Origin of the sequence: Streptomyces sp. NPDC059080 (assembly GCF_042739975.1) — a bacterium.
In the GTDB taxonomy this organism is placed as follows: Bacteria; Actinomycetota; Actinomycetes; order Streptomycetales; family Streptomycetaceae; genus Streptomyces; species Streptomyces benahoarensis.
This window is the reverse complement of sequence record NZ_JBHYGX010000002.1, coordinates 172,675-230,345: the sequence shown is the minus strand read 5'-3', so window position 1 is coordinate 230,345 and position 57,671 is coordinate 172,675. Positions and strand designations below refer to the sequence as shown.

Genomic DNA, 57,671 nt, shown 5'->3' with positions numbered 1-57,671 from the left:
TCGTCTCGCTGATCAGCGTGCCGGTCCGGGCCCGCGGCCGGGTGCTGGGCCTGGCCGAGTTCTGGCGCACCGCGGCGTCCGACCCCTTCGACGAGGACGATCTGGCCCTCGCCGAGGAGCTGGTGGGGCGGACCGCGGTCTGCATCGACAACGCCCGCCGCTACACCCGCGAACACGCCACCGCCGTCGCCCTCCAGCGCAGCCTGCTCCCCGGCGAACTCCCCGACCAGGACGCCGTGGACGCCGCCTACCGCTACCTCCCGGCGCAGGCGGGGGTGGGCGGCGACTGGTTCGACGTCATCCCGCTGCCCGGGGCCCGTGTCGCGCTGGTCGTCGGGGACGTCGTCGGTCAGGGTCTGCACGCCGCCGCGACCATGGGCCGATTGCGTACCGCCGTGCACAACTTCTCCGCGCTGGACCTGCCGCCCGAGGAACTCCTCGGCTACCTCGACGAACTGGTCAGCCGGATCGACGACAGCGGCACCGCCGACACCGCCCAGGTCTCCGGCGCGACCTGCCTGTACGCGGTCTACGACCCGGCCTCCGGCCGCTGCACCATGGCGACCAACGGGCACCCCGGTCCGGCGCTCGTGCTGCCCGACGGCACGGTCAGCTTCCCCGACATCCCCGTCTCACCGCCGCTCGGTCTCGGCGGCGAACCGTTCGAGACGGCGACGCTGGAGTTGCCCGAGGGCAGTCGGCTGGTGCTCTTCACCAACGGGCTGATCAGCGACCGCCACCGCGACCTCGACACCGGTCTGGCCACCCTCCGCGACGTCCTCGCGGGGCTGCCCGGCGCGGGACCGGAGGAGACCTGCCAGGTGATCCTCGACGCCATGGTGGGACCGCGGCCCGGCGACGACATCGCCCTGCTCGTCGCCGCCACCCGCCGCATGGACGCCGACCACGTCGCCGAATGGGCGGTGCCCAGCGACCCGTCGGCCGTCGCACCGGTCCGCGCGGAGGTCGCCGGGCGGCTCGGCTCCTGGGGCCTGGCCGACCTGGGGTTCGCCACCGAACTCATCCTCAGCGAACTCGTCACCAACGCCATCCGCTACGCCACCGGCCCGGTCCGCGTACGGCTGCTGCGGGCCCGCAGCCTCATCTGCGAGGTGTCCGACGGCAGCCCCACCGCACCGCATCTGCGGCGCGCCGCGATGACCGACGAGGGCGGCCGCGGGCTGTATCTGGTGTCGCAGTTCGCCGAACGCTGGGGGACCCGCTACCCCGACCGCGGCAAGGTGGTGTGGACGGAACAGTCCCTGGAGCCCGCCCCGGTGCCGACCGAAACGATGAGCGACGAGGACCTGCTCGACCAGTGGGACGACGAGGAGGAATGACCCGGCCCCGCACATGCGTGTGGGGCCCGGACGGACCGGGCCCCACGACGTACGGGCTTCAGCGCGGTGCGGCGGTCAGTAGCCGCCGTCCGGCTCGGCGGCGTCCGCCTCGGTGAGCGCGAGCTGCACCACCGTCCGCGGGGCGCGGCGCTGCACCAGCACACCACGGCCCGGCACCCGCTGCTCGGCGCGCTCGCCGCCCAGCACCGCGCCCTCCTTCGTATCGCCGGACAGCACCAGCCCGGAGGCGCCCAGCTCCCGCGCCCGGGTCAGCATCGGATCCGTCATCGCGGTCCGCGCGAAACCCGACACCCGGCGCGCCACCACCAGGTGGAAGCCCAGTTCACGGGCTTGCGGAAGATAGTCCACGAGCGGCGACAGCGGCGACTGCCGCCCGTGGGCGACGAGGTCGTAGTCGTCGACGACGACATACAGCTCGGGCCCCTCCCACCAGTCGCGGTCGCGCAGCTGCTGGTGCGTGACATCGGCCGGCGGCAGCCGCTCGGCCAGCTTCTCGGCGACCTGCTCGGCGTAGAAGGTGGCGGCGGTGGCGTCACCCGCGTACGCGCCGAGGTGTTCGTCGGGGACGATGCCGAGCAGCGAACGCCGGTAGTCGATGACGATGAAGCGGGCCTCCCACGCCGAGTGCCGCTCGGTCATCTGCGTCAGCCAGCTGCGCAGGAACGCGGACTTGCCCGAACCGGAGTCGCCGAACACCAGGAAGTGCGGGTCCGCGTCGGTCAGTTCGAGGTGGACCGGCAGCAGGTCCTGCTCGGCCACGCCGATCGCCACGCCCGCCGCCGGACGGTCGGCTGCGGCGGGCAGCTCCGCCAGTTCGGTGAGGGTGATCCGCTCCGGCAGCATCCGGATGGGCGGCGCCGCGGCCGTCGGCCAGGAGTCGGCGATCTTGGTGAGGGCGTCCTGCTGGGCGTCGGCCAGCCCGTCGAGGGTGTCCATGCCGTCCAGACGCGGCAGCGCCACCTGGAACTGCACACCGCCGGGGGCCAGACCACGGCCCGGGGCGGTCGCGGACGCGAAGCGGCGCGCCGCACGGCGGTCGATCTCCGACTCGGCGGGGTCGTTGAGCCGCAGTTCCAGCCGCGCGGCGATGCTGTCGCGCAGCGCCATCCGCAGATCCGCCCAGCGGTTGGCGGTCACCACCATGTGGATGGCGACGCCCAGACCGCGCGCCGCGATGTCCAGCACGGTCGCGTCGATGTCCATCCGGTCGAGCATCTCGCCGCGGACCCCGGCCCAGTTGTCGAGGAGCAGGAAGATGTCGGCGCTGCGGACGCCGTCGGGCAGCTCCCCGGCCGCGCGGCGGCGGCGGAACTCCTCGGCGGAGTCGATGCCCAGCTCCCGGAAGAGCTGCTCCCGCTCGGTGAGCAGCTGGCTGACCTCGGCCAGCGCGCGCTGCACCCGCTCCACGTCGTGCCGCCCGACCACGCCGCTGACGTGCGGCGCCCGGTCGAACGGCGCCAGCGCACCGCCGCCGAAGTCGACGCAGAGGAACTGGATCTCGTCGGGGGAGTGGGTCGCCATCGCGGAGAGCATGAGGGTGCGCAGGAACATGCTCTTGCCGGACTGGGGCGCGCCGATGAGGGCGAGATGCCCGTACTCGTGCGCGAAGTCCGGGACGACGGGGTGCTGTTGCTGCATCACGGGGATGTCCGCGACGCCGACCGGCAGCTTCAGCGAACCGTGCTCCGGCCACCACTGGGCGCGCAGCCCCGGGACGTCCGGCGTCGTGGCGAGCGGGCCGGTGAGCGCGTCCAGCGGCAGGGCCCGCGGCAGCGGCGGCAGCCACACCTGGTGGACGGCCTGCCCGGAGCGCAGCAGCCGCTCGACCAGCACCTGCATCTCGGTGGGGCCGGTGAGCAGCGGCCGGGAACGCCGCTCGGGCTCGGGCGCCGGTTCCGCGTCCGGGTCGGGCGCGAGCCGCAGCCCGAACGGGACGGGAGCCGCGGACACCGGGCCCTCGACGGCGTCCCGGTCCTCGGGGCTCTCGTGCGGCCCGGAGACATGGGCCACACGGAACCGCTCGTACACCGAGTCGGCGACCTTGAGGTACGCGGAGCCGGGGATGGGCGGCAGCTGGTAGGCGTCCGGGGTGCCGATGACGGCGCGGGACTCGGCGGCGGAGAACGTCCGCAGGCAGATCCGGTACGAGAGGTTCGACTCCAGACCGCGGAGCTTGCCCTCCTCCAGCCGCTGGGTGGCGAGCAGGAGGTGGATGCCGAGGCTTCGGCCGACGCGGCCGATCTGCACGAACAGGTCGATGAAGTCGGGACGGCTGGACAGCAGCTCACCGAACTCGTCGACGATGACGAGGAGATACGGCAGCGGCTCCAGCGGCTTCCCGTCGGGCCCGGTCTGCCCGGCGGCCCGGCGCAACTGGTACTCGCGGACGTTGTCGAGGTTCCCGGCGTCCCGCAGCAGCTTCTGACGCCGCTGCTGCTCACCCTGGAGGGCGTCGCGGACCCGGTCGACGAGGGCCAGGTCGTCCACCAGGTTGGTGATCAGACCGGCGACGTGCGGGAGTTCGGTGACGCCAGCGAACGTCGCACCGCCCTTGAAGTCGACGAGGACGAAGCTGAGGATGTCCGGCGAGTGGATCGCGGTCAGACCGCCGACCAGGGTCCGCAGCAGCTCACTCTTGCCGGAGCCGGTGGCACCGACGACCAGACCGTGCGGGCCCATACCGTTCTGAGCGGCTTCCTTCAGGTCCAGGGCGAGGGGCTTGCCCTCGGCGTCGAAGCCGACCGGGAAGCGCAGCACGTCCTCGGAGTCCGGCTCGATCCACAGGTCCTCCGGGTCGAACGAGTCGAGGTCCGGGACGCCCAGCAGATTCGGCAGCGACATGGTCTGCGCGAGGATCTCCTCACCCTCCGCGGACAGCCGCAGCGGCGCCAGCGCACGGGCGGTCGCCGCGCACAGCACCGGGCTCGGCTCGTCGGCGACGGCCCCGTCGACATACGCGGAGGCCCGGTTGTCGTTGCGGCGGTTCTCGATGAGCAGCCGCCCCTCGTCGTCGACGTGCACCCGCACATCGGCCCGGGTCGGCTCGTCGGCCTCGCGGCTCACCACACACACGACGGTGACGCCGGTGCCGGGACCCGCATCCGCCAGCAGCTGGGTGGCGACGGCGGAGCGGGCCCAGGCGCTGCGCGGGTCGTAGCCGTCGAGGAGGACGATGAGACGGCGGCGGTTGGCGGCGGCCTCGCGGCCGGAGGTGAAGGTGCGGCGGGCGGCGGCGGCCTGCTCGTGCGCGGCGGTCAGCCAGGCGGCGAGATGGTCGGCGACGCCGTCGAAGTCCTCCGCGACCAGCGGGACCACGCCCGCCTCACCCGTCGCGTCCTCCTCATGGGTGTGCGGCAGCCACTTCGCCCATTCCCACTGCGCGTCCTCGGAGCCGCCGGTGACGACGGTCAGGCAGACGTCGTCGGGCGCGTGGAGCACCGCGACCTGGCTCAGCAGCGCCCGGGCCACGCCACGGGCGTGCCCGGCCGGTCCCACCACGCTGATCACGCCGGACTGGTCGAGGTCCACGGTCGCCGGCTGGTGGCCGACGCTCGAGGTGTTCTCGATGAGCCGGTCCGCGGCGGCCTTGGCACGGGTGTCGTACTCGACCGTGGGGTCGTTACGGGTCGCCAGCCGCACCGGCGTGGACAGCGGCGCGCGGCCGGTGCCGATCCGGACCTGGAGGAAGTCCGGGTCGGTGGGGCGGCGCTCCCACACGCGGCGCCGCCGCCGGGAGATGGCCCACAGGCGGTGCGGCGAGGGGTGCTGCCAGGCGGCGACGGTGCGCTGGTCGGAGGCGACCTGACGGGCCGTCTTCCGGATCTCGACGAGGTGTTCCAGATAGCGGTCGCGGGCGCTCAGCCGCTGCTTGCGCTGGGTGCCGCGCATCTGCATACGGACACCGAAGGTGAGGCCGATGGAGAGGAGGACGAAGGAGATGCCGAGAAGGATCAGCATCTTCTTGCCCGCGACGATCATGTAGGCGGCCATGCTGATGCTGGACAGCAGCGGCATCAGCAGCATCAGCCAGTTGGCGCCGGAGTCCTTGGCGATCGGCTGTGGTGGCGCGGCCACCACCACCGGGTCGGTCGGGAGTTGGGGTGGGGCGACCCGGGCGGGGCGGTGGAAGACGATCCGCGACATCAGGGCTCTCTGTGCAGGGAGGTGGGGCGGCAGAGGAGGGGCGTGGGCCCGGCTGACCGCGTCAGCGGGGGGCGGGACCGTTCTGGGGCGGGTGGGCACCACCGTCGGAGGCGGCGGCGAACGGGTTCACCGGAGGGGTCTTGGGACGGCGCGCGGTCTGCTCACGCAGCCCGGCGGCGAGGCCGGTGAGCCCCTGGGTGAACTCCTCGACCTGCTCGACGCGCGCCGCCTTGAGCGTCGACTGCGCCGCGTCGATCGCCGCGATGACCAGGTCCTCCAGCGTCTGCGGATCGTCCGGGTCGATGACCGACGGATCCATCCGCAGCGACGTCACCCGGCCCTCGCCGTTGACCTTCGCGGTGACCAGACCGCCACCGGCGTGACCGGTCGCCTCGGCCGCACCGATGGCGTCGTTCATTCCGGCGAGGTTTCCCTGAAGGCTGCGCATCCGCTCCGTGAGGGCCGCGAGGTCGAACGATGGGCGGTCGGACATGGGCGGTGCTCCTCGTGCGGGCTGGAAACGGCGCGGAGATGCCGGCGCACGACGGACGACGGCGGCCCTTTCGGGCGCCACCGGGCGACAGGTGGTTGCCGGGCGTCGCGCGCGGGGAACGGCATCGGTCCACGCACATCCTCCCGCCCCGCCCCGCACCTGGCCAGATCCCTGTTCGGGGACCTCCGAGCCGGGACGGGGCGAGGGCACGGCGGTCCGGTGCGGCCGCGCCCCCGCCGCGCCGGGCTACCGCACCGTCTCGCAGTTGTCCACGACCAGGCCCTCCGGCTTCGGCCGGCCACGGAAGACCGCGACGAACGTCTCGGTGCCGGCGCGCCACAGCCCCCCGTCACCCAGCTGCTCGAAGCCGTACACACCGAGCATCTCGGGCGTCAGCACGGGCGCGTTGGCCTCCACGAGGACGTGGTCGGCCCCCGCGTCGATGCCGTCGCCCTTGGCGATACCGGCGGCCCGCCGCAGCAGCGCCTCGACGATCCGCGCCGTCTCGTCGGACGGCTCGTCCCACAGCGCCCCGCTCAGGTGCAGCACCCGCGGCGGCCGCCCGCCCTGCCCGCCGGCCGCCAGCATCGTCACCGGGCTACCGGGCGTGAGACCCGCGATGTCCACCTGACCGGACCGGTAGCGGATCTGGCCGACGGCCGCACCGGCCGTGCTCACCCCGCCCGGCTGCCACTGCGTCACCTGCAGCCGCCCGCGGAACGTCTCCGGGCTTTCCACCAGTGGCACCCGCGGCGGCTGCTGGGCGTTGCCGGGCACCTCCTTCGCGGCCGGCTGCTGCACCGGCTGCTCGCTGACCTGCTCCTTCGTGACCTGCGGTTCCGTCACCGAGGAGGCCGTCACCTGCTGAGATGCGGGCTGGGCGACCGGCTTGGCGTCGAGGTTGGCGAACGGCTTCGCGTCGAGGTTGGCGAAGGGCAGGGACTTCGGCGCTTGCTTCGGCTGCCCGGACGCCGAAACCGTCTTCGGCGATGCCTGCTGCGGGGCGGCAAGCAGGGGCCTCTTGCCATACTGCCGCGGCCCCGCATTCCTCCTCCGGGGATTCAAGAAGCCCGGTCCGGTGGGCGCCTCCTGCCCGGTCGGTTCCATGTCCTCATCGGACAGCTCGGATGCGATGTCGCTGTCGGACGACTCCGAGGCCATGGACTCGTCATCGAGATCCATCGATGCCGAGCCCAGGGGAGAGCCGTCGTCGCTCAGGAGGTGATCCCACTGGGGAAGGAGACCGGTGTCGATGCCTTCCCTCAGCCGGCCGACCTCCTCGCGGATGCTGTCCCAGCGGCTCGCAGCAGTGCTGTCCTGCGGCTCGTCGACGAGCATGTCGTGCAGCGTGCCGAGCTGATCACTGGCCCATGCCGCGAGATCGCGGGCCCGCCGCAGGGCGGGTTGCGCGGACGGGTGCGACGAGGCGATCTCCGCGGCGTCCGTCAGGAGCTGTGCGGAACCCCCCGGGTCCTGGAAGAGGTGCGTCCGCAGCCGCGTCTGCAACTCCTCCCAGACCGTCACGGCCGCCGGCCGGTCCTGCGGACCGGCGAGGCTCGATTCGCCGCCGAACATGCCCGACAGCCTTGCGAAGCTCGTCACGTGCTGCGGATACGCGGGGTGCGATTCCTTGGTCCAGGACGTCGGTACGAACAGCTTCCACTCACCGTGCCGGCCGTCTTCGACCGCCAGACCGAAGTTGGTGCCCTGCCAGTCACCGAACGGCGGCATGGTAAAGACGGTGGTGGTGGCCGCCCACACCTCCAGACCCGTCTCGTCCGCGATCTCCTGGGCCGCGTTGACGCCGGGTTCCTCTGTATCGGCACCGGCCGAGCACGCGGCGAGGATGAGCTGGGGGCGGCCGATCTTCTTGAGATTCTGCAGGCTCGGCCGCTTGTTCAGCGTCTTGCCGAACGTCGTTCCCGAAACCACGTGCGACTGACCGGTCCGGCCCTCCGACACCACCAGCTCAAGCCAGCCGGGCCTGGCATGCGTCATCGCCAGGTACGTGGGACGTTCCGGATCCCAGCCCGCCGTTTCCCAGCCGGCCGGCTTGAATTCGTCTCCTTCAAACGGCGGGACGTGCGGGAAGGTGCGATTGCTGATGTCGACGTCGGTGATGTCCCGAAGGGGTTTGACGAATTCGTGCGCCGCGTGGAAGACCCGGCCGGCGAGGTGTTCCATATCACCGTTCTGCGTGATGAGCACCCGACGATGCTCCAGGTCACGAGGCCGGATGACGACATGCTGGTCCGTGGCCGATGTCACCGCCGGCAGTTCCTCGTCCTCGTCGAGGAACGCGTCGGTCACGCTGGGAAGGATGAGGGAAATCTCGGCGGTGAACGTGCCCGGGATCAGGGGCGGCTTCACCGGTGTGATGGCGAAGTCCCCGACGTCCTCCCCGACCAGCTCGTGAAGCGCCTCCCACAGATGGTTGGCGATTTCCGCCGCCAGGGTCCGGCCGGTGTGCGACTCATCGGGGCCGTCCACCGTCAGAGGCCCGGTGGTCCCCAAGACGGACACCTCGACGCGTGGCAGAGCCGTGCCACGCCGCTGGGTGCTCTCTCCCAGCGCGACCAAGCGCTCCGCGACCTTGGAGATCACCTCCAGCATGTCCTCGTGGTCCAGCTCCTCCTCTTCCGTGGAGCGCAGCAGGTACGTCTCCCGGACCACACTGCCCACGGCCGGCTCCGGCGTCGCCTCCGCGGTGGACGGCTCGGACAGGTTGCCGAAACCTGCCTGTCCAAGGACTGCCCGCAGTTTCGACCGCAGCTCTTCGTGGGCGGTACCGGAGCGGACCGCCTGGTCGAGAGCGGGCAGCAGCGCCTGGCCCGCCGCCAGATCCTCGGCGGTCCACGCCCCCTGGGCCGCGCCCATGCGGCGCAGGTACGCCTCGACCGCTTCGATGTGCAGCGCCGTCTCGTAGAGCGCGCCGAAGGCACCGGGGTCCATGGGGGGGTACTGCGTCCGCGCGGGCGGCAGTTGGGCAGGAGCCGAAACCGGTGCCTCGTTGAGGACACCGTCCATGGCGTCGGTGTTCGGGGCGGCGGCGTACCGTCGTGCCCCCTTCGAGCGGGGCCCCGAGGCCGCACGGACCGTAGGCCCGCCGAGGCCCGCGGAGGGCTTCCCCTCCTTCAGCGGAGCCTGCGCCGCAGGCGCCTCTCCGTCGGCAGCGGACGCCTCCTGCTCCTCCGGTTCCGTCAGGTCGAGCTGCCGCGTGAGGCCCTGGCCGGGGGAGCCGGACGACGGATGCGCCAGCTCCGTGACGTCCTCTTCGTCCGCCTGAAGGAAGGCCAGGTCCTGTGCGGTTGCCTTGCCCTTGCCCTTGCCCGTGCGCGAGGTGCTCGCCACGTCGGTCGGCAGCAGCTCATCGGAGAGCGGCTGCGGCTCCAGATAACCGCCGCCAGCCAGCCCGTTCGCGGGCTTCAGGCCATGCGCGTCGAGCAGTTCGGCGATCCGCCGCTTCAGCGCTCCGTCCGGACTGTGCTCCAGAGCGGAGCGCTGCCGCGCGATCTCCGTGACCACCGCTCGCTGGGCGGCCTGCTGTGCGGGGTCCTCAAGAATCGGGCGGGTGCGGACCTTGCTCTGCGCCCAGTCCATGTCCTCCTGGGGAGGCAGGCCGGCAGCGGCGTCCTGCCGCCACGATGCGGGGGGCGTCAGACCGTACGCGAGCAGCGCCTGCTCGCGGATCTGCTGCCGGTCCGCCTCGGCCTGCTCCGGGCCCTTCTCCGCCCGCAGCTCGGCTGCCTTGCGGAGCGCCAGGGTCCGCAGGCGCCGCAGCGACGGGGCAGGGCTGCCCGAGGAGTCGGAGAAGATCTCGCTCAGCAGCTGCTCGGCCCACTCCCTGTCCTGCGGGGTCGGATCCGGCGTCACGGTGCCCGTTTCCGGGTCCGTACGGTCCACCCGTGCGTCGCTGTCGGCCGTCAGCCACTGGATGCCGTTCCACAGCTCCCGTTGGTGCCGGTCGACCTGCAGACGGCCCGCCATGAACAGCGAGCCATGGCTGCGGCACTCGTCTTCCGGCAGCCGGTGGGCTTCCCTGAGATGGGCGACTGTCCGGGTGGCCAACATCCAGGGGCCGGTGAGGTCTCCGGCGTTGGCGTTGAGTTCTTGGCTGCTCGGGAATGACTCCAGTTTCTCCGTAGTGGGAAGGGCGTGCAGCACCTTCTCCAGGAAGAGGGACCCCGCGGGAGCGACGATGAAGTGGTTGCCCAGCTCGCCGACCGTGAACTGGTACGTCGCAATGCCCCGCAGCGATTCGAGAACGTGCGCGGACTGCCTCTGGTTTTCCGACAGCCATGCGGTGGCTTTCCGGGCAGTCCTGGCGTAGTCCGGCCAGTCCTGCAGCATCGCCCCGAAGAAGGGGACCGCGTCCGGCGCCATCATCATTTCCTGCTGTGGCAGTTCGATCTGCCCCGGCGCGATGTCGACGTCGGCGTACACACCGCCTTTGCGCAGCAGGATCAGGTATCGCGCCGCGTCCGACGCCATCGCGAACGCCTTGTTCTCGAGCGCGTGCTGGTAGACGTCCCCGGCGCGCTCGCTTCCCGACCCGGTGTCCTGCCCGGCGTTCGCGGACGAGGACCCCTGCGGGGCGACCGCCGATGCGAAGAAGCTCTCCATCGACTCGACGCGTACCGACGGCTGGCTCCGCAGGCCGTCGAAGAACTCCTTGTTGGCCGCCAGGGCGTCCTGGTCGGCGCGGAAGACCAGCTCCCAGCCGGATGCCTTGGCCGTCTCGGCCCACTCCGCGATGTTCTCCTTGGCGGAAGGACTCAGCGGCTTGGTGCCGAGCCACTGCATGTGCACGAACCGGGCCACCGGCATGTCGCCCGAGATATCACTGATATACACCGGGCGCGGCACACGGTTCACCGAGATGACAGCGCGGCGCTGCTCCTGCTTGGAAAGCGGGGAAGCGCTCCGCTCCGCCGTGCGGATGACGATGTGGAAGTGCGTTTCCCACAGGGAGAGCACGTTGTCCGCGCGGCGCTTCAGCAGCTTCTTGAGGCTCTCCGTCAGGGTGTTCTTCACATGGAGAGCCCGCGCTTGCGCGGACTGCTGGGATTTGTTGCCCATCCCGGAGATCTCGATCTCCGGAAGGGCCAGCCCCGCCCGGCGGTTGGAGAGTCCCAACTCCACCAGCTCGTCGGCGATTTCCTCGATCTTCGCCAGCTGTTCGCCCGACAGCTCCTTCGAACGCTCCGCGAAGTACACGGTGTGCGTGTCCCGGCTGCCGCCTGGGCCGTCCGTGTCCAGGGCGCTCGTGGGCAGGGGCGTGCTCTTGGACTGCCCGCCGCCGCGCAGCCCGCCCTTCGGCATCTCGACGCCCAGCGCCGTCAGCTTCGGCTCCAGCAGGGAGTCGGCCTCCCGCCGTGCCGCGGCGTTGCCGGCGAACTCGCGTCGGCGGTGGGCGATGTCCTCCCGCACGGCCGCCACCGCGGCCTGTACCTCGGGGTCGTTGAAGACCATCGGGCCGCGCACGATGTCGGCGGCCCACCGCAGGTCGTCGTCCGACGGGACGGACGCGTCGTCGGCCGAGGTGAGCGCCGCAGTCATCCGCTGTTTTCCGGCCGCCGGAACCGACCGCGACGGCGTCTGCGGCAGGCTCGTGAGCAGGGGCTTCTTGCCCTTCTCCCGCCTCGCCGGCGCCACGACGGTGGACTCTTCATCGAGATCCATCGGCGCCGAGCCCTGGGAAGCGACGCCATCGACGTACTCGTCGTCGGTCTCCATGAAGTCGTCGTAGTCCGACTCCGAGCGCGACGGTGGGTGGAAACCGTCACGGCGCGGATATTCCTCCTGCTCCTGCACCGGGAGGTTCGCGGAGGGGGGGCGGGGGACGTCGTGCCGATCGCTCAGCAGGTAGTCCCACAGGGGAAGCCGCTCATCGTGGATGGCGGCCCTGAGCTGCTCCACGTTCCCGCGCATGTGGGTCAGCCGGTTCGCGAGGACGGTGTCCAGTGGTGCGTCGAGGCCGCGGCTCGTGGCTTCAAGGTTCTGCGCCACGACGCCGAGCAGGTCGTCCAGCGGGCCCAGCTGATCACGGACCCATACCGCGAGATCGCGGGTCCGCCGCAGGACGGGCTGCGCGGACGGATGCGAGGACGCCAGCTCCGCGGTGTCTGTCAGGAGCAGCGCGGAATCGTGAGGGGCGTCGAAGAGGTGGCTCGTCAGCCGCGTCCGCAGCTCCTCCCAGAGGTTTACGGCCACCTCCCAGTCATCCAGCGGATCTTCGAGGCCCGACTCACCGCCGAGCAGGCCCGACAACATCGCGAAGTCCTGCTCGTGCCGCTCGTACGCGGGATGGGACTCCTTGGTCCAGGACCTCGGGACGAACAGCTTCCACTCGCCGTACCGGCCGTCCTTGACACGCAGACCGAAGGCGCTGCCCTCCCAGCCGCCCTCCGGCGGCTTCGACACGATGCTGGTGGTGGCCGCCCACACCTCCATGCCGGTCTCGTCCGCGACCTCCTGGGCCGCGTTGACCCCGGGCTCCGCTGCGTCGGCACCGGCCGAGCACGCGATGAGGATGAGCTGCGGGCGGCCGAGCTGCTTGAGCTTCTCCAGGCTTGGACGCTTCTTCAGCGCATGGGCGAACGTCTTTCCCGGAACGACCTGCCCGCGGGACTCCCCGCCCTCCGACACCACCAGCTCGAGCCAGCCGGGCTTGGCATGCGTCATCGCCACGTACGTGGGACGCTGCGGATCCCAGCCCGCCATTCCCCAGCCGATTGTCTGATCCTCTTGGATCCCGTTCTCGTCCGGGAGAAGGTGCGGGAAGCGGAGATTGCCGACATCGACGTTGGTGATGTCCCAGGAGTTGTCGGCGTATTCCTCCGCCCGATGGAACATCCGGCCCGCAAGGTACTCGACGCCACCGTCCTGCTTGACGACGATCCGCCGGTGCTGGATGTCGCGAGGCCGGATGACGGTGTGCTGGTGCGAGGCCGACGACACCATCGGCAGTTCGCGGTCCTCATCGAGGAACGCGTCGGTCACGCCGGGGAGGTGGAGGGAGATGTCAACGGTGAACGTCCCCTGGGTCAGGGGCGGCTTCACCTGCGTGACCGTGAATTCCCCGGCCTGTTCCCCGACCATCTCGCGCATATGGGCCAACAGCTGACCGGTGATCTGCGACGCCAGCGTCCGTCCGGTGTGCGACTCGTCGAAGCCGTCCACCGTCAGGGGCCCGGTGTCGCCGAAGACGGACACCTCGACGTACGGCCGGTCCGTGCCGCGCCGCCGGGTGCTCGCGTCCAGAGCGACCAGACGGCCCGCGACCTCGAAGATCGCGCGCTGCATCAGCGGCTGGGTCAGCTCCACCTCTTCCGTGGAGCGCAGCGAGTACGTTTCCCGGACCTCGGAGGCACTGCTCCCGATCGGCTCCGGTGTCGCTTCCGTGGCGGCCGTCTCCGTCGTGCCGGAGCTTTTGGGCGCGGACCGCCGGATTGGGGAACGGGGGGTCGTGGCGGCGTTGACTGTGGGCTCGAAGCCGGCCGGAGGTTCAATGCGTGCCGTGGGCTCGAAGCCCGCCGGGGTCGGGAGGCCGTCGAGCGTGTCGACGGTGGTGAAGAACTCGCCCTGCGTGTTCAGCTCATCGGAGGTGATTCCGGTGGGAAGGCCCCAGGCCGTGGGCCGGAACAGCAGCCACTCGCCGCGCTGCTGCGTCTTCCGGTGAGGCAGCAGGCCGAAGGTGTGAATGCCCGAGGAGGCGGGATTCCGTCGTACCACCGAGAGGGTCGCGGTGGTGGCCGCCCACACCTCGGTCCCGAGCCGGTCGGCCGCCTCCTGCGCCACGCTCCGGCCGGACGCGTCGGTGGCTCCGGCGTGGCATATGAGGAGGAGGAGCTGCGCCTCCTTGCCGTGGCGCTGCTTCATGTCGCGGTAGCTCGGGCGGCGCCCGAGCACCTCACTCAGCGCCTCGCCGTCCACCGAGTGGGACGACGTTTCGCTGCCCACCGTCACTGTCAGCTGCACAGAGCCGGGGGTCCCGTGCGTGAGCGCGACGTAGAGGGGCCGGGAGGAGTCCCACGGCACCTTCTCGTACCCGCTGAGGACGTGCTCCTCCTTGGGCTCCCCCTGCTCCGTCATCACGTACGTGACGTCGTAGTGTGCGAAGTGCTTCTTCGCCAAGTCGAGCTGGGTGTGCTCCTCGATGCGTTGGTTGGACTCCGACTGTGCGAGGAAGGCCCGCCCGGCCCGCTTGCCGTCGGCGGTCAGGATGCGGTGGTGGTGCAGGTCGCCGATCCGGAGGGAAGCAGCCTGGCCCGACCGGGCCGTGATGCTCCGGATCGTGAAGTTCGGGTCGTGGAACCCGTCGGTCACCTCGGGCAGCCGGATACGGAACTCGGCGTACGGCTCGTTGTTGACGGCGGAAAGCCGGGCGGCGTCCTCCACCTTCACCGCGGTGATCGAGAGAGCGACGTTCTCCAGCAGCTTGTCCGGGTCGAGGAGATCGAGCTGCCGGGTCAGTTCCTTCCGGATTTTCTTGACCATGCGCGAAGCCAGCTTCTCGGCGCCGAGCACTCCCTTGGCGTCCACCACCGGACGGCGGTCGCTTTCGAAGACCCGCACCTCGATCACGGGCAGCGGTGTCTTCTCGTGAACGCTGTTCAGAGCCAGCTGGCTCGCCCGGGTCGCGATGGCCTGCAACAGGATCCGCACCGCTTGCACGTTGTCCGTGGTGAAGGGCAGCCGGTACGCCTCCTCGACCTCCTGTGCCGTGTCCACCTCGGGCGCGACGCCCTGCGGCGGAGCGATCACCTCCCGCTCCTCCGACGGGGACTCGTCCGAGAGCTGCTGTGGGAGGTCCTGCGGCGTGGAGTAGGGAACCACCTGTGTCGTGGCCGAGGTGCTCGCCACGTCGGTCTCGGGCAGCTGTTCCCCGGAGGGCGGCTGCTCTTCGACGAAGCGGCCGCCGGGCAGGCCGCTCTCGGGTACCAGACCGTGCCCGTCCAGCAGCTCGGCGATACGCCGCTTCAGCGCGTCGGGCCTGGCCTCCAGGGTGGAACGCTGCCGGGTGAGCTCCGTAACCACCGCCTTCCGGGCTTCCTGCTTCCGGTGGTCGTCGAGGATCGGCCGGACGCGGACCAGTTGCCGCGCCCAGTCCCTGTCCTCCTGGGACGGCAGGCCGTTCCCGGTGGTGCCCTGCGGCCAGGGCGTCCCGGGCGTCAGGCCATAGCTCACCAGCGCGTCATCGACGATCTTCGATGCCTGCTGGTCCGCCTCCTCCGGGCCCATGGTGGCGCGCTGCTGGGCCGCCCACCGGATGACCAGTTCCATCAGGCCCCGCAGAGGCGCGGGGTGGTCCGTGGTGTCAACGGCCGCTCGCACCTGTTCCCCGGCCCAGCGCAGATCGTCCTCCGACGGCTCCACCACGGGGACCGAGGCGCTGTGGTGCGCCGTGTACGTCAGAACGTCGCTCTCGGCGGTCAGCCACATCAGATCCCCCCACAGCTTCAGCTGCTTGGGGTCGGGCTGCAGACGTCCGAGGGGGAACAGATGGGAGTCGTAGACCCTGCCCGCTTCCGGGAGCCGGCCGTTCGCCTTCAGATACGCGAGCGTCTGCGCCTTGAGGAACCCGGGTCCGGTCAGGTGACCGGCGTTCTTGGCGAGCTCCACCTCCAGGGTGGAGCCCTTCAGCTCCTCCGGATCCCGGAGGTTCTCCACCACCCGTGCCAGGTACGCCGACCCGGCGGGGGCCACGATGAAGCTGTTGCCGAGGCGCCCTTGCAGGTACTGGTAATCGACGAGCTTCCTCAGCGGCCCCTGCGCCTGTGCGGCCTTCAACGGCGCCTGACCGGTCAGCCACCGCCCGGCGTCGCTCAGAGCGTCCCGGTATTCCGCCCAGTCCTGGAACCTCGGTGCCTGGAACGGCACCGCGTCGGGTGCCATGGACAGGCCCTCACGCGGCAGGACAACGGCACCGGGAGCGATGTCGACGTCCACGTAGACACCGCCGTGGAGCCACAGGGCCAGGTACCGCACGGCGTCCGAGGCCATGGCGTACGCACCCTTGCCGAGGGCGTACGCGTAGAGCTCCCGGGCCCGCTCCGGACCGGTCTTCGTCGTGGTCGCGGACGACTGGCCCTGCGAGGTGGACGCCTGCCCGCCGAAGAGCTCCTCGACCGGCAGGATCCGGGCCGCGCCCTTGGCCAGTTCCGTGAAGAAGTCGGCGTTGGTCCGCCGGGCATCGGCGTCGGCGATGACGGCGACCTGCCATCCGGACTCCGCTGCCTTCCGGGCCCACGCCGTGACGTTCTCCCTCGCGGACCCGCTCAGCGCCTTGGTCCCGAGCCACACCAGGTGCACGGTGCGCGCCACAGGCACGGTGTGCTGCCCGCCGGTGTCTCCCAGGTACACCTGCTGGGGGACACGGTGCACCGTCACCGTCGCACTGCGCACCTGTTCCTTGGGGAGGCCGGTGCCGTTCTTCGCCACCGGGCCGTGCGAGACGCGGAGGTGGTCCCCCGCCAGCCCGAAGAGGTTGTCCGCATGGTTCGCCAGGCGGTTCGAGACGACGGTGCGCAGTACGGTTTCCACCGCGGCCGCCCGCTGCGCCGCCGCGTCCATGGACTTGTTGCCCATGCCGGCGATCTCGATCTCCGGAGCCGGGAGTCCCGCACGACGGTTGGAGACGGTCAGTTCCACCAGCTCGGCAGCGAGTTCCTCGATCTTCTCGCGCTGTTCGCCCGACAGCTCCTTGGAGCGCTCCGCGAAGTACACGGTGTGCGTCTCCCGGCTGCCGCCGAGGCCGTCCGTGACCAGGGTGCTGGTGGGCAGCGGCATGCTCTTGGCCTGCCCGCCGCCGTCCAGCCCCGGCTGGAGGACGATCCCGTGATGCGTCAGCAGCCGGACGGCCTCCCGTCGTGCCGCGTCGTCATCGGCGAACTCGCCGCGGCGGCGGGCGATTTCCTCCCGCACGTCCTGGACGGCGCGGCGCTTGGCCTGTTGCTCCGGCTCGACCCCGATGATCACGGGGGACGGCGTCACTGTCCGGGCCCATGCCTGGTCGTCGTGGTCCGGACGGATGGGGGTCTTGGGTTCGGTCTGGGGCTCCTCCGGCTCCTCGCCCACCTGGGACACCGGAACACTCCGCCGGACGCCACCGGAACCGCGAGCGCTCAGCGGAGCCTGGCGCTCCGACTGCTCCGCCGGGGACATGGGCGTGTTCTCGGCACGTGCCGGTTGCGTGCCGGAATTCTCCTTCTGCTTCGCCACGTAGATGACGAAGTGGTCGGCGTCATGGAGTATTTGGTCGATTGTTTTGCGGGCGGACTTTTTTTCGGGATTGATGCTCGGGATCGCCTTGATGTAGGCGAGGAAGCCGGCGTCCGTGGACGGGAGATTCCCCACCTCAGGGGAGATGTCCTTGGACGGACTGACCCCGTAGGTCAATACGCTTTCTTCCTTCTTTGTGAGGTAATCCTCCCACCGCAAGGCCGTCAAGCGGCGAGCGACGACGGCTTTTTCGTTCCCCGCCTTGCTGGTCGGCCAATCCTGCATGATTTTGACGAAACCATCAGTCTTGTGGCGTGACTCCATCTTCCGCCACATTGCATACCAGGTGTTACGTCCCGCGTGCCCGACCTGTGCCTGCGAATGCACCTGCTCCGGGTCCTGCAGGAATTCGAACAGCCTGTCCGCGTACTGAACCGTACGCTGGGCCGCGTCGGGTTTGAGTCCGAGACCTCCTTCGGCGGTCGGGTGGGCCAGGTACTCCTTGAATTCGGTCACCTGGGACGGGCGTTGCAAAGTGTTCAGATCGACCGTGTGCGGGGCGGAGCCGGCCGTGCTGGGGGTGGTGAAGTACTCCTCCCACCGCAAGGCCGCCAACCGGTGGGCTCGGTGCTGTGACGTGTTCGGGGTGAACTGCGAAAGCCACTGCAGAATGTGCTTCGGCAGGACACCGTCGGGGTGCCGCGACAACATCGACGCCCACATCTTGGCGGTGGGCCTGCCGGCCCTCGGAAAAGCCTCCGAAACCGGTACTGCCGAATGCCGGTTCTGCAGGTGGTTGACAAAAGCGTTCGCCAGGTTGGCGATAGCTGAAGCCCCTGCTCTGGAGAGATCGGCCCCGCCCATCGCAAGCGGACGGGTCAGGTATGCCCGGAACCCCTCGTCTTCGGACGGGCGGACATGGCGCTGCGGTGACACATGATGTGTCATCGTCTGCCGTCCCACGGAGTCGAGGTAGGTGTCCCACCTCAAGACCGCCATGCGGCGGGTGCTGAGACTTCTCGACGTGTTGCCGTACGTCGCAGCCCAGGAACGTGCGATGTCCAGCAGACCATCGTGGCGATGCCGCCTTTCCGCCGCCTCCCACAGGGATTTCGCGATGGCGGGCGCCGACTTTCGGCCCCGGTTCGGGCGACTGCGGACGGGCTGTTCCCGATGAGGAGCCGGGTTGTCCTGCGGCTGTGCGTGTCGGTCGGCTTCCGAGGCCTCATCCATCCGGATGTCTTCGTCGTCCCCGGTGACGGACAGGCCGGGCGCGGACGGAGGTTCCTGCTCGGTCGGGGCGGTGAAGGCATCGTCGTCCGCGGGGACGGGGACGCCCAGCACCTCCGTGAGTTGCTCCCGGAGCCTGTGCAGCCTGCTGTGCAGGGCCGCATCGACCGGTTCCGTACCGGGCCGCAGCGCCGCGCCGAGCCGGTCGAGGAGGACACGGCCCCGTTCCGCCTGCTCGTGTGACGGCTCCTGGTCCACACGGAGCTTCCCGAGTGCGCGCAGGTACCGGCTCACCTCGTCGGTCAGTTCCGCCGCGGTCGGCAACGGTTCCGGCTGCGACGTGGACACCGATGCGTCCCCGCCGGTCACGGACGCCGGCGTCGCCGACACCGGGGTGAAGTCCCCGGAAGCCCCGCCGACCTGCACCGGACCGGTGGCCTCGGGAGAGTCCACGTCCATGAACGTGGGCGGTTCCTCGGCGGTGTACACCCCCGCAACGGCCTCCCGCTCCTCCGCGAGCCGCCGCTCGGCCTCCTGCTGCGCGGCGTCCTCGTCGCCACCGAACTCACCGCGTCGGGCCGTCATCTCCTCGATCACGGCGTTCACGACCGTCGGCGCCGAGGGGGGCCCGTAGATCAGGAGGCTGTGCACCAGGCCGGTGGCCCACTCCTTGTCCGGGTCGAACCGGAACTGCTGCTCCGACTCCTCGGTGATCATGGGCTGCACCGATGACTCGTCCACGGCGAGCTCGAAGTCCATGTCGAACTCGTCGAACAGTGGCGGCACCCATGTCTGGTCCATGCCCGGTTCGGTGGCCGAGGCCGGCATCGGCCCGTCGAAGATCGAGGAGGCCATCGCCTCAGCGATCTCGTCCCGGATGGCCAGGCTGTTGCTGAAGTCCAGCAGCGTGGTCATCTCGGGGCTCAGCTGCTGCGGTGCGACCGGCTCCTCGGCGACCAGCGGACCGGCGCCCGCTGCGTGCAGGGCACGGGCCCACGGCTCCAGCGCCGCTTCCAACCGCCCGATGAGGGACTGACCGGGGGAGTCCTGGCCGTACATCAGCACGGCCAGGAACGACGTGCCCAGGGCGACGGTCTCCTCCCAGTCCACAAGCTGCTCGGCGGTCAGCGCCTGCGGCTCCACGACCTCCAGCAGCATCAGCGTGGTCTCCACCTCCGAGAGCCACGTCTGCCGCCCTGCCGCGTCCGACTCCTCCGGGGCCAGGTACACGACCGGAGGCGTGGGCGAGGGCATGACGGGCTGGACCGGCAGCATCGGCGGGGACAGGAGCGCGTACGCCGGGGACACGGCCGGGGACACCGGCGGGGGCGTGAGGGAGCGCGTCGGAGACAACCGCGGGGACGTGGAGTCGCCCGTGATCTCCATCGGTGCTTCCCCGGTCACCGCGGGCGTCTGCTCGGCGGTACCGGTCGGGGCGGGCGAAACTCGCCGGTCGCCCTCCGACTGCCTGCTGGTCGCGGTGCGCAGTGGCCGGGCAGGCGCGGCCGGGGTGCTCATCGGGATCGTGAACTCGGGGTGCTTGCCGAGGAACTTCAGGAAGGAGGTGACCCGAAGCTGCTGGGACCTGCGGGTCGCCACGCTCAGAGGCTTCTGGTTCTTCCCCATATTCTTCAGCGCTTCGTCGAACTCGTTGTCGTCCGACGGCCTCAGCTCACCTTGCTGCAGAGGATGCGCATTCCCTGACCTCTTGCTGCTGAGGTACTCCTCCCATACCTCGAACGCCCTCGCGCAATCCTCCTGGCGCCGCCATGACTTGATGTAGTCGGGGTCGTTGAGCCACGTCGACACCGCTGTCACCAGCGGCGTGTCATTGCCGTACCACTGTTCCAGCCTGTCGAGGAGCCATGTGGCTCGCGGATGCATCGGGCTGTACGGGGGAGGGCCGGCCGGGGCCTCGCGGCGAACCCTCCACTCCGGCTTCCTGCGGGACCCTGCCGCGGAGGAGCTCGGAGCCGTCACGGCGGGGCGCGGCTGCGTCTGGTAGATGCGCTGGTGTGTCGGGGGGGCAGAACGGAGCGGTACCGGTGGCAGGCTCGCCACGCCCTCGGGCAGAGCACGGTGGAAGGCGTACAGCAGGCTCGCCCCGACCCTTACGTCGGACGTGACGTCAGGCGTGTCTGCCGCATCGGGCGCACGGGTGGCGATGGCCTCCAGGTGCGTGAGGTACCGGGCCAGCTCGTCGGCGGGATCGCCCGAGCTCGTGATGTCGGCCCTTGCCAGTTGCCACCACGCCTCCGCCACAGTGCCTGCCTGGCTGAGGCTCTGCCGCGACTCCAGGAACCCGTTCACGAACGTGACCACGGGGTGAACGATGCCGTGGACACGCGCCATCTTCTTGATCAGGGGGTGGTGGACGGTCTCCGTGGTGCCGTTGTCCTGTGCGGACGTCGTCACGACCACCGTGTCCGCCGGGATACGGGTCAGTACGTCGTTGATCCGCCGGGTGAGCCTCGCCCTGATGTCGGTCCCCTGGTCGTGGGACGCCCGCCACAGGTCACGCCGCCGCCGGCGCAGCCCGCTCACCAGCTCGTGGCCGGGCGACGGCGGATGGCCCGCGGCGAGTTCCTCCTCCACTTCCGAGAGGTGGTGGTCCAGCGCCTGGGTCCATCCGGTCCAGGCGTTGTACGCGGGGTTCCGGCGCAACGTCGGGCGGATGTGGTCGGCCACGGGGACGAGCGGCTCCATCGTTTCCAGCATGGTCAGCAGCCGGGTGCGCATCGCTTCGTCGACGTTGCCGGCGCGCACCTGGTCGTCGAGGTCGGCCAGGAGCGACCAGCCCCTCGTCAGATCCGCGACGGTGAAGGCCCCGCTGACGTTGCCGTCCGGCATCGCCTGTACGTATGCGTCGACTTCGTGGACGACCATACTGGCGGCCGTCAGCGCGTCGAGCTCTTCCATGCTCAAGGGCTCGGCAGGCTGCACGGTGCTCCCCGCCGTGCCGGACGAGCCCGCGGCGAACAGCTCCTCCTCGACCTGCTGGTTCCCCGTGAGGGGCGTCGAGGGCGCACCGCCGCGCAGGCCGGCCTCGGAGATCGGCAGGCCGCGCTCCTTGAGGAGTTGACGGCCGTACTCCGTGGCCTGCTTGTCGTCGCTGAACTGCTGCCGCCGTTCTGCGACGTCCTTGTAGACCTGCTGGATCCGATCGCGTATCGCGCGGCTTTCGTCGGTGTCCGCGATGACCAAGCCGACGGGTACGACCTGCCGGGCCCACTCCTCGTCCGAGGACAGCTGGGCTCCGTTGCCGTTGTCCGTCGCGGACACCGGATCCGGGGCGTCCGTCGATTCCGCGTTCGGGACGGATGTCGCCCTCCGGCCCGCTTCGGCATCGGTCAGGGTCGGGTACACCGGCTCGGTCGCCACCTGATCGGAGGTTCCCGTGACGTCGAAATCCCACTGCGTGAACGCGGCGGGGGGCTCGGGTTCGTCGAGAACGAAGTCGCCGGATTGCCCGGGTATCTCGGTCGTCCAGGCCGAGGTGTCCGTGATGTTCGTGAACGTGCCGGTCTCGAAGGGCAGTCCGGTGTCTGGACCGATGCGGGTCGGGAATACCTCTGCGAATCCGGCCGGAGGTGCGGGAAGTTCTTCCGTTTCGAAGGTGGTGAATTCGGTGGGGGGCGCGGGAATGTCGTCTGTTTCGAAGGCGGTGAATCCGGCCGGCGGTGCCGGGGTTTCATCTGTTTCGATCGTGGTGAACCAGCCCGACGGCGCGGGGGGCATGTTGGTCGAGAAGAATCCGGCCGGCGGTTGGGGGATGTCCTCCGGTTCGATGGTGATGAATTCGGAAACCGCCTCGAAGATGCTGTCCGTTTCGGTGGTGGTGAATTCAGAATCGGAATCGGAGATATCGTCCGATTCGATCAGTGAATATTCCTTGGTGAAGGTCGGGAGATCGGCGGACGACATGGGGTCGGCGATGGAGTCGCCGAGCATGTCGTCCCACATCGGGAGAAGCTCGTCGAAGACCTTTTTGGCCAGCTTGTCTGTCTCCTCCGACAGGTCTTGGAGGCTTACCGGCGAGGTGGCCTTGGACCTGACCTCCTCCGGCAGCTTGAGAAGCAGCTTGTGCACCTTTTGGATCCGGCCGGCGACCGAGACGCCCAGCTCACGGGTGCGTCGCAGTGCGGGCTGGGTGGCCGTGGACACGCCCTGGGTGTCTTGCGCGATGGCCTTCGGCTCCCCGTGGAGGAGGGCGTCGACCTTCGGCCTCAGTTCCTCCCACTGCTGGTTGACGGCTTCTTCGAAGGTCTCCGGCTTCTTGCCGGGGTTCTCGGCCGCCTTCCGCTTGGCGAATCCTTCAGGACCCGTCTTCAGCAACTTCACCAGTTTGCCGAAACGCGCCTTGAAATCACCGTAATCGGGGTGCGCGGTATAGATCCATGACGTGGGGCGGAAAAGCTTCCATTCGCCTTCCTTCTGTGCCACCTCGTCGTAACCCAGCGCCAGGGAGGTGCCGGCGGAACGTGCTTCCTTGGAGCCCGCGGCGGTTACCTCCGTGGTCCCCGCCCAGACCTCCAGGCCGGCCATGTCCGCCGCTTCCTGAGCGGTGGTCACCCCCGTCTGATCTTCCGCACCTGCCTGGCAGACGAGGAGAACGATTTGGGGCAGCGGCTCCCGCCTTTCCTTTGACTTCGGTGCCGACTGTGAATCCACCAGGTTCTGGAGACTCGGCCGGTTCTTCAGGGCCGTACCCAGCGTCGCACCGGACCCGGTGTAATCCTTTTCCTTGCCGCCGTGGTCGATCACCAACTCGATGTCATTGGGGGCACCGTGCGTCATGGCCATGTACAGACGACGGGTCATCTGCCATGGAATGGTCCCCCAGGAGAGCATCGGCGTCTGCTCGCTGTCGAGCAGCACCGATTCCTGATCGTCGCCGGACTTCTTCCGCGGCGCGTGCAGGAAGTGCGGAAACGACAGATCGATCAGCGTGTTGAGGTCGATGTGGCTGTCGATCTCGGCAGTGCGGTGGAAGACCCGCCCGATGCGGTAGCCGGGCGAACCGCCGATGCCCTTGGTGACGATGAGCCGTCGGCTGACGAGGTCACTGATCTTGAACAGGGCCAGATTCGTCGGGTCCCACTTTTCGCGCCCCGGCGACAGCCCCAGTGGAAGACTCGGATCGAGGTAGGCGTCGCTCGTGTGGGGAAGACGGAGCCTGACCTCGGTGCGGACCTTGTCCTTCGGATGGTTGTCGTCCTGGGACGGCTTCACCGCGACGACCTGCAGAGCCGCCGCGTTCAGTGCCGCCTCTCCCTCCTCCGTGGCCTGCTCACACGCTGCCGTCAGGTACTTCTGGAGCTGCTCGACGGTCTCGGCGGCCAGCTCCCCGGCGGTGCGCGTCTCGACGTCCGCGTCCTCCGGTGCGGGAACGGTGCCAAAGACCCGCACTTCGGCGACGGGCGATGGCGTTCCGTTCCTCCGGGTGTCGCGGTACAGATACGCCATGCGCGACGCGATCTCCCGGAGCTTCCGCCGGGCCGTCCGATCCGTGGGGTAGGGCACCGTGTAGGGCTCCTGCACGTCCGGCGAGACCGGTTTCGTCTGCACAGGCACCGACTGCGTGAGGTCCTGCTCCTGGGAGTCGGCCGGCGCGTTCGTCATGGCCGTGGTGTCCGGGGCGGTGAGGGGCTCCTGCCCGGGGTCCTCCTGCTCCTGCTCCTGCGCCTGCTCCTGGGCCTGCTCCCGCTCCGGAGCCTCCGCCTGCTCCGGAGCTTCCTCCGTCTTCGGGTCCTCCAGCGGGGCGGACTTGTCCCACGGGAGCGCGACCGTCACCGGTGTCATGCCCTGGTGCGTGCCCAGCAGCTCGTCGCCCTTGAAGTACCAGAAGGTCACCCGCACCGAACCGTTGCGGATCTCCTGCGGCTGAGGCGTCTTGGTGCCCATGAAGACGCGGCCGGACTCGTTCTGGGTGCCGCCGACGCGGGAGGTGGTACCGGCGCTCGCGTTGCCGGTGACCCGCACGGCATCCACTCCGGGCGCGCCGGCCGAGCCGCCGAGCAGGGCCTGGCCCGACCGCTGCTCGATGTGGTGGTGGGCCGTGCCGAACCGGTGTCCGGCCTCGGTGGCCTGCGCCACCTCGGCCTTCTCGTCGATCCGGCCGAGAAGCAGCGGCTCGGGCAGATCGATGGTGGCCGTCACCCGGATCTGCTCGCCCCCCTCCTTCCACAGGTCCACACCCGGCGCCTTGCGCGCGTCCTGCGGCGTCCCCTCCACGGAGGCCATCTGCACGAGCCGCGTCATGAACTGCGCGTGGCTGAAGTACAGCTCCGCCTGCTTGCCCCAGGTGGTGGTGCCGGACTTCTTGTTCCATTTGCCGGTGTACTCGGTGCCCCCGGCCGTCAGCATCTGGTGGACGCCGCCGATGGAGTCGAGGCTGCGGATCACCCAGTCGCGGGTGGGCCGCACCGACTTGAGGAGGTGCCCGGCCAACGTCGGCACGTCCTCCGTCAGGAAGGTGAAGTCGAGCTCCACTCCGCCGATCGCCCGGCCGTGCCCCGCCGTGATCAGGGAGCCCCGCCGCTCGAACATCTTGCGCTGGGTATCGGGGTCGCCGAGCAGCTGCTGCGGCTGGGACGACCCACCAGGGCGGAGCTTCCGCAGTACCTTCCGTAGCCCGTCGAGCGGCAGCCGGAAGCCGGTCCGGGCCGGCTGCGGCGTCGGCGGCGTGGGGGTGAACGCGACGGGTTTCCGCAGCTGGTTCCTGAGCTCTTCGGCCTCCTGCTCCGCCTTCCGGCGCAGCTCGGGGTTGTGCTCCGCCGTCCGGAGCAGTTCGGCGTTCCGCTCCGCCTTCCGGAGCAGCTCGGCGATCTCCTCCGGCGTCAGCGGCGGCTGCTGCATCTGGAGGTTGCCCAGCGCCTCCTCGATGCGGTGGGCCTTGTGGCGCTGTACGGCGCGGAGCGCCCTGCGGTGCAGCCCGGTCTTCGTCGACTGCATCGTGAAGTACAGAACGACCTGACCGCGGTGGCTTGCCGACGCCACCTTGCTCTTGGTGGTCCTGGTGGTCTTTCCGGTGGTGCCGGCCGTGGAGTTCACGTCCTTGCCACTCGACCTGGCGGCACTCATGCCGGCCACCATGTTGGCGCCGGCCGTGACCGGGATACTGGCGCTGAGCCCGAGGCTGTGGCCGGTGGAGGTGCCACCGGCGGCGGCGGACACACCGTCCGAGAAGCCCACGCCGAAGGTGCGTTCGGCGCCGGCGGTGAACTCGGTCTCGCCGGTCTGCGTCCCCGCCTTCGCGGTCTTCTTCGCCGTGGTCTTCTCCGCGCCCTCCGGCGTGGTCCCGGCCTTCTCCTCCACCTCCTCTTCCTCGACGGACTTCACACCGGCGGTGACGAGGACGAGGCCGCCCTTGACCTCGACGCGCAGCGGTTCGTCCGCCAGCATCCCGCGGAGGCGCCGCGTGAGCGTGTCGGTGGGCAGCTCGGCCACCAACTGCTGCTTGACCGTCGGCCAGTCCCGGCCGAAGACGCGCTTGCCCTGGCCGTCGAGCGCGCCGAGCAGGGTGAACATGTCCTTGACCGACGCCGGCAGCGTGACGTGCTGGACGATGTCGGTGTCCCCGAGGCGGCCCGAGAGCTTGATGCGCTCGGGCACGCCGATACGGGACCACTTGGGTGCGTACGCCGGAGTGCCGTCGGCGAGGGTGACCTCGCGCGACGGGAAGGCGAAGACCGCCGCGGCGTCGGCCTCGACCTCGATCTCCGTCGGGCCTGCGGGCTTCTTCTCCTTCGGGCCCTGCTCCGTGGTGCCGGTCGCCGTGGGGGCGGTGGCCTGCGGGGCGGCGACCGTGGTCCCGGTGGGCGCGGACGACGTCGCCGGAACCGCGTCCTGCTGCTCCTGCTGTTCCTGTTCCGGCTGCTGCGTCTGCTTCTCCGGGTGGAACCTCCACCACTTCACCGAGAAGCGGAACGAGATCGTCCCGCCGAACAGGTCGTGCGGCTCGGTGGTCTTGCCCTTGGCCATCGATGCGCCGCCCGAGTCCAGGGCGTGGCCGACGCTGGTGTCCTTGGTGCGGTTGTTGGCGTACTGCACCGTGAGGACCGGGGGCTTGATGACCGTGTCCCGCAGGAACTGGGTCCGTTCGCGGTCGTCCTCCATGAGACCGGTGCCGGCCGACTGGTCGGTGCCGGTCTCCGTTTCGAACTTCTCGACGTGGTCCCGGTGGAGCATGCCGCTGACCTTGACGTCGGTCAGGGCAACCTCGGCGGCGATGCCACCGGCCTGCACCGTGATCGTTTCCAGCGCGTCCGGGCGCAGGCTGAGCTGCGGGATGCGGGGCCGCAGCGTCAGCAGGTTGAGGCGGACCGCCAGCTGTTCCTCGGCCTCGGGCCAGTGCGGGCCGAAGACCTGCTCCAGTTCCTCGCGCAGTGCCACCAGCGGCCACCGGCCGCTCTTCAGGCTCAGCACGTGGTCGGTCGGTGCCAGCACCTCACCCTGGGTGACCCGACGCGGCGGGTACACCACCCGGGTCTTCGCGGCGCCCGTCTGTTCCTGGGCGTTCTTCTGCTGCTGGGCGTCCGCCTGCTCCTGCGCGTTCTTCTGCTCCTGCTCCTGCTGCTTCTTCGCCGCCGCCTTTCCGCTTTCGCGGGTGAACACGTACGTGCCCTCGACCGGCGTGCACAGCGCCTTCGGGATCGCGACGATGAACGGCAGCGTGGCGACCTCGTTGCCCAGAGCCGCCTCGACCTCCTGCCCGTTGTCGTCGGTGACCTTGAACGTCACGGTGGCCTCGCCGGCGAACACCACCATCGGCTCGCGGTACTTGACGCTGTTGACGCTCTTGGCCTGCGTGGCGGCCCGGTCACCCGTACGGCTGCGGAGGGACTGGCCGACGCCCGCGGTGCCCTCCAGGTAGCTCTTGCTCGGCAGGCTCGCGTGGCCGCCGCCGAACACCTGCCAGCCGCCCTCGCGCCACACCAGGTGACGCTGCGCGGTGCTGGTACCGGTCTCGCTCAGGAGGTTGAGGTCGGCGGAGTTGACCGTCCGCAGGTAGCGCAGCGTCTGGACCGCGCCGCCCGCCGCCGAGATGATCCGGTGCTTCTTGCCGTCGGCGGTCCCCAGCGACGTGCTGTTCAGCTTTCCGCCGCGGGTGAGCCAGCCCAGCTCGCTCCCGAACCGCTCGATACGGAAGCTGCTGTGGGCGATGGCCCGGACCTCCTGGGCCTCCTCCTCGGTGAAGATCGCGTCGACGATGGCGTCGATCCGCTGACGGATCGACATCGGCGCCTTCGTCGGCTGCTGCGCGCGGGTGGTCTCCTGGACCAGCTGGAAGTCACCGCCGGCGAACACGGAGTGGACCACGGCGGTGTCGGGCAGACCGCTCTGCCCCGGCGTGATGCGCCACACCGAGTGCGGCGGCATGTAGCTCTGGTGCCCCTCCGGGAACTGCGAGGGCGCCAGGATCCGCGGCGACGGCGCCGGCCGGTCCTGCCCCTGGAGGGAGGTCTCGATCATCTGCCGCGCCCAGTCGGTCAGGAACACCGTGGGCTCGTCGGCCTTTTCGGTCTCCGAGGTCTCGGAGAGGGAACGGAACCCGAGCGTGGTGTAGGCGACCGTGGTCTGCTGCGCCGGCTTCTCCTGGACCTCCGTGGTCCGCCGGGCCTCCTGGACCTGATGGGTCTCCTGGGACTGCCCGGTCTTCTGGACGTTCTGGGCGGGCCGGTCGACGGCGGACGCGTGGTCCGGCTCGTTCTTCGCGCCGGTGCCCCGGACGAACTCGACGCGGAGGAACGCCACACCGTCGAAGAGCGAACCCGGCACCTTGGTCTTGGTGGCGGTGCCGGTACGGGCGGACTGGGACGAGAGGACGACGTCGTCGGTGCCGACCGTCGCGCGGCCCTGGCCGACGACCTTGAACGGCACGTTCTCAAGCCCCGCCATCTGGCCGCGGGCCGCGTAGGTCGACCCGGAGCCCTTCGATGACACCTCGGTGACCGTGCGGGTCACGTCGGTGCCGACGTTGAACTCGGTCTCCACGGTGTCGTGGAGGTGCCGCATCGCCGCGACCTCGGTCGAGAGCAGCACCGACCCCAGACCGTCCGTCAGGTCGATCTGCAGCGGTTCGCCGTTCATCGTCGCGGTGAGCTGCTCGTGCAGCAGACCGAAGTCGACACGGGTCAGCAGCTGCGTCCGTACCTGCTTCCAGCCGTCGTCGCCGAAGACCTGCTTGCCGATGTCCTCGACGGAGGGGCTGCCGGCGACCTTCTGCTGGAGCAGGTCCTCCACGCCGTGCAGCCGGTTGCCCTCCAGGCCGGCGGCGTACACGTCCACGACGACATCGGTGGCGCCGATGGCGCGCAGCTCCCGCGTGCGCACGGCGGGCAGCCGCGGAACGCTCACCTCGGTCTTCTTCTTGTCGGTCGGGCCCCACTTCATGGGGATGTGACCGGTCAGGTCCCAGGCGGCGGCGGAGTGCTGGCCCGAGTCCCAGGACGGAATGAGCAGCGTCGTGGGAAGTCCGACGACGAACGGCGTGGAATCCTTCTTCTCCTCCTGCTGCTCCGGCGCCTTTGCGGCCTCGGCCCGCGGGGTCTGGACGGACGTGGTGGCGGGCGGCTGCGTCTGCTGCTGCGCGGTGCCGGCCTGCGGGTCCTGGACGGACAGCGACGCGCCCTTGCCGAGGATCTTGCCGATGCCGGTGGGGGTCACCTCGGAGAAGTCGAGGGTGAACTCGGCGACGGTACGTACCCGCATCGCCTCGGTCGGGGTCTTGGCGCGCGCGAACATCCGGCCCAGCTGTTCGTTGCCCTCACCGTCGGAGCGCTGGAGCTGCCTGCCCGTGGAGAAGTCGAAACGGCCCCCCGGCAGTTGGATGCGCAGGGCGGCGCCGTAGCCGAAGTTCCAGCCTTCCTCGTCCAGGTAACCGGCGCCGGAGGCGGACTCCGCGCCGTTCTCGAACTCGACCTTGGGCACGATCCCGGTCGTCACCGCGTCGCGGAACGACACACCGACCGCGATCTCACCGCTCCAGCCCGGGACGTCGATCGGCACCCACCGCTTGCCGCCGCGGCTCATGCCGGACAGCCAGGGCTTGATCTCCTCCGTGCCGAGGTAGTGGAGCATCTGCTGCCGTGCCTGCGCGGCAGCCTCCTCGCCGAGTGCCGCGCGCAGCGCCGGCATCACGGCCTCGACCAACTGGTCCTCGGACGTGCCGAGTTCCTCGACGTAGTCCCCGGCGCTCAGCTGCCCCATGGCCAGCCGCGCGGGCGGCGCCGGGAGCTGCGGCGCGGGGGCGGGCTCCTGCGTGGCCGCCGTCGGCGCCTTGTCCGATGTGGTGGCCGAAGAACTCTCCGCGGTCTTCTGGTCGTCCGTCGTCCCGGGCTTCTCCTCGGCCTGCTGGGATGCCGGTTCCGGTTCCGGTGCCGTGGCGAGGTAGTGGTCCTGGCCTTCGGCCAGTCGGACATGGACGAGGCGGACCGGTCGCTGGTTGGTGCCGAGGCCGTGCCAGGTGCCGTTCCTCGGGTGGAGGACGGAGACGGCGAGTTCCGGGAACTCCAGCGAGAACAGCAGCGGGACGAGGTCACCGCCGAGGGAGTCGTAGTGCCCCTTGGTGACGATGTCCTTGCTGATGCGGTCGGCGATGCCGGAGTGGTTCACCGCCTCCTTCCACGAGGCGATGTTCAGCGAGCCGTTCTGCACGTTCTCGCGCACGGCGTCCGGCACGTCTTCCCGGGCGAGGTAGCTCTTGAGGAGGTTCAGGAGTTCCTGTTCCCCCGGGGACAGCGTGGCCTCCTGGGGGTGCTCGCTCACCTGGGACGCCTCGTGCGGCGTGCTGTTCCGGACACCGGCCCGGTACAGATCGGAGAGCGGCGCGGCCACCTGCATCCAGAAGGACTCGTGGTCGGAGGATGCGCGCAGCGTGTCGAACCGGTCGGCGAGCAGCCGACGCAGCTGCTCGACGTCGTGCACGGGCAGCTCATCGGCTCGGTCGTGTGCCACGAGGGTGGCGAGAACGGCGTGGAAGAAGCAGTCACCGTCGGCTCGCGTGGCAACGGGCTGGAGCTTCTCCTGCGTCAGCCCGGGGGCCTGCTGGTCGTCCACCCGCTGCCCGGTCCACGGGTTGCGGGTCACCTGACGGTCCGGGTCGCTCTTCCCGGACTGCTCCTCGGACTGCTCCTCGGACGGGTGCTCGCTCTCCTCCTTCTCCGGCTTCTCCTGCTGTTCCTGGGCCTCGTCCCCGCTTCCGGCGCTCTCCTGCGACTCGGGCTCCGGGAGGGGGTCGGTCTGAGCCGGGGTGCTCCGGGCCTCGGTGTGCTGCTCCTGGTCGTCGGAGTGGTGGGAGGAGGCGTTCTCCGCATCGCTCCTGCCGGTCCGGCCCTTGTCGTCGGTTTCCTGGTGCCCGTCCGTTTCCACCACCGGCGGCGCGGCGGCCGTGAGCTGCACGAGGCCGTTGAAGGTGGCGCCCCAGGTGAGCTGGTACCCGCGGGTGAGCGGGTCGCGGTCCAACTCCGGCTGGACGTAGGTCTCGACGAAGGCGTCGCGGGTCATGGTGGTGCCGAAGGCCACGATGTCCTCGTCGGAGCCCTCCAGGGGCCGGGCCTGCCAGACCAGGGTGGTGTCCTGCTCCTCCACCTGCTGGGCGTGGAGGAGTTCGAGCAGCAGCTCATCCTCGGGGCCGTTCGCCCGCCGCGGCGGCACATACCAGCCGGAGGGTGTACGGATCGCGTGCGGGTTCCCCGTGTCGAGGCTGCCGAGGTTCCTCAGCATGCCCACCGGGGTCAGGCCGATCTGCACCAGATCGCGGACGAGGAAGGCGACGTCGTAGGCGCCGCTGGACCAGCCGAAGGGGCCGAGGACGCTGCGGGTCTCGATCCTGATGCGGACCAGCACATCGGTGGGACCGAACAGGTGGAGGTAGGTGTCCGTCGCCGTGCCCTCGACGCGGTTCATGTTCCAGCCGCCGGTGCCGGTGGTCAGGCTCGTGGACTGCGACGGGGACAGGCCCCCGCTCGCGCCGCCCGACAGCTCGCCGTGCAGCGGGTGCGCCGGTTCGGCGGACGCACCGGTGGCGTTGCTCCGGCTCCCGCTCGTGGAGAAGCTGTGGTGCTGCGAGCCGTACTCACTGCGCTCGACGGTCACCGGGCGGGCCGACCGGAAGGTGCCGGCCTCGACCGGGAGGAACGAGACGAGGACCTTGCCGAGCGTGTTCGTGAAGAACTCGTCCACCGTCAGGAGGTCGACCGGCACCTCGGTGGGGACCCCCGTCATCCCGTGCTCGATCAGATGCCGGTTCAGGACGTTGGCGTTGATGATCTTGTGCAGCGCGCCCTGTGCGGACGTGCCGCGTCCCGCGAGGCCCGCCAGCGGGCCGACGGTGGTCGCGTTGTGGAGGAACGTGCCGAAGAGCGCACCCAGCGGCTCCGGGTTCACCAGAAGCACGGCGTGCTTCAGGGCCAGGTCCTCGGCGCCGATGGAGTAGTTGACCTCGGGGCGCCACGTGGCGGGGAACTGCTGCGTGACGGCCGGCACGGCCCGCTGAACCGCGCCGTTTTCCTGGGTCTGCTGGGAGACGTCGGCCTGTTCCGCCGTCGGCAGGTCCTTCAGCTCCGAGACCGCGACCACCACTTCTTCGGTCAGCTTGACCTCGCGGACCTCGGGCCGGTGCGTGGTGGGCTGAACGAGCGAGGCCAGCGGACGGGCGGGCGCCAGGGCCTGCGAGAGGCGGACGGTGTCCACGACGGAGATCTTCAGCACGTCCTCCACCGTGTAGGAGACCAGGGGCCCGTCGAGGGTGAGGGCGTCGTGGCGGCGCGAGGCCAGGCTGTGCGCGGCGGACTGCGCCGTCGACGTGCCGCGGGTGAAGGACGAGGCGGACTCGGAGACGGCCAGGCCGAACGTGTGGCTCTTTCCCTGCGACTTCTTGTGCGCCACCTCCGAACGGGCGTTGGACTGGATGTACTTGCTCAGCGTGCCTTCGAAGGGCTGGCCGTGCTGCTTCGCGACGGTGCCGCGCTTCAGACGCAGGAGGATCTGCGTCTGGTGCCGGAAGCCGGGGCCGCCCGAGGACAGCGGCTGCAGGACCACACCCGCGCCGCGCAGGGCGTCCGTCATGCTGACCAGGGAGGCCGGGTCGAGCAGGATGTCCAGGGAGCCGGCCAGGGTGTTGCCCGGCAACTCCAGCTGCCACAGCGGGTTCTTGCTGCCCGGCGCGTGGCTCTCCAGCAGCGCGTTCAGCTCGTGAAGGATCTGCTTGTGCAGCACTTCCGCGGCGCTCGACGCCAGCCGCAGCGTGTCGGTGACGGCGGTGAGCGGCAGGTCGCGCGAGCGCAGCGTGCCCGGGACGGTGGTGCGGGGGGGCGTGGTCGTGACCGCGCCGGAGCCGGACGTCTGCGGCGCGGAGGTCACCGGCCGGTGCTGCCGCAGGAAGCGGATGCCGTCCTCGATCACGAGCCGGGTGACCGGAGCCGGCGTCCGCTCCTCCGTCGTGCCCGTCCGCTCCTCGCCGGTCCCCTCGGTGCCGGTGTTCTCGACGAGCTTCCGCTTCCACGTGCCCAGCTGGTTGACGTCCTCCCGGACGACGGTGACCTTCCAGGTGACGGTCCCGGACTGGAGGGAGAACGGCACGTCGTTGCGGAGGACGAAGTGGCCCGGGTTGACGTTCAGGACGTGGGAGTGGCTGCGGCCACGGCTGTCGCTCACCGACGTGGTGAAGGAGCCGCCGCCGGCCAGGGCGCCCGAACCGCCGCTGATGCCCGTGGTGTGGCTGCGGTTGCGGAAGAAGTTGCCGGTGGTCACGGAATGCCCGCTGGTGAACCCGGTCGAGTTCTCATGGGCGTTCATCACGTTGAGCAGCAGGGTGCCGGGCCGGCTCGGCGCGACCTGGGTGACGTCCGCCTCAAGCGCCAGCCGGAACCGCTGGTTGGTGAACGTCCCGTCGAGGATGAACCCGCCGGCCGTCGAGTGCGACGCGGTGTTCAGGACGGCGACGAGCTGGTCGGTGCTGACCATCGCCTGCGCCTGGAGTGCCGCGATCGCCTCCGGGACCTGGAGCTGCTCGTGCAGCACATCGGCGATGAGGCCGCGCACGCGGGATACGCCCGACGCGTCGATGACCCGGTCGCGGTGGGTGAGCGTGGTGGTGTCGTCTCCTTCCACCGTGACGGGCTCGGTCGGCGCCGTCGCGGTCTGCTCCTGAGCGGGCCAGGTGGGGGCCAGCCAGCGGGCCTCGCCCTTGAGGGGCCGGCCGGTGTGGCTCTGCGGTTCGGCGGGGACGCGGACGTACGCGCCGTTCCACTTCGCCCAGCTGTTGCCCACCGCCCGCTCGGCCCGGTTGATCACGCCCTGCGGCTTCAGACGGTGCACCGTGACGGACGGCGTCAGCACCGTCTTGTACGTGTACAGCACGTTCTCGTTCGCGTCGGACGGCGGCCGCATGTGGCCGTTCAGCCGGTACGTGTAGTACGAGTTCGTGTGCTGCCTGCCGTCGGTGCGTGACATGGACAGGCCGAAGGCGTAGCTCCCCGCTGCCACCGAGCCCAGGCTCATGCCGACGGTGCTGCTCAGCGAGACCGTGGCGCTGCTCGACACGGACGTGCCGGCGTCGTACATCGCGGCGGGCAGGTGGTCGAAGCCGGTCATCGGCATGCGCTTGCCGGCGACGGGACGGATCGTGCTGGTACCGGGCACGGCGACCCGCTCGCCCCGCACCTGGAAGACCACGACCTCCACGGAGTTGTCCGGGAGCCGCCGGGTCAGCGTCTGGGTCAGGCCGCTGTCCGAGAACAGCTCCGTCATCTGGCTGTTCAGCGACTCGGGGTGGAAGTGGGTGTCCATGAAGGCGGACCGGTCCGCCACTTCCTCCGGGCTCCATCCCTGGATGCCGGCGCGCTTCTCCGCCTCCCGCAGGGAGTGCACCAGCGCGTTGCGCACACCCCCGGCGCCGGCCAGCCCGGCGGGGGCGAACAGTCCGAGCGGTCCGGTCGGGGTGGTCAGCTCCGTCGGCGGCTCGGGCAGCGGCTCGGTCTGCTCCTCGGGCCGGGTGACGGTCAGTTCCTGGGCGCCCGGGGCGGTGTGCAGGGCGAACGGGTCGATCTGCCCGATCTGCTGCGGCTGTGCCTTCACCGCGCCGACGATCCGGTCGACGGCCGTGCGGAAGTCCGCGGCCTGCTGCTTGGGGATGCGCACCACGACATGGATGTCCGCGGAGTGGTCCCGGCCGACCTGGTGGAGCACCTCGGAGGCCATCTTGAGCCGGACGACCAGGTGGAACGGCACGGTGTCGTCGTGGTTCCGCAGCGTCTGCCAGCGGCCACCGCCGACGTCGTAGAACGTGGAGGCGCCCGCGCTGGTGCTCGCGCCGAAGCTGACCGAGCCCTTACCGGTGAGGGCCGACCCCTGGGTGTTCGGCGCCAGGGCGACACCGACGCCGAGCGAACGGCTGCTGCCGGTGCTGCTGTTGCCGCCGCGCAGCGCGAGCTTGCGGGAGTTGAGGGTGGTGGGGATCTCCGTCGGGTCGCCCATCTGCTCGGCGGAGAGGACCAGCCCGCGCAGGGTCAGCAGCAGGGCGTCGCCGTTGGCCATCCGGAACGGCGGCAGCTTCGTCTCCCCGCCCATGATCCGCATGAAGTCCGCCATGACGGTCATCTCGCTCAGGCGGTGGTGCACGTACTCGTGCAGTGCGGTGCCCGGGTTGGCCTCCAGGTGCGCGCGGAACAGCGCGTCGTGGACGTCTTCGAGGCCACCGATCTGCTGCACCACCGGGAAGGCGCGCAGCAACTCGTCACTGAGCAGCGCGTAGGCGGACTCCGGCGTGCCCTCGGGAAGCTTCTCGCTCTGCCAGGTGGCGCGCGGCATGTTCGCCACCCACGTGGTCAGCTCGGTCGGGAAGGCCACGACGAGCTCGCCCGGGGCCTCGGACATCGTGGCGGTGGCGCGCTGCGGCCTGACCGTCACCTGGAGCTTGACGCCGGTGAAGGCGAAGTACGTCAGCTCACCCTTCAGGACCACCGACGGGTTGGCGTACATCAGATCCATCGTGCTGTAGCCCTCGCCGCGGGAGGACTTCATGCCGATACCGATCTGGGGGGACACGCCCACCGGCGACACGGCGGCGGTGACCTTGCCGGAGTCGCCGAGGCTGACGCCGGTGGAAGAGGAGACGCCCGTGCTGCTGGAGACGTACTTCTGGGTGTACGCCTCCTGGTTACCGATGTTCTTCTGACCGCGCGGCCGGGTCCGCTCGCCGAACGGCCGGTACTGGTCCTCGATCACCTTCGCGTGGTCGCGGTCGACGCCGCGCAGCGCCACGTGGACGGTGTACTTCTCACCCTTCCGGGCCAGCTCCAGCGTCAGCCCGGCGCCCAGCAGCCGCTGCGCGAAGCCTCGCGGGCGGTACACGGACACGAGCCGGTGGACCTCGGAGCGTACGGCCGCCGGGACCCAGCTCGGGACTGTCGGCGACAGCAGACCGGCGACGGCGTCGGCGATCGTGTCGTACGTGTCCAGGCTCCGGGGCCCGGTCGCGGCGTGCTGAGTGTCCTTCGCCGGGTCGTGCGGCTGCGGCAGCTTGTCGAACCGGAGGCCGCCCAGCGAGATCGCGGTGCCGAACACGCCCATCGGGAACCGGCGTCCGCCGTGGGCGAAGCCCTGCGGCAGCTGCGGAATCGGATCGGTCGCCACGGTGCTGCCCGTCTCGGACACCGTGTCCGACTCCTCGACGGCTTCGAGGGTGGACTGCGGCGGCAGCTCCTCGTCGACGAAGAGCTGCGTCGTGGTGCCGCTCGGCGTCTCCACGACGAGGCGGGGCAGCGTGGTGCCGCTCGGCGTCTCCACGACGAGGCGGGGCGGCGTGGTGTGCGGGTCGGCGAGCGTGTCCATGATCTCGGACAGCAGACCGGAGAAGTCGTCCGCGCCCTCGCCCAGGGCGAGCAGGGCGGCGGACGGCCTGAGCATCTTGCCGTCCTTCTTCAGATCGATGCTGAAGACCGTGTCCGGCTCGGGGGGGAGCGGCAGCTGGTCCGCCGGGTACCGGGTGCTGTCCCCGTACGAGGTCCAGAACACCGAGCCGTCGACGTTGCCGGCGTACAGCCGGAACGCCTGGTCGCCGCTCGCCACCATCACCATCGAACCGGAGCCCGGTCCGGCCGCCTCCAGTTCGTCGGTGATCGCCGCGATCGCGGCCGGCAGGGACTCGTCCCGATAGAAGTAGGCGGGCTCGCGCCGCTCGGCGTTCCAGGCCGCCAGGCCGGCGTCATCCGTCACCAAGTCGTCGCTCTGCGTGTCCGTCCCGGAGTGGAGCGGGGGTGCGGACTGGGTCGGCAGTTCGCTGACGTCGAGCGTCGTGCCGGTGGCACCGGCCGCGGCGGTGAGGGCGTCGACAGTGAGCGGGTGGCCTCGCCGCTTGGCCTTCTGCGCGGTGTCGACCAGGCGGCGGCGGTGGTCGTCGGTGACCGTGGTGGTGCCGAAGGCCGCGTGGACCAGCGTGTCCAGGGACCCGGCGGTGAAACGGCTCAACGTGCTGCCGTTCCGGCGCTCGATCACCTCGGCGAGCCTGCGCAGCGAGACCAGCACGGACAGGTCGCGGTTGCCGCTGCGCAGGGCCGCGTAGAGGCGGTCGTGGACGCTCACCACGTCGACGGTCCGCAGCAGCTGTGTCTGGTCCAGCGGGGGCGGGCCGCCCACCCGCCGGCCCGGTGCGAGCAGACCGCGACGCGAACGGATCTGGAACGTGAGCGTGGCCTGCTGCTCCAGGGAGAGCGGGGGGAACGACGTCACGAGCGGGGTGGTCTCGGCGGCGCTGACGTCGCTCTCGTCGGTGATCCACTGCAGCGGGAGCCACTGGTCCCGCAGCTCCGCGTTGAGCGGCCGGAACTCCGCGTCCGTCGGGACGTCGAAGTTCTTCGCGTATTCGCGGGCGGCGTTGACCAGGAACTCGGGACCGGACAGCGTGGAGCTGGCGTCGATGACGTTCTGGAACTGGAACAGCTTGGTGGCGTGCCGCCCCGTCCAGGAGGTGTAGTCCTCCTCGGGTGCCATGGCCGGCACCTCGGGGTGGGGCAGTTGGGCGAGCACCTGTTCCAGGTACGCGGAGCGGGGCGGCGTGACGATCAGGTTGTTGTTGTAGTCGCCGCGGGCGTACCGGTAGCGGGCGACGCTCTCGATCTGGGCGGTGGTGGTGGTGCCGAGCGGCAGCCCCGCCTCGTGCAGATGGCCGCGGAGCCTCTCGAAGACGGCGTGGTCCCGCAGCATGGGCGCCATGAGCGGCAGGTTGGGGCCGTCCACCGCCATCCGCAGGGGGGACGTGGGCAGGGTGAAGTCGCCGGGGGCGATGTCGACGTCCATGTACGCACCACCGTGGAGCCACAGCAGTGAGTAGCGGATCACGTCGCTGGCCGAGCTGTACGCGCCGCGGGAGAAGGCGAACCCGGCGTATGCGCGCACCTTGTCGCCCACCGCTTCCGGGAGACGGTCGTAGAGCGTCGCGTCATCGATGCTCCGGACGGCGATGGCGGACAGCCCGCCGGTGAGCAGCGGGCCGTTGGCCGCCTGGGCGGAGGCGTCGAGCCAGAGATTCACCGTCCAGCCGGAGCCTTCTGCCCGCGCGACCCAGGTGCGCAGGTTCTCCAGCGTGGCGTCCTCCATCCGGCCGCCGACCCAGATGAAGTGCAGGTCCTGCGGGACGGTGGCGAGCGTGCCGTGGGTGCCACCCACCGTCAGCTCGCGCGGCATCCCCGCGAAGGTGAGGGCCGCCAGAGAACCCCAGTTGTCGGCCGTGGCCATGGCGTCGAGCCGCTGCTGCAACGTGCCCGAGGAGTGCGGCGCGCTCTGCGTCACCGGCAGCGGCGCGTTGATCACCGCCGGCGGCACCAGGACGGGCGCCTCGTCGGTCTGCTGCGTGACGGTGTCGTCGGACGAGGAGGCGGCGTGCGACGGGTGGAACACCTGGAACGCGCCCCGGTTGCCGTCGGCGTCCGGGTGGACGAGGAAGCTGAAGTCCTTCTTGCCCGGGATGGCGTTCAGCACCGTGGTGGGCGCCGCGACCTTCATCCCGGTCTCGTCCGCCACCGTCTGCGCGACCGACCTGCCGTACTCGTCCACGGCGCCCGCCTCACAGGCGGCCAGCACCAGCCAGGCGTTCTTCCCGGCACGCCGCTTGAGCTCCAGGATGCTGTGGCGCCGGTTGACGACGGACCTGGCGAACTCCTTCGGGGCGACGTGCACCGGCTCGCCGTTGACCGGAACGGTCAGCCAGCCCTTCTTGCCGTGCAGCAGGAGCAGGTACAGGTCGTCCTCGGGCTGCCACGGCACGGGGGCGAGGTCGGTCGACAACACGGTGTATTTGTCGCCCTGCTGACGGGCGGGGTCGAAGTGCGCGAAGTGCCGGTTGCGCAGGTCGAGATCGGTGTGGACGAGCAGCCGCTCGGCCTCCTCCTCCGGGGTGTGGAAGGAGCGGCCCGTGCTGATGTCGGTGCCGGGCTTGAGGATCACCCGGTTGTTGATGTCGGCGACGTCGATCTGTACCTGGCCCGCCGAGCGCAGATTGCCGGGGTCGGCGTTCTGCTGCGGTGCGGACCCGGATTCACCGTCGGCGAACCAATCCCGCACCGCCGGGTGCAGACGCTCGCGGGGCGAGTTCACCGTCCGCGGGTCGTGGAACGCCGCGTACGCCTCGGCGAACCACTCGTCGGGCGTGGAGAACTGGTAGTTGGACACGGCGTGTTCGCGGGCCGGGGCGTGGTAGCTGACCCACTGGCCGGTGTCGTGGGTGACCTGGTAGATACGCCCGTCGTGGCCCACGTCGGCGATGCCGCCGTCGTCGAGCGTCCACGGCTGTGCCATGGCCGCCTTGAGGTGGCCGACCAGAATCGTCAGCTTCGCCTGCCGCTCCGTGTCGCCGTGCGCCAGCTTCCCGGGGATCGACTCGATCGCCTGAAGGTCCGGGCCGTTGCTCGCGTCGTGCCGCTGGATGAGCCCCGTCAGGTCGCGGACCAGCTGCTCGTCGCCCTCGATACCCACCTTGTCGAGGAAGGCCACGGCGACGGCCCTGAGCGTCTTCGGCGTGCCGTGCGTCCGCCAGCCGCCGAACTCCTCCTTGTCGGCGTGGCGGATTTCCCATCCGACGCCGAGCTCGACGGCGTGCCCCAGCTCGTGCCGGAGCGTCCACGCGATGAGGCTGCCCTGCGCCAGGGCGTCGGAGACGCCGCCCATGACGTGCCGGGGCGGTCCGATGAGCCCCAGCGCCTCGGCGGTGGTCAGGCCCGGGTAGCCCAGGAGCGATACCCGGTCCATCACCTTCCGCTGCACCGCGCCCTCACGGCTGAGGAGCGGGTAGAGCCAGCCGGGCATGCCGAACGGCCGGCTCACCAGGATGGTCTTGGTGCTCACGTGGTACGAGGAGGCGGCGGAGGCGCCGCTCGTGTCGAGCACGATGCGCTGGAGGTACGGGTTGTCCGCCACGTGGGCACGGGGGACCGTGCCGAGCAGGTCCGCCAGCACCTTCAGCTCCGCGAGGGTGAAGTGGGCGCCGCCGGGCTCCAGCGGACCGATCTCGACGCCGAACCGCTCGGACAGCTCCCGTTCGCGTGCGATCGCCGCTTCGTCCGACAGCCAGGAGCCGATCGTCGTGCGGGAGCCCTGCGCACCGGGCTGGGACAGCAGAGCGCCCTGCGGGAAGTGCTGCGGGACGTACAGCTCCCACTCGTCGGTGGCGAGGTCGAAGTCCATCCCCACGGGCGCGTCGGTGAACTGCGAGGGCCCGCTCGCCTCGCGGATGAGGCGGTCGATATCCGATTCGACGGCCCCCAGGGACGGCGCATGGTTCTCCGGCAGGAGGACCATCAGTCCGATGGCGACATCGGGGTTCTCGTCCAGCAGTCCGGCGTTCAGGAGACCGTCGTAGGTGGCCGCCGCCCACTCCGGCGACACCGACCCGGGATCGTTCTGCCAGTCGGCCAGGCCCTTGCGCGCCTCCGCCACCATCTCGCGGGAGAACTGCTCCATCGTGTGCTCGATGAGGGTGTCGAGCCAGTCCCGCTGGGTCTCGTCCACCTCGCGCATCGAGCGGTGGATCCCGCGTTGCGGGCAGGGAAAGTCGCAGGCGAACGGGTCGGTGAGGACGATGACGGCCTTGTCCGCCGGGAAGAGGAAGGAGTCGAGGCTGATCCAGCTGCTCGGCGACGCCTGGTGGTCCGCGGTGATCTGCGCGGCGACCTGCTCCAGCGGCCCCTCCAGTCGCAGCTGCGGCTCGCTCTCCGTCACCCCGATCGCGGCCAGGAACTCCTGCTCCGGCAGGGCTCCGAGGCCCAGGGCCGGGTCCAGCACCATGAAGGCGGTGGTGCCGTCGTCCAACGCGGCGCGGACGCCGGAGACGATGTGGTAGTGCCACTGCACCAGGCCCGGCTCGGCGACGCCGGAGCCCGCGGCGTTCAGGGAACGCACGTTCAGCAGCGGATGCGCGCGGGCAACGGTGATCTTCTGGACGGGCGCGCCCCACTGCTGGAGCTTCATCGCCGCCAAGTGGGCCCGCAGGTAGCAGCCGCCCTCCGGATGGCCGTTCGGCATCGGCAGCTGCCCCATGGTGGGATGCAGGTACTGCAGCGACTCCAGCTCCGTGTACCAGGCGTGGACCTGGGCGAGGGGGACCGGCTGGGTGTTCACCACGTCGCCGAGCACATGGCCGACGGCCTGTGCGAGCTCCGGGGTGGGGGAGAGGCCCTGGAGCGTGTCGCGCAGGCTCGTATCGAACAGCTCCGCGAACGCGTCCTCGACCACCCACACCTTGCGCAGGTCCCGCCCGAGGCCGTTGAGCTGCCCCAGGGCGTCCCAGTAGGCGTCGTACCGGCCGTTCCGGGCGCTCTCCAGCAGGACGTACAGCCGGTGGGCGAACGCCTGCGCCTGCGGGAGGCGCTGGGGCCGCACGCCCTCGGCGACATGGCGTACGTCGATGTCCCACCCGTCCTGCGGGGACCGCGGCCCGTAGAAGTGCTGGAGGAAGGCCAGGACGGACTCGGTGCCGAGCAGACCGGAGAGCTGGTAGGAGTACAGCGCCACGGGCAGGGGGAACCCGTTGCGCTCGAAGAAGGCGCGGTCGAAGGCGTCGGCGGCCTGGGCCCCGGCCGGTGCCGCGTGGCTCTCCAGGAACTGCTGGAGCTGCACGGGGTCCACGCGATCCCCGAACAGGAACTGCGTCACCTCGTCCGCGAGCTGCTCCTCGGCCTGGAACATCACCGGATCGTCGTTCCTGTACGCAAGGATGAGCTGCTCGTCCAGCACCGCGTCCGAGCCGGACCACGGGGGGGACGACTGCGACGCCGGGACGGTGAGGGTGGTGAGTCCGGTGGACGTGAGCGGTCCGGCCTCGTGGTGTTCCTTCCCCGCAAGATCCTGCTGCGCCACGGCGGGTTCGCCGGTACCGGTGCGCTCCGCCGGATGCTGTGACGTCTTCGGGGCGCTGTCGTACTCCTCCAGCCAGGAAGCGGAGAGGTCGTGCGGCGCCCACAGACCGCGGTATGCGGAGAAGAAGTCCTGGTGGTGCGCGGAGGCGAGCTGCACAAGGGTGGTTTCGTCGGCCGGACGGTCCTCCGCGAGCGTGGTGTACGCGTCGGCGGCGGCGTGCAGAGCGGCCGGGGTCTCCGCCTCGAAGCGGAAGTGGTCGGGGAGTGCGCTCTCCAGCTGCCGGATCCGGCGCTTCCAGTCCAGCACGCCGGCGAACATGTCCTCCGTACCGGGCAACCGGCCGAAGGAGGCGGTGAAGGCTTCCGCGGCACGCTTGCGGAAGTCGGCGCCGACCCGCGCGATCGCCTCGTCCGTCAGCTCCTGCCCGGGGTGGTGGGCCTGCCAGTCCGTGAGCTGTGCGGTGAAGGACCGGTCGGCCGCCTCCCGCGCGGACACCCTGGCGACGACGGCCGTCAGCTGCGCCCGCAGCGGTTCGCCGCCGACCAGCTTCTCGTACGTGGCATCCCACGCGTCGAGGGCCTTTGCGGACCAGCCGCGGGTGGAGATCTTGTCGAACGCGGTGCTTACGGCCGCCGCGACGGAGCCCTGGACCACCGACACGGCCAGGGCCGGTGCCGTGTCCGGCACGGAGTCGGAGAAGTGCCCCAGCAGTTCCTTCGCCAGGCCGGCCGGCGTGCTCAGCGCCGAGGCCGCGGTCGCGACCTCCTTCAGCGACGTCAGGACCACGGCCTCGCGCGCGATCTGCGTGATCAGCTGCGCGGGCACCTTCGCCAGCACGGACGTGAACTGCTCGTCCCACCGCTCCAGCGCCCCGGGGTTCTCCCCACGCGCCACCGAGGTGAGGCCGGACACCGGGGGGAACGCCTCGTCGAGCGCGGCGTACATCCGGTCGCGCACCACCCCCAGACCGGCCCGGGAGAGGACGTGCCCCTTCGCGTCGAAGCGCTCCAGGAAGTCTTTCTGCGGCCCCGTCAGGTGCGCGGCGAGCTGCTGCGTGGCGGCGGTGAACTGCTCGTCCGCGCGGTTGCGCTGCGACGCGCGGAACGCCCGCCGGTCCAGGGCGGAAGACAGCCCGTCGAGCAGCGTGTGCAGCTGTGCGTTGCCCCGCTGTACGTTCTCGGACAGGCGCTCGCCCCGGAGGTCCTCAACCGTCGCGAACGCGGCACGGATGTGCTTGTCGAGCCTCTTCTCGAAGAGGGCCCACTCCTCCGTCGCGACCTGCTGCACGAGCTGTTCGTCGAGGACGAAGGCGGGGGAAGCGGCGCCGGTACCGGGCAGGTGGCCGTTGCTCCAGGAGGTGACGGCGCGCTGGAAGGCGGCGCGGCCTTCCGCCAGGGCGGCCTGGTGCGCGGCCTCAAGGTCCGGCCGGCCCTGCAGCACATCGAGCTGGCGCGGCAGCGACTCCCGCAGATCCTGGGAGGCGTCGGACTCCAGCTTCCGGATGCGGGACGCCTGGTCGCTCAGCTGCTCCAACTGCTCCGGCGACAGGGCGTGCCCCTCCTCCTGCGCCCAGGTCTCGACGGTCTCCCGGACCTGCTCGCGGTAGGCCGCGTCGCGGGCCGCCTGGTCGATCAGGTCCTCGTACTTCTCCTGCAGGCGCTGCTCGGCCTTCCGCATCAGGGGCACCCGCCAGTCGTCGTGCCCGACGTGCGAGGGGACGGGGGTGAAGGCCGTGGTGTCCTCGCCGAGCAGGGCCGGGTCCTCCCGGTACCGGGCGCCTTCCCGGAGCAGGGACATCTGCTCGGCGTACTGCTGCTTGACCGCCGCCAGCGAGCCGGGGTCACGCTCCAGGGCCTTGAGCGCCTGCGCCTTGCTGTGGGACTGCTCGGCCTGGTACCAGGCGACGGTCTCCTCGCTCCAGACACGCGTGTCCGCCTGGAAGCCGTAGGAGCCGAAGTACGACCTCAGCTTGTGGGTCAGCTCCGCCATGGGGACGGCGTTGTCGGTCAGGTGCAGCGCCTTGGCCCGGAACGCCTTGGTGATCGCGGGCGACAGCTCCTGAGCCCGCTCCTCGGGCGTCTGCGCGGTACGGATCTCGATGTACTCCAGCTCCATCCGAGCCAGCTTGCCGTCGTACCACTCCCAGACCTGGCCGTCCCAGTGGGCCTGGTGGCCGCTGAGGTCGTTGTTCCACAGCATGTGAGGGATCAGGCCGGGCCGGGGAGTGAGCGGCCCCTGCTTCAGCACGGAGCGGAACTCGCTCTTGAGGTCCTCCCGGACCTGCCAGTTCTCGTACGCCTGCTGGTACTTGTCGCGCACCTGCTGCGCGGCGTGTTCGGCCGCCTGGGTGTCGGACTGCCCGTCCTGGGTGACGGCCCGGACGAAGTGGCCGGAGAACTCGTTCTTGAGACGGGAGGCCGCCGCCGAACTGTCGAAGGCGGAGTGCGTCCGGCCGGACTCCAGCTGGGAGTAGTACTTCCAGGAGCGGCTCACGGCGGGCTCGGCGGTCTGCTGCGTGCCCGCCTTCTGCGGCACCTGCTCCTGACCGGGGGACTGCTTCAGGGAGACGTCCGAGGCGTTCCGGTCCGTGCCGGTGAGCACCGGGGCGTCGAGCTTCACGGTGATCTGCTGCTGACCCTGGGGCCGTTCCTGAGTCGGGAGCTGCTGGTCCTTGGCCGGGGGGTGTTCCTTGGTCTGCGGCAGTTCCTTGGTCTGCGGCAGTTCCTGGGTCTGGAGCTGCTGGTCCTTCCCGGCCTGCTCCTGCGCGGCGTGCTGCTGCGCCCCGGCGTGGTCCTGGAGCTTCTCCGGCTCCAGGTGGTCCTGCGTGGTTCCCCGGGTGCCTGCACCGTCCCGGCCCGTGCCGGCGACGGCCGGGTCGTTGGCCGGAGCTCCCGGCTTCGTCGCGGGGGCCTCCTCCGTGGCCCCGTGCTGCTCCAGCTTCTTCATCGCCTGGAGCTGATGCGTGGCCTCGGCCTTCTCGACGCCCTTCTGGAACGCGTCGGAGGTGTTCTTCTCGGTCGCCAGCCACGACGTGAGATCGGTGGCGGAGGGGTTGGCGAAGTGGTCGTGGAGGGTCACCCAGTCGTCCCGGAAGGCGGGTATGACGTCGGTGCTTCCGTGCCAGCCCGGGGTGGGGGAGTTGTCGAAGGCCGAGTGGTCGCCGAACTTGCTCTCGAAGACCTCGCCCGCCTCGAAGGCCGCGTCCTGCCGGAAGGCGTCCTGGTCGAGGTGCGCATAGCGGTTGTCGAAGAGCTTGTCGGCTTCGTTGCGCCACTCGCGGAACGCGGGGTCCAGGTCACCGCCGAGCATCATGTGCTTGCCGGTGCGCAGGTCGCCGAGGTGTTTCTCGGCGAGCTGCTCGATCTTCGCGGCCAGTTCGTCCGCGACACGCTCCAGCGTGGTCTCGTGGTGGAGGAGAGAGTTCTCGATGGCGTTCCGCGTCTTCGTGACGTGTGCGTCGACCTCGACGTGGTACTTCACGCGGTTGGCGAGCGCCCGTTCGTCCACCATCAGGCCGACGGCGTTCCGGCTCTTCTGCGCCGCGTTGTCGACGGCGGTGTGCCACGTCCCCTTCTCCTTGGGGAGGTGCGAGAACGCGTCGTTCACGGCGGCCGAGAGGTCCTTCTTGAGGCTCTCCCACGCCTTGGCGAAGGGCGCGTCGGCGGTGTTGATGTCGTGCCAGAGAGCGGCGTCCTCCAGCTTCTGCTCGATGCCGGGGAACACCTCCTGCTCCAGCCGGAGATGTTCGCGCAGCCGGGTGGCGGTGCTGTGCAGTGCCTGGTCGGTGGCGTGCGGCCCGTCCAGCCCGTCCGCGTGCAACTGCCGCATGTCCTGGTAGGTGTCCAGCAGCTGGTTGCGGACGCCGTGACGCCAGCTCTCCCGGCCGCCGTCGTTGCGGAAGGTGTCGTCGGCGATGTCCGTGCCGCGCTGGGCGGCGGTGGCATCGTCGTAGTAGTCCTTCATGAACGCGTCGGTACGCGCCTCCACCTCCTTCGCGAAGGCGAGACGGTCGGCGGGGTCGCCCAGCTCGTGGAGATCGGCCGGCGACAGTTCCTTGCCGCCCGCGGCCTCCTGCTTGGCTTGGAGCTCCGCGGTGTACTTGGACTTGACGAGGTCGACGAGGTCCTTGGGGAGCGGCTTCTGCTGGTACGCCGTACCGGAAAGGTGGTCGTCGAACGCCTTGGTGACCTGCGGATCGGGGGCCGCCCCGCGGGCCCGCGCATCGAAGCGCTCGGGCAGGCTGTCGATGAGCTGCTTGTGGACGTCGGACCAGGAGTGGATCAGGGACTCCGGCTCGACGACCTTGCCGGGCTCGGGCGCCTTGGTGAGCTTCTTGAACTCGGCGTGGAGGTCGGCCGTGACGTCGTCCAGGACGGCCTTGACGTCCGCGGCGACCGGCTTGTACTCGGGGAGCCCGGCCAGCTCACGGAAGTCGCCCGTCTCCTTCGCCTTCGCGAGGACGGCCTTGTCCACCTTCGCCTGACCGGTCGCCATGACCCGCTGGTCCAGTGGCTTCCAGTTGGCCGCGGCCTTCTCCACATCGGAGGAGAGCTTCGACAGATGGATGTTCCGCTCCTCGGACACCTCCAGAACGTGCTGGTAGTGGCCGACGAGCCGCTCCTTGGCCACGGCGTGCTGCGCTGCCAGAGCGGGGTGCTGGTAGGGCGAGTCGCTCGCCCTCGGGGGCGTCCAGTCGCTGCCGTGGAGGCGGCCTTCCGCGTAGACCTTGTCGAACCCGGACAGCCACTCGTGCCGGAAGTCCGCCTTCATCTGCTCCGCCACGGCGGGGTCGATGCCGTGCTGTCCGTCGGTGAGATCGCGCCATGCCTGCTCGGCTTCGGCGCTCACCTTCGGCAGGTGGTCGGCGGTCTGCGCCAGCTCGGGTGCCGAGTTCCTGATGTCGGTCAGCGACTTGTCGAGCTGGGTCACCGCGTCGTTGACGTGCGTGGCGGAGTAGCCGGTGGTGCCGAGCCCCTTGCGGACGTCGGCCACCGCGTCCTTCGCGAGGTCGTCCAGCCGGGACTTCACCCAGTCGCCCTGCCCGCCGAGGTCGTTCGCGTGCCGCAGGGACGTGGGGCGGTGAGGATCCAACAGTTCGTTGATCTTGGTCTCGAACTGGAAGCGATCGGCGATGCTGTGGTCCAGCTTGGACAGCGCGGACGCCGTATCGGCCGAGAGGTCCGGCGTCCTGGTGCCCACCGGCTTGCTCTTGATGTCGGCGAGCAGCTGCTCCGCGTCGTTCTTGAGCGAGGCGTGGACGCTGTTGGTGTGCTGCATCCGGCCGGCGGAGCCGTGCCCGAGATCCTTGTGGGAGGCGTGCAGCAGCGTCTCGTCGAGGACGGTCGGCAGCTCCGACACGAAGTGCCGGATGTCCTCCGCCGCCTGCAACTCGGATTCGAGCTGCTTGACGATGGTGTCGTGCTCGGCGCCCCACTTCTTGAGCACCTTGTCCTCGGCGGCCTTGATCTCCTTGCCGCTGAGCTTGGGCGTGAGCTTCTTCGGCAGCGGCTTGTGGAGCGTCCTGGCGCCTTCCTCCCCGGCCATCTTCGAGAAGTGGTTCCGGGCGCCCTCGTGGTAACGGTCGCCGAGGGCCTTCAGGTCGCTGTCGGACCAACTGGGGTCGGTGTCCCGGGCCACGGCCAGCTTGTTGTCGATGTCCTTGTGCGTCTGACCCAGAATGTCGTCGAACGCGTTCTTCCGGATGGTCTCGTCGACGATGCCGCGCTTGATGTCGTCGGCCATCGTGGCGAACTGGTCCCGTGCGTCGGGGACCTGCCAGTGCGGCTTCTCCTTCAGCGGCCCGGAGGAGGCATCCGCGGCCTTCTCAAGGCTGGCGCGGTACTCCTTGGCGGCGGAGGCGGCGAACTCCTCGTCGAGGCCGCGCCATTCCCCCCGCGCCTTGTTCACAAGGCCGTCGATCTGATGCTCGAACTCCTCCTCCAGGCGGTACAGCTTGGCGCGCCCGCGGTAGGTGTCGTTCATCTTGTTCAGCTCGTGCTGCCACTGCTTCTCGGCCTTGGTGACCTGGGCCGTGGTGACATCCGCGTTGTCGCGGAGCTTTCCGAAGATCTGCTCGTGCTGGGCGCGCAGCTCGTCCACGGCCTTGTCGAAGACCGTCTGCCGCTCGGCGGTGTCCAGGTCCCGCAGGGCCTTGGACGTGTTGGCGGTCTTGGTGAACTGCTTCTGCGCCTTCTCCAGCCCTGCGTGGAGGTGTTCCTGCGACGCCAGTTCCTTGACCTGATCCGCCGCGTGCAGCTTGTCGGCGAAGTCCTTCTTCACCGAGCCGCGCACGTCATCCCACGTGGCCTGCTTCCTGGCCGCCGAGAACTTCTCCGTGAGCTCCTTGACGGCGGACGGCTTCTCCGCCTGCTCCTTGGCGGCGTTGGTGGGGGCGGCGTCGTTCCCGACGTCGTGCTTCGGGGCGGACGCGGCGTGCCCCTCGCCGGGGGCGCCCGACTCCGACGCGTGTGTGGCGGTCCGGTGCTCGGCGGTGACCTTCTTCTCGCCCTCGGCCCCCACCTTGTGGTCCTCGGCGGCCTTCTTGTCGGAGGACGCGGAGGTGTGCTCGGTGTTCTCGGCGGAGGCGTTCGTCTCGGCCTTCGTCTCGGCCTTCGTTTCTGCCTTGCTCTCCGCCTTCGTTTCTGCCTTGCTCTCCGCCTTCGTCTCGGCCTTCGTTTCCGTCTTCGTCTCGGCCTTCGTCGGCGCGTGCTCGCCGGTCTTGTCGGCGGCGGTGCCCTTCGACGAGGTGTTCGTCGTCGAGGTCCCGGACTGCGTCTCCTTGGTGGAGGCGGACGCCTTACCCGTGTCCTTCACGGTGTCCTTCGCCACGGCCGATTCCTTCGCCGCCGAGTCCTGAGCGTGCTGCTTCTGGGCGGACGCGCTCTGGTTCTGCTTCTCGGCCGCGCCGGTGTGGGTCTGCTCCGTCTTGGCGGCACCGTTGGTGGTCTCGGTCTTGGTGGCGCCGGCGTTTTCCGTCTTCGCACCGCCGCTGTGGGTGGCCTCCGTCTTCGCGGTGCCCCCGGTGACGTTCTCGGACTTGGCGGTGCCCCCGGTGACGTTCTCGGACTTGGCGGTGCCCCCGTTGACGTGCTCCGTCTTCGCCTGCTGGACCACGGGCGTCTCGTGGGTGCCCTTCTGGGCCTGCCCTCCCACCGAGACGGCCTCGTCCCCGGCCTTCACCGATGTGCCCTCGGAGCCGGTGTGCTGCTGGTGAGTGCCCTCCTGGCCGACGCTCTTGTCGGTGGTGTTGCTCTTCCCGGCGGTCTTCTCGGGGGCGTGGTCGATCTGCTCCGAGGTCTTGTTGTTCGTCGGGGAGTGGGCGGTGTCCTCCGCCTTGGCCGGGGTGCCCTGCGACGGCGACTTCTGGCTCTGGTTGTTCGGGGCGTGCTCGTTCGCCGACGGGTGCGTACCGGGCTGCTTGTTGGCCGTCGGTGTGCCGGTGGTCTCGCCCGACGAGGACGGATGGGCCGTCTCGTTCGGGGTGGACGTCTTGGACGTGGCCGGGGCGTGCTGCTGGCTGACGGACGTCGAGGTCTCGGCGTGGGTCTGGTTCAGGGAGCCCGGCGTCTTGTGGGGCGCCGTTCCGCCGCTGACCGAGGTGTTGGGGTGCGTGACGTTCGGGGTGGGGCGCCCCGGCTCGACCGGTGTCTTGCCGCCGACGATGCCTCCGTCGGTCTTGGCGGGGACCCCCTTCGGCCCGTTCGTGAAGGTTTCGCCGGGCCCGCCCTTGCCGGGTGTGGCCCCGTTCGGCACGAACGGCGTGTTCTCCGCGTGGCCGGTGATGCCCTTCGCGCCGCCGCCGGCCGGCGTCATCGAGCCGGGCGACTTGATCGTCGGGGTGGCGCCCCCGGTGAGGCCGCCTGTGGGCGCGCCACCGATCCCGCCGCCGTTGGGCGTGGTCATCTCGGCGGGCTTGATGTCGGGGGACTTGATCGTTGAGCCGCCGTGGGTGAGGTCGCTCAGCCCCTTCTTCGCCATCCCGATGCCCTTGATGCCCGGGCCGAGGAGGCTGCCGGCGCCCGCGAGGCCCATGTTGATGGCCTCGCTCTTCCACCATTCGCCGCTCCCGAAGTCGGGCATGGCGGTGCCGGTCACGGCCGAGGCGAACGCCTGCGCGGCGATGTCGAAGCCGAGCTGGGCAGCGGCCTGGATGGCCACGTCGGTGGCGACGCCCGCGGCGAAGACCGCCGCCGCGGCGGCGCCCTCGATGACCGCGCCCATGGCCTCCAGCACCGCGGTCATCGCCGCGACGACCGCCGACAGCGGCAGCAGCACCGCCAGGGCGACGGCGGCGACCGCCGGCAGGATGAATTCGATCAGCGCCTTGATCGATTCCATCTCCGCGGCGTGCAGCTCCTGCGCCTGCAAGTTCTTGATGTAGTCGCCGAACGCGTTGATGTTGTTGCCCATTTGCCGGGCGTCGTCCACGGCGATCTGGATGCGCTGGTTGTGCAGGGTGTTCCAGGAGTCCTGGACGACGTTGTTGGCGTCGCCGCTCCACTGCATCCCGTGGACGGCCGCGTCCATGGTCGACATTTCCTCCCACAGCAGGTCGCTGAAGTCGATCCACGCGTTGCCGAGCGCGTAGATGCTGTCGGTGACAGTCGGATCGGGTTCGTACATGGCGACATCACCTGTGGGACGGAGTGAACGGAGTGGGGGAGGGGCGGCGGTGTCCCCGGAGTGCCGGGAGCACCGCCGGTGGTGCGAAGGGTGGAGCGGGTGCCGTGGCGCGGTGGCCGGGGCGGCGGGAGCGTCAGCCGTAGTTCTCGGCGATCGCGGTCACGGACGGGTCGCTGATGCTCTGCGGCGAGGTGCTGCCGCCCCCGTCGCCGGAATCCGCGTTGATCTGGTTCTTGAACTCGGTGAATTCCTTGACGATGTTGTCCTCGGCCCGGAGGTAGTTGTTGCCCGCGGCGCCCAGCGAGAAGGCGATGCGCGGCAGGATGGCGTTCTGCGCGCTCGCGTCGTCGCCCTGCTTGCCGAACAGGTCGGTCATGCAGGCGTCCCAGCGCTCGTAGAACGCCTCGACCTCGTCCTTCGTCCGGCCCGCCCAGGCGAGCTTCAGCCCGCCCATCACGGCATTGATCGTCGAGATCTGGGAGACGAGGTTCTCGACCAGCCCGCCGGTGCCGTCGGTACCGCCGAGCTGGGAGCTGAAGATCCGCAGAAGCTGGGCGTCGACATTGATCTGGGCGTTGTTGGCGCCACGGGCGCCGTAGACGGGCGCCTTCGTCGGGTCGAGGTCGATGGGGTCGGGCTGCTGCTGGGGGCTCACCGGTGCTCCTGGAGGGGGTGGGGAGCACACTCCGGGCCGGGGCGGGCGATGCGGGTGGCTCCCTCGCTGGCGTGGTCCTGACGCCCGGCATCGCCGCCGCACCGGAAGGCCGGGCGGCCCGTCGCGCGACGGCGTCCGCGGTCCGCGAGGCTAGTGCGTCTTGTGGAAGTTGTTGGTGTTGGTCTCCTCGACCTGCCGGTACTCCTCGTACGCGGAGTGCAGCCGGGTCGACATGTCGCGGAGCAGTTCGACGAGGACGGTCATGTTGTCGCCGAACTCACGCTGGAGATTGCCGAAGGTCGCGCCCGACGGGCTCTGCCAGACGCCCTCGGCGAGGTTGAGGACCTGCTTCACGAGCATCACGTCGTTCTCGATGCTGGCGGTGCAGCCCTTCACCGTGGACATGGCGTCGTGAAGGTGCTCCAGTTCGACGCGGAACTCGGTCTGGGTCAGGGTATGAGAGGCCACCCTGCGACCCTAGCGGCGGCCGCCGGACCCGGGATACGCCCCAATTCTCCGACAGGCGCGGTGTCTCTGAACGGGGACCTCCCCCAGGACCGCCGCCGTCGGCGTCTCTCTGAACTGGGACCTGGCAGGCCGCCGCCGCATCCGATGGGATGAGGTGGGATTGACCGGACCCTACCCGAGCGAACCCGGTGGAAGGCAGCGATGGCAGTAGACCCGAAGAACTCACGGCACGGCCCGCCCAGGGAGGACGACAAGGACGGGCCGCCGCAAGCGGATCCGCACCAGGACGACGGGAAGTCGGACGAACAGAAAGAGAAGGAGAAGCTGGAAGGGCAGATCGTCCCCTCGTACCAGCAGCCTCCCACCCTGTCGATGATCTGGGGTGATGCGCCGCCCATCACCACCTACCTGCCGAAGGGCGGCGGCGGGGGCGGTGGCGACAACCAGTCCGCGGGCATCCACCCGGCGATCAACGTCGGCGTCGGCACCATCGTCAATGCCATGCAGACGATGCTGGAGTCGTCCCGGCGCTCGGTCGACAACTACCAGACGCTGAAGGCGATCGTCTACACGGCCTCGACCGATAACGCCACGTTCGGCCAGCAGGCGACGCACAAGGACGACTGGGGCAAGCTCGACGGCAGCGCCACACACGCCAAGCAGAGTTCCCAAGGCGTGGGTCCCAACTACGCCAAGCACAACGGCGGCAACGAACCGGACGAGCAGGTGCAGGACGCCGCCAAGGCATACGCCGCAGCGATGGTCCCGAAGATGAACCAGGTGCTGGCGGAGTGCGCCAACGCCATCGAGCTGGCGGGTCAGTTCATCGTCCGGCTGGACCGCGCGGGCACCTACTACGCCAACGCCGACCACGCGTCCGTCTTCCCCGAGCCGCGGGGCAAGCCGATCGCGGAGTGACCGCCGCCCACCGGGCCCGGACGGCACACAAAGGGCCGGGGCACCGTGTTCCGTGAAACGGTGCCCCGGCCCCTTGCCGTCGTGCGGCGCCGGTCAGAGCGTCTGCACCGGCGGGATGTCCTCCGGCAACAGCGTCACCAGGTTCTTCGTCTCCGCCTCGGCGTCCGCCTCGTCCGACGTCGCGGACGTCAGCAGTGCGGAGTCCGCCAACCGCGCCGCATGACGTTCCGTCATCCGCTGGAAGAGCTGACGGGCGGTACGGCCGTTGCCGAACCGGTCGTCGCGTTCGACGCCCGCGAAGTACGTGGCCAGCGCCTCCGTCGTCGCGTCGCCCATCTCGTAGCGGTGCTGCTCGGCCTGCTGCCCCACGATGCCGACGAGCTCGTCCGTGTCGTAGTCGTCGAACAGCAGGGTCCGGGTGAACCGGGAGGCGAGACCGGGGTTGGCGTCGATGAACCGGCCCATCTCGTCGGGGTAGCCGGCCACGATCACCACCACGTCCTCGCGGTGGTCCTCCATCAGCTTCACCAGCGTGGAGATGGCCTCCATACCGAAGTCGTTGCCCTGGCCGTGCGGCACCAGCGCGTACGCCTCGTCGATGAAGAGGACACCGCCGACCGCCTGCCGGAACACCGCGGTGGTCTTCGGCGCGGTGTGGCCGACGTACTCACCGACCAGCGCGCCCCGGTCCGCCTCGACCAGATGACCACGGGTGAGCAGCCCCAGCGCGGCCAGCAGCCGCCCGTAGAGCCGGGCCACCGTCGTCTTACCCGTACCGGCGTTGCCCGCGAACACCAGATGGCGGCTGAGCGGGGGCGGCGGCAGGCCCGCCTCGGTGCGGCGCCGGACCAGCTGCATCAGCTTGACCAGCGTCTCCACGTCCTGCTTGACGCGCTCCAGACCGATCAGGGCCCGGAGTTCGGCCAGCAGGTCCTCCAGCGACTCGGCGGACGCCTCGACGGTCTCGGCGCCCAGGGACGGGCCGGTGCCGGGCGCGCCGCCCGCCGCCAGCGCGCGGGCGCCGGCCGGCGCGGGGCCCGTCGCGGACACCGGCAGGGTGCTGTCCTTCACCGCGTCGACCCGGCACTCCTCGAAGACCGGATCCGCGCCGTCCGCGACCTTCAGGTCCTCGTCGGTGTCACGGACCACGCACCGGCGCACCACCGGCTTCGCGTCCTTGCCGACGTAGAGCGCCGGGAAACCGGTGGCCGAGATGTCGCAGTCGGTCAACAGTCCCGCCGCGCCGTCGGCGATGTACACGCCGTTCTTCGCGGAGCGGGCGATACGCACCCCGCTGACCCGCGGCCGGGCGCCGTTCCACAGCACCAGGGCGCTGCCCTTGCTGTCGGTGATCTCGCAGCTGTCCAGCCAGGCGGTGCTGCGCTCGCCGAGGAACACCCCGGCCGAACGGCTGCCGCGCACCCGGGTGTCCGCCACCAGCGCGCCGGTGTCCGCGGTCACCTCCAGCCCGGTGCCGCAGTCGGTGATCTCGCAGTTGTCGAGCAGCGGACGGTGCGCGGAGGTCAGGCTGATGCCCGTACCGGCGTCCGTCACCAGGCAACGACGCGCCGTCAGGTCGCCGCCGTCCACCGCGATGCCGGACAGCTCGGTCGACTCCACGCGGGTGCCGGTCAGCGTCAGCAGGGCGCGTTCGGTGACCCGCGCGCCGTGCTGGGGGGTGCCGCGCAGCTCACCGTCGCGGACCGTGGCACGGGCGGAGCCCGCCAGGTGCAGGGCGGTGAAGGCACTGTCGGTGACCGCGCAGTCGATCAGCGTCAACTGCGCCTCGTCAGTGGCGAAGGCGCCGTTGGCGCGCGAGCGGGCGAGGCCACCGCCGCGCATCTCGACCTGTGCGGTGCCGCCCGCGGCCAGACCGCTGTCGGCGGAGTCGCCGACGGTGGTGGCGTCCAGCCGCAGCACCGCGCCCTGGGCGGCGAGCACGCCGACGCCCCCGGACTCGTCGACCCGGCAGGAACGCAGCGTCAGCAGCACCGGACCCGCGGCCTGGACGCCCGCGGTGCCGCTCCGGGCGATCTCGCAGTCGTGCAGCAGCACGCCCGCGGTGTTCCCGGACGCCCCGGCATCGCCCTCCGGGCCGCTGCCCGCATCGGTGTCGTCCGGTGCGGGGGCCGGGGTGGTGCCGGTGGCGGAGGAGGTGACGAGAACACCCTGGGCGGCGCCGTCGGTCAGCCGGCAGGAGCGCAGCACCGGCCGGGCGTCGTCCTCGACGGCGAGCGCCGCCTTGGCGGTCCTGGCGATCTCGCAGTCGGTGAAGCTGCCGGTGGCCGGTCCGCGCATCAGAACGCCGTGCCCGGCCGCGGTGTTGACGGTGAGCCCGGTGACGGTGGCGTCCGCGCCGTGCTCCACCAGCAGCGCGGTGCCGCCGGTGTCGGTGACGGTCACCCGCTCCAGCGTCGCCCGGCTGTCCCCGCTCAGGCGTACGGCGGGCCCGCCCGCGTCGTGCACCCGGCAGTCGCGCAGCGTGGGCGCGGCGGTGCCGGTGACCTCGATGCGGCCGCCGGTGATCTCACAGCCGTCGAGGACGGCGGTGCCGCCCGTCACGGCGACCGCGGGCTGATCCGGGTCGATGCCCTGGACCGTGAGCCCGCGGATCTCTCCGGCGCCGCCGAGCACGGTCAGCGGCGTGCCACGGGAGGCCATCAGGCGGACCGTTCCGGCGCCCTGCTCGGCGACGATGCTGATGTCCCGTTCCAGGGTGATGTTCTCGGTGTAGGTGCCGGGTTGGACCGAGAGCACGGTGCCCGGTCCAGCGGCGCGCAACGCCGCGCCGATGGTGCGGTGCCCGCCCCAGCCCCGGGCTCCGACGCGCAGTGCGGCCGCGCCGCTGGACCGCCCGATCATGCCGGAGTGCAGCTGAGCTGGACCGGCCCGGCAGCGTCGTGCGCGTCCTTGGTGGACGACGTGTAGTCGATGCCGGTGTTGAACATCTTGACGGTCACGAAGCCGCCGTCGACCTTGAACGGCCCGCGGGCCAGCCACTTGCCGTGGTTGTTGACCTGGTCGACGTCGAAGCTCCCGGCGGGGGTGCCGCCGCTGTGGTCCGACGCGTAGACCGCGTACTTGGCGGGGTGGCCGCCGACGTAACGGATGTCGGAGCTGCCCGGCACGAAGACCGCGAGGCGGCAGGAGGCGGCGCCCTTGATCTTCGCGTGGTAGTCGAACTTCCACAGCACGTACTGCGTCGCGTCGTACTTCGTCGACGAGCCGGACATCGGGACGGAGAGGTACTGGCCGTTGCAGCCGGAACCGGTGTAGCCGCCGTTCGTGGACTTCAGCCAGCCCGCCTCAGGGCTGAAGTTCGGGTCCTTCGTCCAGATCTTGGCGTCCGCGGACGACGGGCAGCCGTACCCGGCGAGCGCGGTGAACGACGGGACGGACTTCTGCGAAACGGTCTTGCCGCCCTCGCCCTTGGTGGCGGCGGGCGACGGCGGGGTGTGCGTCGAGCCCGTGGTGGGGCTGTCCTCGGCGGGGATGATCCGCTGACCGTCCGGCATCGTCTGCTGCTGGCCGCCGGTGCCGCCCGCGTTGCCGCCGGGGCCGTGGGGGCTGTTGGGGGCCGCCTTGCCGTCCTGGTGGTGGTCGGTGTTGGCGGTGGCGCCCGCCGGGGCGACCTTGTCGGCCTGGTTCTTCTTGTCGCCCGGGCTGTTGAGCGCGCCGATGGCGAGGGCGCCGAGGCTCAGTACGGCGACGACGGCGATGCCGATCGCCACCAGACGCTTGCCGGGCTTGCCCTGTTCGCCGTCGGGGCGGACACCGCCCACGAACGCGGAGACGAAGCCGTGCCGGTCCTCTTCCGGCAGGCGGCCTGGTGCCTCGGCAGCGGGCTGCGGGGGCTTCTCCTGGTCAGCCACGTACTCTCCAATTGTCTTGCCGTAACGGACAGGCGGCACAGAATACCGCCGAGGGGTAAACGGAAAATGTCCGCCAGGAAAATTCATTTCAGCTTGAGCGATTTGTCTTGCGGTGTCATGCGGATTTATTACGCGGCCGTGGCAAAGTATTACGCAATCGTGACCTGGAGTGGGGAACTATGGTGGCGGTGGATCCGTCCCCGGTGCACCTGTACGGGGTTTGACGCTACGTCAACGCTCTGACCTGCGGCCCCGTTGGTTCTGTCACGGATCTCCATCGATCCGTGCACTGTTGATTTTGTCCGGTACATTAAAAGGGCATCGACTCGCTGCCCGGATAGCGTGTCGAGCGGGGGACCTGAGCGTGACGCATTGACCTGAGGACGGGAATACGCATGTCCAATTGTGCGCGAATTGCCATTATCGAGCATCAGAATCTGGTCCGGCACGGACTGGAGAGGGTGCTTTCCCAGAGCCCACGGCTCGACGTGGTCGCCGCGGTGGAGCGTGTGCAGGACTTCCCTTTCGGCACCCCGGGACCCGACGCCATCCTGTACGGCCCGCCCGTGCACGACTGCGCCGCGGAGTCCGAACTGCCCGGACAGACCCTGGCCCGGCTCGTCGCCTGCGCCCCGGTCCTCCTGGTCTCGGACTTCCACCGCCCCTACCGCGTGCTGGAGGCCGTCCGCGCCGGGGTGCTGGGCTGTGTCACCGGACGGGTGGACGACGAGGAGCTGCTGCGCGCCGTCGACACCGTCGCCAGTGGTGGCTTCCATCTCTCCTCGACGCTCGTGCCGCGGCTCCAGGCCGAACTGCAGCAGCCCGGCGGCGCCGAGCCCCGCTCGCTCGCCCGCCGGGAGTTGGAGGCGCTGCGCCTGCTCGCCGAGGGCCTGACCCACAGTCAGATAGGCCGCCGGATGGGCCTGACCGAGGCCACGGTCAGCACGTACGTCAAGCGCATCCGCACCAAGCTCAACGTCGGCAACAAGGCCGACCTGACCCGCACCGCCATCGAGCTGGGCCTGCTGCGCGACCCCGCGGCGGCCGGTGGCGACGGTCCGCCGCTGCCCGCTCCGGGCCGGGCGCTCGGCCCGATGGCCAGCCGCTCCCGCTCCCTGCTGCTCGGCAAGAACTGACGGCGCCACAGGGACATCCGCCGTGCCGGATACCGCCGGCCCGGCACCGGACGGCACCTCCGGCGCACCGTGGTGACGCCGGACGGCGGTCACCACCAACGCCTGGCCGGGGGGGGGGGGGGCCGCGGGCTCCGCCCACGCGGCCCCGCGCCCCCCCCCGACCAGCTCCGCCCCCCCCGGGGCGCGGAGTGACATAGT

Annotated in this window: 10 protein-coding genes (1 of these 10 running past the window's edge); 3 read left to right on the top strand and 7 right to left on the bottom strand. The window is 70.3% G+C overall.

Annotated features, from left to right (window positions below):
• Positions 1 to 1,340: the 3' portion of a SpoIIE family protein phosphatase gene (locus tag ACFWWQ_RS02115; RefSeq protein ID WP_384588611.1), read on the top strand. 1,471 nt of this gene lie to the left of the window's left edge; 1,340 of the gene's 2,811 nt are visible here — the last part of the coding sequence; its start codon lies off the left edge, out of view; its stop codon occupies positions 1,338 to 1,340.
• A 75-nt stretch (positions 1,341 to 1,415) separates the two neighbouring features.
• On the opposite strand, the gene eccCa is transcribed toward ACFWWQ_RS02115, so the two are convergent.
• The 5 genes from eccCa to ACFWWQ_RS02090 all read right to left on the bottom strand — a co-directional run bounded on the left by eccCa (position 1,416) and on the right by ACFWWQ_RS02090 (position 51,547).
• Positions 1,416 to 5,504, bottom strand: a complete 4,089-nt coding sequence (eccCa, locus tag ACFWWQ_RS02110) for a type VII secretion protein EccCa (protein WP_384588607.1) — start codon at positions 5,502 to 5,504, stop codon at positions 1,416 to 1,418.
• A gap of 61 nt (positions 5,505 to 5,565) precedes the next feature.
• Entirely contained in the window at positions 5,566 to 5,997 is a 432-nt protein-coding gene (locus ACFWWQ_RS02105; protein ID WP_384588604.1) for a YbaB/EbfC family nucleoid-associated protein, read from the bottom strand.
• A gap of 246 nt (positions 5,998 to 6,243) precedes the next feature.
• Positions 6,244 to 50,424, bottom strand: coding sequence for a glycosyltransferase (locus ACFWWQ_RS02100; protein ID WP_384588601.1), 44,181 nt, complete (start codon positions 50,422 to 50,424; stop codon positions 6,244 to 6,246).
• 133 nt (positions 50,425 to 50,557) lie between these two features.
• On the bottom strand, positions 50,558 to 51,079 hold the full coding sequence (locus ACFWWQ_RS02095; RefSeq protein ID WP_384588598.1) for a hypothetical protein: 522 nt from the start codon (positions 51,077 to 51,079) through the stop codon (positions 50,558 to 50,560).
• A gap of 150 nt (positions 51,080 to 51,229) precedes the next feature.
• Positions 51,230 to 51,547: a WXG100 family type VII secretion target gene (locus ACFWWQ_RS02090; protein ID WP_384588595.1), complete on the bottom strand. Its 318-nt coding sequence runs from the start codon at positions 51,545 to 51,547 to the stop codon at positions 51,230 to 51,232.
• Positions 51,548 to 51,748: 201 nt separating this feature from the next.
• On the opposite strand from ACFWWQ_RS02090, the gene ACFWWQ_RS02085 reads away from it, so the two are divergent.
• Positions 51,749 to 52,465: a hypothetical protein gene (locus tag ACFWWQ_RS02085; protein ID WP_384588592.1), complete on the top strand. Its 717-nt coding sequence runs from the start codon at positions 51,749 to 51,751 to the stop codon at positions 52,463 to 52,465.
• A 93-nt stretch (positions 52,466 to 52,558) separates the two neighbouring features.
• Here the strand turns inward: ACFWWQ_RS02085 and ACFWWQ_RS02080 are convergent, their stop codons facing one another.
• Complete coding sequence (locus ACFWWQ_RS02080) at positions 52,559 to 55,327, bottom strand: right-handed parallel beta-helix repeat-containing protein (protein WP_384588589.1); 2,769 nt, start codon at positions 55,325 to 55,327, stop codon at positions 52,559 to 52,561.
• Complete coding sequence (locus tag ACFWWQ_RS02075) at positions 55,324 to 56,337, bottom strand: hypothetical protein (protein WP_384588585.1); 1,014 nt, start codon at positions 56,335 to 56,337, stop codon at positions 55,324 to 55,326. Before ACFWWQ_RS02075 ends, ACFWWQ_RS02080 begins: the two co-directional genes overlap by 4 nt.
• A gap of 461 nt (positions 56,338 to 56,798) precedes the next feature.
• On the opposite strand from ACFWWQ_RS02075, the gene ACFWWQ_RS02070 reads away from it, so the two are divergent.
• On the top strand, positions 56,799 to 57,473 hold the full coding sequence (locus ACFWWQ_RS02070) for a LuxR C-terminal-related transcriptional regulator (RefSeq protein ID WP_384588581.1): 675 nt from the start codon (positions 56,799 to 56,801) through the stop codon (positions 57,471 to 57,473).
• Positions 57,474 to 57,671 lie beyond the last annotated feature (198 nt).

Excerpts from the sequence above, each read along its gene's own strand:
- eccCa (WP_384588607.1), bottom strand. The coding sequence starts at position 5,504 with ATGTCGCGGATCGTCTTCCACCGCCCCGCCCGGGTCGCCCCACCCCAA.
- ACFWWQ_RS02105 (WP_384588604.1), bottom strand. The coding sequence starts at position 5,997 with ATGTCCGACCGCCCATCGTTCGACCTCGCGGCCCTCACGGAGCGGATG.
- ACFWWQ_RS02100 (WP_384588601.1), bottom strand. The coding sequence starts at position 50,424 with ATGTACGAACCCGATCCGACTGTCACCGACAGCATCTACGCGCTCGGC.
- ACFWWQ_RS02085 (WP_384588592.1), top strand. The coding sequence starts at position 51,749 with ATGGCAGTAGACCCGAAGAACTCACGGCACGGCCCGCCCAGGGAGGAC.
- ACFWWQ_RS02080 (WP_384588589.1), bottom strand. The coding sequence starts at position 55,327 with ATGATCGGGCGGTCCAGCGGCGCGGCCGCACTGCGCGTCGGAGCCCGG.